Origin of the sequence: Parendozoicomonas sp. Alg238-R29 (assembly GCF_947331445.1) — a bacterium.
Lineage (GTDB): Bacteria > Pseudomonadota > Gammaproteobacteria > Pseudomonadales > Endozoicomonadaceae > Sansalvadorimonas.
Window position 1 is genome coordinate 1 of the sequence record NZ_CAMZOG010000037.1, and the last position, 41,906, is coordinate 41,906.

Here is a 41,906-nt window from a genome sequence, read left to right on the forward strand (position 1 = left end):
GGTGGACGTAGCTCAGTTGGTAGAGCTCAGGATTGTGACTCCTGCGGTCGAGGGTTCGATCCCCTTCGTCCACCCCATTCCCCTTTGGGCTGATCTTGTTTCTCTGTAGTGGTGGACGTAGCTCAGTTGGTAGAGCTCAGGATTGTGACTCCTGCGGTCGAGGGTTCGATCCCCTTCGTCCACCCCAATTTGATTAATTATTTGTTATCTGGATAATTGGTTGATGTGCGGATGTGGTGGAATTGGTAGACACGCTGGTTTTAGGTACCAGTGTCGAAAGACGTGAGAGTTCGAGTCTCTCCATCCGCACCATTAAATTAGAATTAAGGGGATAAGCATGCTTATCCCCTTTTTTCGTACGTGAGCGTCGTGCATATTTGCAGTCTGCTGAAAAGCACTTGTTCTGTGCGACCAAAGAATCTGATACCCTGTTGCACTTTTCTGAGCTTTCAACTGAAAAACGCTCGTAGCAACACTTGGTTTATGAGGATTAACCATGCAAGTCTCACTTGAAACGACTTCCGGCCTCGAGCGCCGTTTGACTATTACGGTACCTGCTGAAATCGTAGAAACTCAGGTGGATGCCCGCCTGAAGAAAATGAGTTCGCAGGTAAAGCTGGATGGTTTCCGTCCTGGCAAAGTACCGTTCAAAGTAGTTAAAAAGCGCTATGGTCAGAGTGCTCGCCAGGAAGTCCTGGGTGAGGTCATGCAGTCTTCCTATATGGAAGCCGTGATCAAGGAAGAACTGCATCCAGCAGGCGCTCCTAAAATTGAACCCAAGACTATTGAAGAAGGAAGCGATCTGGAATTTGTCGCTATTCTGGAAGTTTACCCTGAAATTGAACTGGGTGATTTCTCTAAGATCGCGGTTGAAAAGCCTGTAGCTGATGTAGCTGACGAAGATGTTTCCAAAATGCTGGAAACCCTGCGTGAGCAGAGCAAGTCTTTTGAAGATGCCGCTGAAGACGCTGTTGCTGAATTGGGTGACACTGTTGTTGTCGACTTCAAAGGCACTGTTGATGGCGAAGCTTTCGATGGTGGCGCTGCTGAAGGTCAGGAGCTGGAACTGGATTCCGGTCGCATGATCCCAGGCTTCGAAGACGGTATCGTTGGTATGAAGGCTGGTGAGCAGAAAGACGTAAGCGTAACCTTCCCGGAAGATTACCAGGCTGAAAACCTGAAAGGTAAAGAAGCGGTATTCGCTATCACTGTTAGCGCTGTTAAGAAGCCTGTTCTGCCAGAAATGGATGACGACTTCTTTGCCCGTTACGGTGTGAAGGAGGGTGGTCTGGATGGTTTCCGCACTGAAATCACCAAGAACATGAATCGTGAACTGACTCAGGCCGTTAAGAACAAGGTCAAGAATCAGGTTATGGATGGTCTGCTGGACGTTCACGCTGTTGACCTGCCAGCCGCTCTCGTTGATCAGGAAATTGATCGTCTGAAGGAGCAGGCTGTGCAGCGTTTCGCTGGTCAAGGTATGCAGGGTCTGGATGCCTCCGCATTACCAGGTGAAATGTTCAAGGCTGAAGCTGAGAAGCGCGTACGTCTTGGTCTGATTGTTGGCGAAATCGTTAAGGCGAAAGAGCTGAAGGCCGATGAAGATCGTGTTCGGGCTATGATTGAAGAGATTGCTTCTGCCTATCAAGAGCCTCAGCAGGTTATCGACTGGTACTATGGTAACGAACAGCAACTGAGTCAGGTTCAGTATGTTGTGCTCGAAGAGCAGGTGGTAGATACTATTCTTGAAGCTGCTCAGGTAACTGAAAAAGCCTGCGGCTACGAAGAAGCTATCAAGCCGGCCCCGGCCAAAACCGAAGAGGGTGCCGAAGAGGAAGAAGCTGAAGCCTGATTAAGGCGGAAGTTTCTCACTCCCCCGGCCCCTGAACGGAATGCCGCCATAAGGCGGCATTCCAGACTGACAAGGAGCCACCCAAGGATATGTCCAATTTTATCGATTACCGCGCTCCCGACATCAGTGCCAGCGGATTGGTGCCGATTGTTGTGGAACAAACTGCTCGCGGTGAGCGTTCTTACGACATCTACTCCCGATTACTCAAGGAACGGGTCATCTTCCTGGTTGGACAGGTTGAAGATCATATGGCCAACCTGATTGTTGCCCAGATGCTGTTTCTTGAAGCCGAAAATCCTGATAAGGATATTCACCTCTACATTAATTCTCCCGGTGGTTCGGTAACAGCTGGTATGGCGATTTACGATACCATGCAATTTATCAAGCCAAATGTTTGCACCTACTGTATTGGTCAGGCGGCCAGTATGGGGGCTCTGCTGCTGGCATCCGGAGAGAATGGCAAGCGTTTTTGTCTGCCCCATTCCCGGGTTATGATTCACCAGCCTCTGGGTGGATTTCAGGGGCAAGCCTCTGATATCGAAATTCATGCCCGTGAAATCCTTACCATCAAAGAAAAACTCAATAAGGTTCTGGCGCATCATACCGGCCAGCCTCTTGAAGTTGTTGAGCAGGATACTGACCGGGATAACTTTCTGTCTGCCGAAGATGCTATGAAGTATGGTTTGGTGGATAAGGTTATGGATCGCCGTGTTCAGGATGATGAGCCCGGTAAATAGGCTCTTTGATGCTTCCGAACCTGTGCGGCCATAGTATGTGACTGCGCGGGTTTTTCTGTATTTTGACGCAGTGTTTTGCCGTCATCTTGAGCTGGTTTTGTTACTGAATGGGTTTTGACCTTGAAAAATCAGTGCAAAACCCGCATCTTGTTTGTGAGTGGACAGGATGAGCACCGGATGTGCCCAACTCTCAATTGGAGAGTGTGATAAAAGGCAGTATTTCTATTAGTCTGTGTCTTTATTGACTGTTTCTCGAAAGTGTTTCTCAATTATATAGTCCCGTGATAACAGGGTATTAGCGAATGACCGACCAAACAAATGGAAAGGGCGAAGATGGCGGAAAGCTTCTTTACTGCTCCTTCTGCGGCAAGAGCCAGCATGAAGTGCGCAAGCTCATTGCTGGTCCCTCGGTCTTCATCTGTGACGAATGTGTTGATCTTTGTAACGATATTATTCGTGAAGAGGTTCAGGATAGTGTGCCTGAAGGTACTAGCGAAAAGCTGCCTGTGCCCCGGGAGATCAAGAATATTCTTGATGAATATGTCATTGGTCAGCAACGTGCCAAGAAAGTCCTTTCTGTGGCCGTTTATAACCATTACAAGCGACTGCAGGCCGGCGACAGCCGCAAAAAAGATGATGTAGAACTGGGCAAGAGTAACATTCTGCTGATTGGTCCAACGGGTTCCGGTAAAACCCTGCTGGCCGAGACGCTGGCCCGCCTGCTGAATGTTCCCTTCACCATGGCTGATGCAACCACCCTGACCGAAGCCGGTTATGTAGGTGAAGACGTTGAAAATATTATTCAAAAGCTTCTGCAAAAATGCGATTACGATGTAGAGAAAGCCCAGATGGGTATTGTTTACATTGATGAAATCGACAAAATTTCCCGCAAGGCTGATAACCCGTCTATCACCCGTGACGTATCCGGTGAGGGCGTACAGCAAGCGCTGCTGAAACTGATTGAAGGAACAGTGGCTTCTGTTCCTCCTCAGGGTGGGCGCAAGCATCCCCAGCAGGAATTCCTGCAGGTTGATACCTCTAGCATTCTGTTTATCTGTGGCGGTGCCTTTGCAGGCCTGGAAAAGGTTATCCGTGACCGGACTGAAAAGGGCGGCATCGGCTTCACTGCTGAAGTGAAGAGCAAGGACAATGGCAAGAGTGTTGGTGAAACCTTCAAGACGGTTGAGCCGGAAGATCTGGTGAAGTTTGGTCTGATTCCTGAGTTTGTTGGCCGTTTGCCGGTTATCGCAACTCTGGAAGAGCTTGATGCAGAAGCTCTGGTTCGCATTCTTACTGAGCCTAAGAATGCCTTGACCAAGCAGTACGGTCGCCTTCTGGAAATGGAAGACGTCGAGGTGGATTTCCGTCAGGACGCTTTGGAAGAAGTGGCTAAGCAGGCGATGGAGCGTAAGACCGGAGCCCGTGGGCTGAGGTCTATTCTGGAAAACGTACTGCTGGAGACCATGTATGATATTCCGTCTGATAAAACCATTACTAAGGTTGTGGTTGATGGCAGTGTTATCCGTGGAGATTCTGAACCTCTGCTAATGTATGAGAACAAGGAGCAGCCTCAGCAGCGCGCTTTGCCTGAGGAATAACACTTTTGTTCTTGGTGACAATAAAGGGCCGGGTTATTACCCGGCCTTTTGTTTTTCTGAACAGTTACCCATAACTGTTTATTTTAACTTTCCCCTCATTCTCATGCCTGTTATCGACACTGACTGCTTCGCAGGAACCTGCAGGGCAGGGAATAGTCTGAGGTTTGCCCCTGTTTGTCCTTGTATTTTATGACTTGAACCCTCATCTTAGAAGACAAGCTCTTCATGACAACAGGGTCATCAGAGCATCTCCGGTTGAAACGTTTTTTATAGCCGGAAAGTACAACAAGAGAGGGCTGTATATGGAACAACAAGATACTCGTCAGCGTGAAAGGGCTGAGCTGCCACTGTTACCGCTGAGAGACGTCGTCGTCTATCCTCACATGGTTATTCCCCTGTTTGTTGGGCGAGACAAATCCATCCAGGCTCTCGATGCTGCTATGGAAGCGGATCGTCGTATCTTCCTTGTTGCCCAGCGTAATGCCCAGGATGATGATCCGGGTTCTGATGATCTTTATGAGTTGGGCACAGTTGCCAACATTCTTCAGCTTTTAAAGCTGCCTGATGGAACCGTTAAGGTTCTGGTTGAGGGTGGCCAGCGCGGTGTTATGAAATCTATGGAGGTGCAGGAAAAATATTGCACTTCTGTTATCGATATTCTCGAAGAAGATGAAGTAGAAGAGCGCCGTGGTGAGGTTCTGACCCAGTCTCTCTATAGCCAGTTTGAGCAGTATGTCCAGCTCAGCAAAAAGGTTCCGGCAGAAGTTCTCAGCTCCCTTTCTGAAGTGAGTGAACCTGCCCGTCTGGCAGACAGTATTGCTTCTCATATGGTTCTTAATGTTGAAGAGAAGCAGAAGATTCTCGAAATTGTCGATCTGGTTGAGCGTCTTGAGTATCTGATCAACCTGATGGAAACAGAGATTGATCTGCTTCAGGTCGAGAAGCGCGTTCGTGGTCGCGTTAAGAAGCAGATGGAGCGTAGCCAGCGAGAGTACTACCTGAATGAGCAGATGAAAGCGATCCAGAAAGAACTGGGTACGCTGGAGGATGAGCTGGATGAACAGGAAGCTCTGAAAGAGTCCATTGAAAAGGCTGAGATGCCTAAAGAAGCTATGGATAAGGCCATGGCTGAGCTGAAGAAGCTTAAGCAAATGTCTCCAATGTCTGCGGAAGCAACCGTGGTGCGCGGTTACATTGATTGGATGATCAATGTGCCGTGGAAAAAGCGCAGCAAGGTTCGTCATGACCTGAAGCGCGCTGAGAAGATTCTTGATGAAGATCATTACGGCTTGGAGGAAGTTAAAGAGCGGATTCTTGAATACCTCGCCGTACAGCAGCGCGTTCGTAAGTTGAAGGGGCCAGTTCTCTGCTTGGTGGGGCCTCCGGGTGTTGGCAAAACCTCTCTGGGTGAATCTCTGGCCAGAGCAACCAATCGCAAATTTGTGCGTATGGCCTTGGGTGGGGTGCGTGATGAGGCCGAGGTTCGTGGCCATCGCAGAACCTATATTGGTTCTATGCCAGGAAAGCTGATCCAGAAAATGTCCAAGTCTGGCGTGAAGAACCCACTGTTCCTGCTGGATGAGATCGATAAGATGGGTGTGGATATGCGTGGTGATCCCGCATCGGCACTGCTTGAGGTTCTTGATCCTGAGCAAAATAGTGCTTTTAACGATCATTATCTGGAAGTTGATTACGACCTCTCTGATGTGATGTTTGTTTGCACCTCAAACTCCATGAATATTCCAGCACCTCTATTGGATCGTATGGAGGTGATTCGTATTCCTGGTTACACGGAAGATGAAAAGATTAATATCTCTCGTCGTTACCTTGTACCTAAGCAGCAAAAGCGTACCGGCTTGAAAAAAGGCGAATTGGATGTCAGCGATAATGCTGTTCGTGATCTTGTTCGTTACTATACGCGAGAATCTGGTGTTCGTGGGCTTGAGCGTGAGATCGCCAAGATCTGTCGCCGCGTTATTAAAGATAAAGCTCTGGGTCGTGAAGATGTTATCGACATGGTTGGGCCTGATGATCTGGAGCATTACTCCGGTGTGCGCAAGTTCAACTATGGTCTTGCTGAAGAGCAGGATCAGGTGGGTCAGGTGACAGGCTTGGCGTGGACATCTGTAGGGGGGGAATTGCTGACAATTGAGACTGTTTCCGTACCTGGTAAAGGTAGGGTGACGAAAACAGGCTCCCTCGGTGATGTGATGCAGGAATCTATTCAGGCGGCCATGACTGTTGTGCGTAGTCGGTCGCAAGTTCTGGGTATTCCTTCGAACTTCCACGAAAAGAATGATCTGCATATTCATGTTCCAGAAGGCGCAACACCTAAGGATGGCCCTAGTGCAGGTATTGCCATGTGTACAGCATTGGTTTCTGTGTTGACAGGTATTCCTGTAAGAGCTTCTGTGGCTATGACGGGTGAGATTACTCTTCGTGGTCAGGTGTTGGCGATTGGTGGGCTGAAAGAGAAGTTACTTGCCGCTCACCGTGGAGGTATTCGTACGGTTCTTATTCCTGATGAAAATGCCCGCGACCTGAAAGAAATTCCTGAGAATATTAAACAAGATCTGGATATTCGCCCGGTGAAATGGATTGATCAGGTTCTTGAGGTTGCCCTTCAGTATGTCCCTAAGCCATTGATTGACACAGAAACCGTGGTGAAGGAGGAAGAGGGCAAAGAGGTCAAGGAAGCAGGTATCAACACCCACTGATTAATCAGCTTAAATATTGAGGCGGTGCAAGAAAATTCCTGCGCCGACTCTTTATTTTAGCGGCCTTCTTGACAGTTAAGGAAATCAGTTGGTATAAAAAATACCTATAAACTTAGACATGCCTGGACGTTCTGCCCAACGGGTTTTACCGTAACTTTTCTGAGTTTACCGGTGTTCAGGGAGAGCGCTAGAATGTCTGCAGGGCAGATGTTCTACCGGGTTTCACATCACGAGAACGATGAGTATATCGAAAGGGGAAAAGAGTGAATAAATCAGAACTGGTCGATGCTATTGCGGCTTCTGCTGACATCCCAAAGGCCTCTGCTGGGCGCGCGCTGGATGCAGTGATCGATTCTATCACCGGAGCATTGACCGGCGGTGACGCTGTATCTTTGGTTGGGTTCGGTACTTTCGATGTGAAAGATCGCGCAGCTCGTACAGGTCGTAACCCTCAGACTGGTGCGCCTATTGAGATTGCTGCCTCTAAGGTGCCAAGTTTCAAGGCTGGCAAAGCTCTGAAAGAAGCTGTAAACGGTTAATCCCAGATTAGCCGTAGCGGTTTTCAAAGGCGTGCCTATAAGGTACGCCTTTCTTTTTTCTGGAATTAGGGGCAGTTGCGGTTTTATGTAGCACGAACATCAAATCGCAATAGCCCCTGATACTCGCTAGCAATGTTTCGGATGGCTTGCAGACCATAAAATATTGTTAATACTGCGGGTTGAGGCAGATTCTTGTTGTGGGGTCTGTTATGCTTTCGGACTTTATTTTGCTGTTCTCTGGGCAAGTTGTCAGAGGCAAATCTCTTGGCCCTATGGCCATAGTTTTTAGGACGTTGCAGGGGTCATTATGCTGCAGGACATGAGGGAGAAGGCGCAAGGCTGGGTCGCAAAAGTGATCGTGGCAGCTATAGCCTTTACATTCGCCGTATTTGGGCTGGAGAGTCTGAGGCCCAATACCAGCAATCCAGATATTGCTACGGTTGGTGATGAAACCATTACCCAGCAGCAACTGCTGGAAACAATGGATCAACAGCGCCGGATGCTGATTCAGCAGATGGGCCAGAACTTTGATCCGTCTATGTTAGATGATCGCCTTCTCCAGCAAAGTGCTCTGGAGTCCCTGGTGCAGCGCAGTGTTGTACGTGCAGAAGCAGCAGCTAACGATATGGCAATTTCTGATCAGATGATTGATCAGGTAATTCGTACAGCTCCTGAGTTTCAGGTTGATGGCAGCTATAACCCTGACCGTGTTCTTCAGTATGTGCGCAGCATGGGTATGAGTCTTGTGCAGTTCCGTGCCTTCCTCCGTGAAGAGATGATTGCTACCCAGTTGAGAGCTGGTATTGCCGCTTCTGAGTTTATGACAGCTTACGAACTGCAAAGCCTGAGCAACCTGCAGAACCAGACCCGTGATATTGCCTGGATGGTTCTTGATGCTGAACAGGCTCGTAAAGCCGTCGCAATTTCTGAAGACGCAATTCAAGCGCTGTATGAAGAGGGCTCTTCCCGTTTTATGCAGCCTGAGCAAGTCAGTATCGATTACATTGTCCTGAATAGAGACAAGCTGGCGGATAAGGTTGAAGTCAGTGACGAAGATATTCGCATTCGTTACGAGTCCCGTGTTGCAGAGCTTAAAAAGGCCGCGAATGAGCAAGTGTCTGCATCCATGATCCTTCTCGAGATTAATGATAAGCGTGACGAAGCGGCAGCATTAGCAGAGGCTAAAGATCTGCGTGCCAAAATGGACAACGGTGCTCAGTTTGCAGACCTGGCAAAAGAATTCTCTGATGACCCGGAGTCTGCTGCGAAAGGCGGTAGTCTGGGTGTTGTAGAGTCTGGTTTCTTTGGTGATGAGTTTGATGGCACCCTTGCAGCCCTTGAGAATGGGGAAGTTTCCCCGCCGGTTGTTGCAGAGTTTGGCGTGGTGATTATTCGTCGGGATACTGCTTCTGATGCACGAATCCCATCTCTTGACCAGATGCGTGCTTCCCTCGTTAAGGAGCTTCGCGAACAGGCTGTTGGCCCTGTCTTTGTTGAGAAGTCTCAACGGCTGGCTGATATCAGCTTTGAAGCGTCCGATCTCGCTCAGCCTGCAGAAACCCTGGGGTTGGAGATTATGCAAACCGGCTTGTTTGGTCGTGAAGGTGGCGAAGGTGTTACCGCTAATCAGGCTGTTGTGACAGCTGCCTTTAGTGAGGAGGTCCTTAATCTTGGTGCAAACAGTGATTTGATTGAAGTGGCCCCTGGTCAGGTAATGGTTGTCCGTGTTCGTGAGCATGTTAAGGCGGAGCGGAAAGTGCTGGCCGATGTTCGCGCAGAAATAGAGACCTTGTTGCGTGCCAAGCTCGGAGAAGAACAGCTGCAGGAGAAAGCCAGCAAGCTGGTTACTGAGTTGTCTGGTGGAGCTGAAGTAGTATCTGTCGCCAAGGCTAATCAGTTGACCTGGCAGCAGCAGGCAAAGTCTCTTCGTTTCAGTCGTGAAGTTCCTGCTCAGATTGTTGCTGAAGCCTTCCGTATGCCGCATCCAGTTGATAGTGGCTCAAGCTTCGCCTCAGCCAGTTTGCCCAATGGTGATATTGCTGTTATTCGTATGAGCAATGTTGTTCCCGGTACTGAAATTGTATCCGCCGAGCAGATGCGTATGATGGGTGCCAACCTTGCCGTGAGAAATGGTACTCAGCTGTACGATGAGTATGTTCGCAACTTGCGCGAGCGGGCTGATGTGAAGCTGAATGTTCAAACAGAAGACGGTGGTGAAGGCTAAAAGCTTTCACTTCTTTACTACCCTTGGGTATGCCCTCTTGCGCTTCTCTGGCAGTATCAATGGAAATGCCAGGTCAAGCTTGTCGCAAACACTGGAATAGAGCGATTGTGCATCAGGCCAATACCGATAACCAGCCATACTGCTTGTTCAGCAGGAAAGCGACGATTACGTACACTGCTCCGACCAGTTTGGGCAACAGCTTCTTGATCCACTCTTCCGGGATGTTTCGATAAAAGGCATCAAAGGATTCAGGGTGGGGAAACTCAGCTGCTATTTGCAGTTCTTTGGTGAACCCGGATACAAAGGAATCGGACTTGAAAATACTTCAAGTCCGATTGTCCTCATTCCTGCCTATGGCTGTAAGCCCTTAAACGAGTGGCATTACACTTTAACGTGGGGGGTATGCTGAAACCTCTTATCTCTGTTCTTGCTTTTCTAATGCCGAGATAACCAGCTGGCATTGATAGCTTCCATAATCATGAATGAGCTTTGGAAGTTGCTCGGTCTTTCGTTCCATAACCGCTTTCAGTAAGCCTGAGAAGAAAATCAAGCCCCGTTGCGTTTCCCAGGCATTATGTTTCATGGCTACGGTATAGGTTCTGTGCAGGGCGGGTTGCAGCTTGGTTAGAGTATCGCAGAGGTAAATATTGCCCGACAGGCTATAGGCCATACGCATCAGGGTGAACCCGGCATCAATAAAGGCCTGAGGCTGATGGTCTGGTAAAGATTTAATGGTTTCAATTTGCTTGAGAAGTGGGGCAAGGGTTGTATCTGTCCATTTCTGAGTCACCCGGCGAGTTAACAGAGCCAGCAAATGCACGTAGGTATCGTAGAGGTCTTCTACGCTCTCAGGAGTCAACCCAGTTACGAAAGCGCCACGGCGGGGAAGAATAGTGATCAGGTAACGAGCCTCGAGAAGAAGTAGCGCTTCTCTGACCGGCCCACGACTGACTTGAAGGTCATTAACAACACGGGCTTCCTGAATGCGCTCACCTGACTTAAGTTTTCCTTCGACAATTTGTGTAGAAAGATAATTGGCAATTTTCTCTGTCAGGCTTTCAGGAGCGGTGAAGCTCATAGTTGCTGATCCATCGTCGTTGATTTTGTCGCGAATCCTATCACAGGTCATCATTTTGTGTGTCGGGTTTGCAGATGGGATCCTATCATGTAGGATTGTCCTACAATTAATAAAAACAAGAAAGACAAATCCATGATTAATCGCCTCCCTCAGCAAACCGTAATCGTGTTGAAGAAGTTTGCGTATCTGATATTTCTGCTGCCGCCAGCATTGTTGTTGCTATCTGAGCAGATGTGGTTGGAATACGGATGGAAAAATCTGTTCGCTTTTCTCACGCCTGCTGTGGTGTTTGGCCTCATTCCCGTTGTTGACCAGCTTTTAGGGCAGGATCCTGTCAATCCGGATGAATCCGATGTTCCTTTGTTATCAGAGCAGAAGTATTACAGATGGCTCAATCTTCTTTGTGTCCCTGTTTATGCTGGGGCTTTAGTTTATGGCGGGCATATTTTTCTTACGGAAGAATTTTCGGTTTTGGGAAAGTTGGGGTGGCTGACTTCTGTTGGAACAGTCGGTGGCATTATTGCTATCAATGTAGGTCATGAGTTGATTCATAAAGATAACCTGTTAGAACAGAATGCAGGTGGTTTATTGCTCAGTATGGTGTTTTACGGTGGTTTTAAAATTGAGCATGTGCGTGGTCATCACGTGAATGTTTCAACGCCGGAAGATGCCTCATCATCACGATTTGGTCAGTCTCTGTATCGATTTCTACCCCATGCTTATCTGCATAATTTTATGAATGCCTGGAAGCTGGAAAAGAAACGTCTGGAGTCAAAAGGGTGGTCGTTTTACAGCTGGCATAATGAGTTGTTCTGGTGGTATGGATGCAGTGTTGCTATAGCAGTTCTGTTCTTTGTGTTTGCAGGCTGGATGGGTGTGCTGTTCTTTCTTGCGCAAAGCTTTTTTGCGTTTACTTTACTTGAAGTCATTAATTACATCGAACACTACGGATTGCATCGCCGTAAGCTGGAGAGTGGTCGCTATGAGCGGCCGAATATACACCATTCCTGGAACAGTAATTTCCTGCTGACCAACCTTTTCCTTTTTCAGTTGCAGAGACACTCCGATCATCATGCCTATCCTCGTCGTCGCTATCAGGTTTTAAGGCATCACGAAGAGAGTCCTCAGCTTCCCAGCGGTTATGCAACCATGGTCGTGCTTGCATTATTTCCGCCACTTTGGTTCAAGGTTATGAATCCTCGTGTCGAGGCTTACTATCAAGGTGAAGAGCACCACTTGGCCTAACTTACAGAGTGCAATAAAAAACGGGAAGTCATAGGCTTCCCGTTTTTTATGCTTTGCTTTTCATCAGCGAGTGACATCAACAAACAATGTCAGGTTGTCGCCAGGTTGCAGATATTTATCATCGAGAGTATTCCAGCTGCGAATATCTCTCACTTTGATGCCATAGCGGCTGGCAATCACTGAAAGGTTATCGCCATTGCGAACCTTATAAGTAACTTTTCGAACAACACCCTTTGAGCTTTGTTTCGTAGACGAAGTCCAGATTACAAGTTTCTGGCCAGCTCTCAGAGTGTCTTTAGGGGCCATGCTGTTCCAGGAAGCCAGTTTGGAAACAGTCACATCGTAGCTTCTGGCAATATCCCAGAAGCTGTCACCTCTTTTCACTACGTAGTCGACCTTGTTCCGACCTTTCACCGGACGACGGGATTTGGCCAGACGACGCTGTTCCGCTGTGAGGGTATAGTTATCGCTGTCCTTGGAGGGAACAGGGATTAATAGAGTTTTACCAGCGACAATACGGAAACCGGAAATCTGGTTAATCTCTCGAACAAGCTCAACGGATGTACCAAAACGCTTGGCAATGCGAATCAGGCTGTCGCCGGAGGTGATGGTATAGCGTTGCCATTTCAGGCGATGTTCCGGTGCAAGGTCAGCTAAAGCCTGTTTGAAGGTGTCAGCTTTCTCAACAGGAATAAGCAACCGGTGAGGGCCATCTGGATTCGTTGCCCAGCGGTTAAACGCAGGGTTTAACCGGTAGAGGTCATCCATTTCCATTTCAGCCAGGGCTGCAGCACGAGCCAGATCTATCTGCTGACCAATATCTACCTGTTCAAAGTAAGGTTTATTGGTAACGGAAGTGATTTTGAGGTTGTAGGCTTCTGGGTCACGAATGATTTTACCGATAGCCAAAAGCTTGGGTACATAAGCTGATGTTTCCCGTGGCAGTGAGAGGGACCAGAAATCTGTGGGTTTGCCTTTCTTTCTGTTGCGCTTCATGGAATTAGCAACGGTACCCCGGCCAGAGTTATAAGCGGCCAGTGCCAGCTCCCAGTCATCAAACTGTTCGTTGAGTTCTTCCAGATAGGTAAGGGCAGCGTTCGTTGCAGCAACAACATCTCTGCGGCCGTCATACCACCAGTTCTGATCCAGCCCATAATGGCGGCCGGTGGATGGAATAAACTGCCACAGCCCGGATGCACGGGCAAAGGAGTATGCGAAAGGATCAAAGGCGCTTTCTACAACAGGCAGCAGGGCGATTTCCATGGGAATGCCTCGACGCTGGGTTTCAGTGACGATGTAGTACAGGTACGGCTCAGCGCGGCTCATGACCCGGTTGAAATAACCCTGGTTGCGGCTGTACCAGCGCAGCTCTGCGCGAATGCGGGCATTATCCGCGTCAAGGTCCAGAGCCAAACCTTCACGAATAACCGTAACCAGATCTTCTGGTGGTTGTGGCGGGGTAATGTTTTTTTCGACTTCTGGTTCTACAGGTTTAACGGAAGCGGTTGCATCGCTGCTGGCCAGATCGTCAATGGATGACGTATCGGTGTTGTTGAGGTCAGCTTCTGTTCCCGTGTGAGTGGTCAGAGTCTGACAGCCACTGAGGACAACAGCCAGAGCCAAGGGTTTCAGCACTTTAAGAGGGTTGCAGGAAAGCAATCCTTGGGAGTCTGCGTCCTGATTGGGCGTCTTATCTTGCATTGGATTCCAAACGTTTTTCTTTACAGTGTACGACATCCTTCAAAAATTATCCTTCCATTGACGGATAATCATGAAGGTGTCTTCTGCAGATGTTATGGGGCGCCCACTGTGCAGGCACGCAGCCTGTTGCACGCTGTCGCAGGTCGCGCGAAGAAATGGGTTGGTATTCAGTTCATCTTTGAGGGAAGAGGGAACGGTTGGCTGATCTTGATATCTCAGGGTGTTAACTTCCGCGATGCGCTGATTAAGTAAACTATTTTCTGGTTCTACAATCTGAGCAAATTTCAAATTACTATGGGTGTATTCATGGGCGCAGTAAACCAGTGTTTCCGGAGGTAGGGCTGCCAGTTTTTCCAGAGAGTTCAGCATCTGCTTCGGCGTGCCTTCAAATAGTCGGCCGCAGCCGCCGGCGAAAAGGGTGTCGCCGCAAAACAATACGGGGTGGTTGGCCCAGTTGCCAAAATAACTGATGTGTCCGGAAGTGTGTCCGGGGGTCTCTATCACAGTGAGAGTTTCACCAGCTATGGTCAGTAGGTCGCCTTCTGAAAGCGGATGTGTAATGCCCTTGATATTTTCTGAGGCTGGACCATAAACCGGTAAAGGTTGCGATGCGGCAATGTTGTGGTTTTCTCTTGCAGCAAAACTTGCCAGCTGTTGAATTCCACCGGTATGGTCTGCATGATGATGGGTAATCAGTATACCGGCGAGTGTATAACCGGCCTTTTGGCAGGCGGTATTAACAACGCTGGCATCACCAGGGTCTACAACGTAACAGGTATGGCTTTCAGAATCAGCGAGCATCCAGATGTAATTGTCGTTGAATGCCGGCAGGCCATTGATAGAAAGCATAGTTAAGCCTGATTCGTTTATCTGGTGAATAATATAGAGGATAAACATGATCGTACTGGTTAACCGGTTTCATGCCAATAGTCATGGATACTGAATGTTTGCAAGAAAGAACAGCCCAGAGTATTGCTCGTTTGCTGAAGCCCTTCCCGCTGTAAGGGGTTGGTTTGCATCAGAGCGTGGTCAATTTCTTCTGGAGACCGAGCAGCGCTTGCTAGGTACATTGCTGCCGAGAATGTTCGGACACCATGCTTGTACCCTTGGTATACTTCCCGACGCGTCCCTGTTGGATGAAACCCAGATAGTGCACAAAACTTTTCTGACACCACTGAGTGAAGTGGCAGGGAAGGAAACGGTGCGTTTATCTGTGACCGAGTGGCCTATTCAGCCTCGTAGCATGAATGTTGTACTGCTGCATCATTCCCTTGAGTTTGCAGAGCGGCCACACCGGATGTTGCGGGAATCTTGCAGGGCGATAATGCCTGGTGGCCGTCTGGTGGTGGTGGGCTTTAATCCCTGCAGCTTATGGAATCCGGTACGTATGATGGGATTGGGTCATGATCGTGCGATTCGGCGGGCAAAGTTTTACCAGCCCAAACGTATTAAAGACTGGCTGACGCTGCTAAATTTTCGCACGTGTCATGTTCACTTTGGCGGTGGATTGTTTCCCTTAACCTGTCGTTTACCACCCACAAGACGATTGAAAGTGGAAGAGTTTATTGCAGATAGCCCTTTGGGTATGGGAAGTTTTTATGTTCTGGTGGCTGTGAAAGAACGCTCCGGGTTGATTCCCTATGACCGTCGTTGGCGCAGCTCTGGTAATCGTCTTTTTGGCAGTGCTGCCTGTACCGCTGGTAATTTAATGAAGGATGAGCGTTGAGTACGATTGTTGAGATTTTCACGGATGGTGCCTGTAGTGGTAATCCTGGTCCTGGTGGCTGGGGGGCGGTACTCAGGTTTGGTGACAAGGAAAAGCATATCTATGGTGGTGAAGCCGATACCACTAATAACCGCATGGAGCTCATGGCGGCGATAGAAGGTCTGGCGCTGTTAAACCGCTCCTGCAAGGTAAAACTCACCACGGATTCCCAGTATGTCCGCAAAGGCATCACCGAGTGGCTTGCTGGCTGGAAACGCAAGAATTGGATGACTGCCAGTAAAAAACCGGTGAAAAACGTAGATCTCTGGAAACGCCTGGAAGAAGAGTCTGCTAAGCATGAGGTCGACTGGCACTGGGTCAAGGGTCATAGTGGCCATCCGGATAATGAAATGGCTGATGAGCTGGCCCGTCGCGGTGCTCAGGAAGCAGCAGGTCGATAGGCGAGCCGTTAAGAGTATTTGATATGTCCCGAATTATTGTACTGGATACCGAAACAACCGGCCTTGAACCTAGTCAGGGGCATAGAGTCATTGAGATCGGTTGTGTGGAGATGATTAACCGCAAACTGACCGGTAATCATTACCATGTTTACATCAACCCACAGCGAGAGGTCGAGGCCAGTGCTATTGAAGTTCATGGTATTACCAATGAATTTCTGGTAGACAAACCTGTTTTCTCCCAGATAGCGGAAGAGTTCCTGGCCTTTGTGAATGGTGCAGAGCTGGTTATTCATAACGCGCCATTTGACGTGGGTTTTATCAACCATGAATTCCGGATGCTGGCCAACCCTCCGGGAAATATTGATGATTACTGTAAAATTACTGACAGTCTGGTACTGGCACGGAAAAAGCACCCCGGGCAGCGGAATAGTCTGGATGCCCTCTGTAAGCGCTATGGTGTAGATAACTCAAGTCGTACACTTCACGGTGCATTGCTCGACTCGGAGATTCTGGCAGACGTCTACCTGTTTATGACCGGTGGTCAGACTTCTCTCTCTTTGGGAAGTCTTTCCGGCGGTGGTGCTTTGGCTGGTGGCCCTGTTCGCAGGTTATCTATGGATAGACCGCCGTTGAAAGTGATTGCGCCTTCGGATAAAGAACTGGAAGCTCATCGGGAAAAACTTGCGGCCATAGAAAAAAAAGCGGGGCAATGCCTTTGGAAAAACAGTTTTCCTGATGAGGTTCACTGATCGGAGGTGTGATGCTGTATTGGCAGAAGAGCTACTGATATAGTTATGAAAATAATGTAAGTTCTCCCAGTATTTGTAGATGTATCTTCCCGGTGCTTATGACATGGGGTAAGTGGTGCTTGAAGTCCCTGTCGGAGAAGAGCTTGCTAGCAGGGTTATGAATAATCGTTAGAAAAGACAAATAATAAGGAGCGTTAACGATGGCTGGTATTTCATCCCTGTCGCCGCTTCGGGAAGAGCTGGATAGCACTGTGGAAACCATAGTGCATCGTCTTGAAACTTTCTCTGAAGATCGTAGCAAAACCATGTTGCTGCAGGAGTCTTCCCATGAAATCGGACAGATACTTGGTATTGTTCGTGTAATAGAACTGAGCGGGGCAGAGTTGCTTGTCGATGAACTCGTGCATCTTTCTCAGGATATTCAGCAGGGTGAAAACGGGGACGAAAGTCTGGAAATCCTTGGTAAAGGGCTTTTCATCTTTCAGCGGTATATCGACTTCATCATGACTCGCAATGATGAATTGCCGGAAATCCTGCTCCCAACGATTAATAACCTACGAAAAATTCGGGGAGTTGCTGCTCTTCCGGAGAGTCAGTTTTTTGCTGTTCCCCATCTTGGTGATTTTAATACTTCATCCCAAAAGAGTATGACTGGTGAGCCCTTATGCTCTGACCCGGAACGCACGCGGCATACCACTCGCCGGTTGCGGCAGATGTATCAGGTTGGTTTGCTGGGAATGTTGGGGCATAAACGCCCTTATGCCGGTATGCGGCTGATGCAGAGGGCTTGTAGTCATCTGGCCGTTCTGCACAGCCATCTGCCTTTCTCTCGGTTTTGTCAGGTAGCGGCTGCCTGTCTGGAAGCCTTCGTTGATATGGAGATGGACCTAACCCGTCCACGCAGAATTCTATTAAGCCGCATTGATCAGTTGCTTCGAAAGCTTCAGCTGCCTGCTGGTCTGGAAAGTCTGGATGTTCCTGAACAGTTTTTAAAAGAGATGCTCTATCTTATTTCTGTTTCAGGTAGCTGTGGTGTTCAATCCAACAAGGCTCTCGGACAATTTTCTCTACTACCACTGCCGTTTACGGAAAAATCTTTGCAGGAAGCCCGCGATGCTATGGCAGGGCCTGCTTCAGAAGTGTTGGTATCACTGGCAAATGCTTTAAAGGAAGAGTTGGGTGCCGTGAAAGATATGCTGGATCTGGCGGAGCGTGGTGCAAATACAACTGATTTGGATTATGCCGGCCTGGCCTCTTCCATGTCGACTCTCTCCAAAACCCTTAGCATGGTTGGCCTTCATTCTGCTGCCAGTACTTTGCAGAAACAACAGGGGCAGGTGCAGTTATGGCAGGAACAGGGCGCGACAAGTGAGCGGTTACATGAGGTTGCAGAATCCGTCCTTTATGTTGAAGCAATGGTATCCTCTCTGAAACAGCTTTCTGGCATTGTTACAGTCAAGGAAGAGAAACCGCCAGAAATGTCAGTTCTGGAAGGGCAGTTGGGTGAGGCTAAAGTAGTGGTCTGGGATGAGGCTATATCAGGCCTGACCCTGACCAAGCGGGCTATCAACGCTTATTTGGAATCCGACTACGACAAAATTCATCTGGATAACCTGCCTAAAACTCTTCAGGCTATTCGTGGTGGTTTACAGTTCTCCGGAGAAGAGCGTGGGGCTAAACTGATGCAGTGCTGCGCGGACTTTATTCGTGAGGTGGTGTTGCAAAGTGAAGAGCGCCCTGCGAACAGTGTGCTGGAAACATTTGCAGATGTGTTATCCAGTCTGGAATATTTTATCGAGTCCGGCTCGGCGGATGGTGTTCGTACCAGCCTGGCTTTGGAACTGGCAGAAGCCAGTTTGAGTGAACTTGGATATAACATTGCTGCAGCCTGATTTCGAAAAAACCTCAACTGCTGAAAACCAGCCATGGGATGCATGGCTGGTTTTTGTCGGTAACCGTATTCTTCCTTCACCTGACGAAGGATTTCTCTGGGATAAACTGCCTGTTCCTCAATCCAGTGTGTTACAAAGTTACAATCTCGGTACTGTATCAGGGCGAACTGTTACAGCTGTAGAAGTTGCCGAACAAGAGGTGCTCCCTGAAGCTTTATCGTTACGCAGTGCCATTCTCCAGTGTGAAGAGAGTAGCGATTTTCTTTTGCATCAGGCGGGCAGTTTGTTGAACTGGGGGCGGCATTATCGTTTTTGTCCCAGCTGTCAGTCGCCTTTGAGTATCTCTGATTCTGTTTTTGATCGTGGGCGGGGCTGCAACTCCTGTGATTTTCGTGTGTACCCGGCAGTCAGCCCCTGTGTCATCGTCCTTATTCATAACGAAGATAGGGTTCTGCTGGCTCGCGGGTTACGTCATCCTCCGGGTTTCCGGTCGCTGATTGCCGGTTTTGTTGAGCCGGGAGAATCTCTGGAACAGACTGTTGCCAGGGAAGTGATGGAAGAGGTAGGGCTTGAAGTTGATAATGTTCGCTACCAACACAGTCAACCTTGGCCATTTCCCCACAATTTGATGATGGGGTTTCATGCCCGCTATAAAAGCGGAGATATACAAGTGGATGCAGAAGAGCTTGAAGAAGCAGATTGGTACCCCCTTTCCAATCTTCCCCAGCTTCCTCCACCCCAGACGATCGCCTGGCAGTTAATCGATAAATATCAGCAGAGCTTTGGCCTCTCTTAAATCGTTTGTGAACAGTAAGAATAAGTAAAATAGAAGTGGACTGACTTTATGAAAACAGCACTGTTTATGTTGTTGCCTGTTTTGGTAACACTGCTTCTGCTTTGGCTCTCCCTGCGACTGTTGTTAAGCAGTCAGTGGATACTTGGTTGGCTGCGGGGAATGGCTGGAATGCTGATGGTTGTGCTGACTCTTGGAGCCGGCTTGATGACCTATGATATGAGAACCTTCGCCGGAACTGAGTCATCCAGACCTCTGGCGGTTATCAGTTTTAGCCAGTCCTCTGTAGATAAGTGGGTGGCTGATATTGTTTCCCATACCGGTCAGTCCTACTCAGCTCCGATAAGTGGTGACCTGTGGAGGATATCTGCTGAGCATATTGCCTGGGATATAGAAACCTTTTCCGGAGAGCTCGCTCGACTTGAGAATTTGGATGGGCGCTATCTGTCCCTTGAGCAACAGCGTTCTTATCAAAGTCAGCTGACTGATAGCAATGAATATCCTTTTTCGGTGGACAGTTGGCCGGTGGTAAAAAAACTTGGGCAACTAAAGAAGATTGAATCAGGTGTGGTTTCGTCAGATTATCTCCCCATGCAGGATGGAGCTATTTATGAAGTCTGGTTGAAGCAGGGAGTTATAGAGGTTAGTGCTGTCAACGAGGTTGCCAGACAGGCTTTAAGCAGTATTGAATAAAAGGCAGTGAAGATATAAAGCAAGAAAGCTTCCCGCAGGAAGCTTTCTTTACTGGAATCAGGCTGGGAACAGTTCGCCAAGCTTGGTAGCCAGCATCATGTCGCCTTCAGCACGCAGTTTACCCATCATAAAGGCCTGCATTCCGTCCATCTCCCCGCTCATAACGCCGCTCATTGTCTCGGTGTCCATGATCAGAGTCACGTTAGGATCATCATTGGCACCTTCAACAATCTCACAGGCTCCATCTTTGACGATCAGGTGGTAAGTGTCGCCGTCTTCGATATCGAACTGAAAAATCAGGTCAAGGCCAGCAGCCGCGTCGGAGTTAAACTTACCCTTCATGTCTTCAAAGACTTCAAGGAGGTTTGCCATTTGTCATGTCCCTTTCTGTATTAACTATGCAATCGGTCTAGCTTGTTTTTATTATGCTGCAACCGGGTCGTAAGCACTGCTCGTAGATACGGAGTCGCACGAACAGCGTCAGAATATTTGACGCCCCTATAAGTGTCAACCGAAACCCTTTGTGTTTTTATCCTGTAAAACATTTATTATTCACTCTGGACTTCTGGTTTATTCTATCCAGTTCACCTGAAAACAAACTCCGGGCAGGAACAAGGAGATAAGCGTTGGAATTTTTGATGGAGATTGGTCTTTTTCTGACCAAAGTTGTGATTATTGTAGGGGGTGTTCTGGCGATTGTGGCCGGTGTGGCTTCTGCTGGTAGTAAGGGGAAAGGAGAGTCTGCCGGGCATATCAAGGTTCGTAACCTGTTTAATGATCATTCAGATATCCAGAAAACTCTGGAAGGTGAACTTCTAGAGAGTGACGAGCTGAAAAAGAAGCGCAAAGCTGAAAAGAAAGAAGCTAAAGAAAAGAAGAAAGCAAAGAAAGGGGAGAATGCAGACGTTGTAAACCCCCGGGTTTTTGTGCTCGACTTTCATGGCGATATTCGGGCATCTGCTGTTAGCAAGCTGCGTGAAGAGATAACAGCTGTATTGGGGCAGGCGCGTCAGGAGGATGAAATTTTTGTGCGCTTGGAGAGTCAGGGCGGAATGGTTCATTCTTACGGTCTGGCTTCCTCACAGCTTCAGCGAATTCGAGATAAAGGTATTCCGCTGACCATTGCTGTTGATAAGGTCGCAGCCAGTGGCGGTTATATGATGGCCTGTCTGGCAGACAAGGTGATTGCAGCGCCTTTTGCCATTATCGGCTCCGTAGGTGTTATGGCTCAGATTCCTAATATCAATAAGCTTTTGAAAAAGCATGATATTGATGTAGAGCTGCATACTGCCGGTGAATACAAGCGCACTCTGACAGTGATGGGTGAAAATACTGAGAAAGGTCGTGAGAAGTTTGTTGAAGACCTTGAGAGTACCCACAAGCTGTTTAAAGACTTTGTTCTGCGCGCGCGTCCATCAGTAGATGTTGAACAGATTTCTACCGGTGAGATCTGGTACGGCACACAGGCGATTGGTAAGCAGTTAGTGGATGAGTTGAAAACAAGTGATGCTTATCTGTGTGATTGTTACGACAGGAAAATCGCTGTTTATCATGTCAGCTGGTCTGAAAAGAAAACACTACCCCAGAAGTTTGGTTTAAGCGCTCAGCATGCACTTGGTGGCGCTATCAATACTGTTTGGGAAAGGCTGGTGAGTTCCCGTTTTCCAGGTTGATAGGATCGAAGTTTGGAAATGATGAAAAGGAGTTTTCGTTGCGAAAGCTCCTTTTTTATTGTTTGTTTATCAGTCCCTGCGTAAGCGGTCTGACACTGCAATAGGTGATTCGTAATTGAATACTACAAGATAAGACGAGAATAACAGGGTGAGAATAGCTGCTGCCTGAATAGTGTGGGAGGCCACATTGTCGATCAGCCCTTGAGTCGCCGCGACACTGGCGATCAGCAAACCAAACTCACTGTTCTGCCCTAAGCGAACTCCAACTTCCCACGCGGTTTTCTGTTTTTCGCTGACACCTCGCAGAAAAAACCAGAATACCGGTGGCTTCAGGGCAAGACAGACAGCGGTTAGTGCCAGACCAGGAAGAATGACTTCTGGCAACAGGTCAAGGTTAAAGCTGGCTCCCACTGAGAAGAAAAACAGAATCAGGAAGAAGTCCCGCAATGGTTTAAGGTTAATGGCAATGTATTGGGCAATAGGGCTGGTGGCGATAGTAATACCAGCGATAAACGCGCCAATTTCAGCAGAAAGCCCAAGACTGTGAGCTAGTTCGGCAAGGCCTAAACACCATCCAATAGCCAGCAAGAACATATATTCATGGAAGCGATCATACCGTGCCATTAACGGCAGCAGTACATAACGAACAGTTAACCAGGCTCCTAGAGCCAGTAGGGGCAGGGTGGCTAGTGTTGTCAGCAGGGGGAGATAACCGCCATCGAGATTTTTCGTGTTGTACAGTAAAAGCAGCATCATGATGGCCAGTAAATCCTGGAGTAGCAAAAGACTGACCAAAAGTTCCCCAGTGTGCTTGTGATGCAGTACTGTTGTTGGTAGTAGTTTGATACCGATAATTGTGCTGGAAAACATCATGGTGCCACCGATGACCAGACTTTCGGTGTCGGTAAAGCCAAAAGCTTGGGCGCACCCATAACCCATCAAAGCAAAAACCAGAGAACTGAATAATCCTACGGTGGCTGTTTTGCGGAGCATGTGCATCAGGTGGCTGGGTTGCATATCTAACCCAAGCAGGAAAAGCAGGAAAATAATTCCCGCATGAGATATATCTGATAACAAGCTGGTATCAGTCACCAGCTCCAACCCTGATGGGCCGAAGATTCCTCCCAAAACAATATAGGCGACAATTAATGGCTGCCGGGTGGCCAGAGCAACAGTTGCCAGAATAGCAGCGCCAGTAAAAATCAAAAAGAAAGAATAAAAAAGAGATCCGGAGTCCATAGGGCAAACCGTGAAATAACTTGGATCAGTATATCGGTTTATACGTGCGTGGGAAGCGGGGGAGAAGAAATAACCCTGCAGAACAAAGAGAACATTCTACAGGGTTTGTTTTTAAAGGCGTCTGAACAGAGGCTCTTTACGATCCCAGGAGATCTGGTAGGCCTCAGAAAAAGCTTTCAAACATTTCTCGGCCGTTTCTGCTTTAGCACCCTCAGGTAAAGAGAAGCTGTCGAAGCCGCAACGGGCGAGATAGTGCATCTGGTCTGGCAGGAAGTCACCGATAGCGCGAAGCTTACCGGTATAATTAAGCCGTTCTCTTAACAGGCGAGCCAAGGAAAAACCCCTGCCGTCAGCAAATGCCTGAAAGCGAATAGCAACGTCATCTTTTTCGACAAGTTGGCTTTCAATATCTTCCAGTTCGCTGTCTGCTTCCAGAATTAGCAGGTTTTCATCCATTTCCGATGCTACCAGAATCTCATGCTGCTGGGCGTGCATAAACCACCTCTTTGAATGTGCTTAAACCAAGGCGGCGATAGGCGCTCAGAAAGCTTTCACCATCCACTCGCTGTTCCAGATAGACAGTCAGGATTTTCTCGATCACATCAGGAATGTTTTCCTGGCTGAAAGAGGGGCCGATGATTTTGCCCAGAGAAGCATCGTGTCCGGCAGAGCCTCCCAGCATAACTTGGTAAAACTCTTCACCTTTCTTATCAACACCGAGAATGCCGATGTTGCCAATATGGTGATGAGCGCAGGCGTTCATGCAGCCAGAAATGTTCAGGCTCAGGTCGCCAAGGTCGTGAAGGTAGTCCAGATCATCAAATCTGCGCTGAATGGCATCGGCGAGAGGAAGAGATTTGGCGTTTGCCAGCGCGCAGAAATCACCACCCGGGCAAACAATCATATCTGGTAATAGGCCGGCATTAGGAGTGGCCAAGCGATATTCCGTTAATTGCTTCCAGAGTTCGAACAGTTTGTCCTGCCGAACATCAGACAGTACCAGATTCTGCTCATGGGTGGAGCGCAGCTCACCAAAACTGTATTCATCAGCAAGTACGGCTACCTGGTCCATCTGGGTTGCACTGATGTCACCAGGTGCCGCACCGGTATTTTTCAGTGTAATAGTGACCGCAGCATAGCCAGGGGCTTTGTGCTGTTGCACATTACGCTGATACCAGTTGTTAAAGTTGCTGTCACTTGCAAGAGCTGTAGCCAGTTCTTGTGGGTTGTCGGACAAAGGCTCTCGAACCGGGTCAATGAAGTGTTCAGAAACACGCTGAACTTCTTTTTGAGTCAATGTTGCAGGGCCATCTTTGATAAATGCCCACTCGTTTTCAACTTTTTCCCGGAAGGCATCAATACCCATGGCTTTTACCAGAATCTTGATGCGGGCTTTGTATTTATTATCCCGGCGGCCATAGCGATTATAAACGCGCAGAATGGCATCGAGATAAGTCAGCAGGTGTTGCCAAGGCAGGAATTCGCAGATGGTTGTACCAATAACCGGAGTACGACCAAGTCCACCGCCAACCATCACACGGAAGCCGGTTTCACCAGCTTCATTAATCCGCACATGCAGCCCAATATCGTGGAATTGCACGGCTGCACGATCAATGTTTGGGTTGCTGGTAACGGCAATCTTGAACTTCCGTGGCAGGAAGGCAAATTCTGGGTGCAGGGTGGACCACTGGCGAATAATTTCACACCAGGGGCGGGGGTCTGTTTCTTCTTCCCGGATAACACCGGCAAACGGGTCAGTGGTAGTATTACGAATGCAGTTGCCACTGGTCTGGATGGCATGCATCTGGACGCTGGCGAGTTCTGTCAGGATGTCAGGCACAGTTTCAAGTTCTGGCCAGTTGTACTGAACATTCTGGCGTGTGGTGAAATGAACATAACCCTTGTCGTAGAAACGGGCGATATAGGCCAGTTTGCGAAACTGGGTTGTGTTCATCAGGCCGTAGGGCACGGCAACCCGGAGCATGGGGGCAAAGCGTTGTACATAGAGGCCATTCTGAAGCCGGAGCGGCAGAAAGGCGTCTTCCGCAAGTTCACCCGCCAAATACCGTCGGGTCTGATCACGGTATTGTTCGACACGCTCATCAACAACGCGCTGGTCGACTTCGTTATAAACGTACATATATTGTTCTTGTGTGGACGGTTGATTCAGGCTTTTGAATTATCTTTGTCTGGCGAGCGTAAAGTATCAGTCCCTTTATATTCTTAAAAGTAATATTTAGTCATATGACAATGACCTCTAATTATATGTGTTCGTAAAAAAGGGCTGGCATTGATAGTGATCAGATGAAAAGTTGCAGGTTTTTTATGAGCACGATAACTTGTTTGAACAATAATAATGAAAACAGTGTCTGAGGTTTGGCTTATGGCTCATCAAAGCATGTCTCACAATGATGGCAGCAGCGATCGTTGTAATCAGGAGAACAGGACTGTCGATAGTAGGGCAGACGCGATTTCTGCAGTGGCTCTCATTCTATTGGCTGTAGTTATTGCGGTGTACTGGGTATCTGGACAATAGAAAGGTAACAGGTTCATGTATAAGTAAGCCGGGTTGCAGTCCGGCTTGTTTTTTACTGTCGAAACGTTAAATCACAAGATTAACGATAACCAGTAAAGCGACAACGAAAAGCACAGTAAAAATAATGCCAGCAATAATAAATTGTTCCGGTCTCCCTTCAGTAAAATCCTTTTTCTGTTTCTCATTACTTTGAACGCCAAAGGCAGCCGCCAGTGTACTTTGAACCACGGACAGCAAGCCGGGGCGTTTATGTTCGTGACTCATAGTAATTCCTCAGTGGTGTCCGGTCATCCGTGACCTGCTAATTAATTACTATGTCTCGCTGCTGAAAAAATATCCAGTCTTAGGGGCTGCTGATGTTTTGCGTTCGGCTCAATGATTACGAAAAATTAATAGCCCTTTAGAGCTCTTCGTGTTCAAGCGCTGCTGACGTATTGGCATAAGCTCGTACAGGTTTCACCTTGAGTTTCAGACGAATGCTCTGTTCCTGGGGGTCCAGTCGGCGAGTGATATCTTCGATAATAGCTGTGGTGCCGTTAGCTATAGCGGAGATGTAGATCCCGTCACGAAGTTTTAAAAAGAATTCACGGCCAAGTGGTCCCCAGGCACCAACATGTTTGCTGGTAGCATCGATAGCACCTGTCGCGATAGTACCTGTCGAGTCGTAATAACGTAAAGTCGCATTGGCGATAAAGCTGATGGAGAGATAACTGACAGCCATTGCTAAAGGTGTAGCTTTGGAGTCTCCCAGATAAGGTTTGATTGTGTCTCTACCGACCAGATTACCAAGAGAGAAACCGGCCATTTTGGCAAAACTGCCTGCTGCCAGTTTCACTAAATGCGCTGCATTATTATTAGTGTCGAGTTTGTAAAGGATGGTGTAAACGCTACCGGCAATAGGGAGGGCAATCGACGAAATAATCGCATGAGTGCCGATGTTTTCCAGTGATTTGCTGTCAGTGTAAGAGCCAACAAAATCTTTGATAAATGGGGTAGTGGCAGTACTTACACCCAAAATAGTGGCATTACTGATTTTGCTGTGCAGATCGGATGTTGCTTTACCAACATAATCCTCAATGCAACCTGACAGCAAAGTATACAAGCCACCAGTCATAGCGCCACCAAGGGCTGCTGTGGTAATTTTTCTGACTTCGGGAGACAGACCGACAACCTTGTCGATCATAAATCCGGGAACTTCACCCAAGAAAAGGTTGGAAGCTTTCACTGTCTGTGACTGAGCGAAGAATTGTGTTGCTTTTCCAAGAGATAAATGCTCTTTGTCGCCCACGGATTTCAGGCCGCCGCCACCAAATAACATAACCGCAATAGCTCCTTTTGCTGCCCACTCAGGAGGGATAATCCCACCTAAATGATGGTTCTGATCTTCAAGCGCATTGGCGAGAGTGCTTTCAACTTCCTCCACAAGGTTGCTGACTGTGGCCAGAACCAGATAATGACCCATATTGATTCTTAAATTAGTACTGGTAAAGTCAAGGTTCTTTTGGCGGTACCAATCGTTCCTGGTAAGGTCGCCATTCATTTTGATTGGCAGTCCTGTCGTTGATTCAATACCACCCAAAGCGGCGATGGCTCCAGCCATAGGGATTAGTACCCGACCCCAGCTTTCAAGGCGGGAACGGCGTGGGCGCTGATCAACGACTTCCCAGTCAAAATCCATTTCACTGTCGGCATACTCTTCACCTAAAGAGAGAGGCAGGGATAGGTCAGAGGATTGTTTTCTTCTGTCAAAGTCAAGATTTTCGGTTTTTGTGCCCAGTTCACTGGTATCCAGGTGGATGTGGGCAAGATTCTTGAGCAGGTCGTTGCGAATGTTCAGTTTGGTTGTGCCTGTACTGTCCGTTTGAGTACGGACGTTTCCTGATTTGTCTTTATAGAGAACAACCAGAGTGGGAGCCGGTTCCTCTGCTCTCACTGAAGAAATCCATAAGCTGGTTAAAAGTAGACATAACGGATAACAGAAGGTTTTTCTCAGAAATCCCGACATTGGCAACATCCTCAACAAAATCAGCGGAGGATAAAGCGTAGACCCGGTTAGAGTACCTGCAAGAGAAAGGCAGACTCAGATACAGAAAAAACAAGAAAATCACACAATTCCCGGGAAAATTCCCGGTAATTGTAGTTATTTCCCCCTTAATAGCAGGTTCTCTCCCTGCTCAACCTGTTGCTGGGTGCCTTTCAGTAACAGCGCGTCACCAGGTTGAAGAATGAATGTTTCTTCCAGGTTCAGAGGAGAGTCATTACGGCTGATGCGCTTAATGCCAAGGCCTCCTTTCAAGGGAATATCGCCAACAGTTTTGCCTACAGCCCAGGCGCTATCGGGAAGGGTAACGCCATGAAGCAGTTCGCAAGGGTCGCCTTCTACTGTGTGCAGTGTTTCTGATTGACCAAAGAAAAAGCCGTGGAGGATATCGTAGTGCTCACGGCGAACAGACTGGATTCGTTTGGCAATAGTGTGTTCAGGCTGGCCAAGCATGGTGAGCACATGGCTGACGATAACAAGGCTGGATTCCAGTACTTCAGGCACCACCTGTGTGGCCCCATCTTCTTTCAGTTGCCGCAACTTGCTGTCATCCCGGGTTCTGATCAGAACCGGAACACGGCTGTTCACTGAGCGAATGCCTTTCAAGGTGTCCTGGGCAGCTTGGGAACTGTCAATACAGATCACTACCATCCGTGCTCTGTCTAGCCCAGCGGCATGAAGTAATTCTGTCCGTCGACAGTCGCCAAAGAATACCGGTTCTCCAGCCCGGTTGGCTTCCCGTACATGGATTGGGTCATCATCTATTGCCACAAAAGGGAGGTGATCTTCCCGCAGGAAATGGCTGATAGCCTGACCAACACGTCCATAGCCAAGAATCAGAATATGCTGGTCCACGTCGCCAGTCTGCTGACTGATAACATCTGTTTCATTATGGGGTTCTTTTTCCTGTTTGCGCCCGGCAAGCAGGTCAGCGATTGCGCCACTATAGCGAATCAGCAGAGGTGTTGCTGCCATGGAAACAATGGTCACAGACAAAATAAAAGAGCTGGTGCTGGGGCGAAGCAATTCATGCTGATTGGCAAGCGCCACCAGGGCAAAGCAGAACTCACCACTTTGGGCCAGCGATATGCCGGTGCGGATAGCGGCTTTCTGACCGTGATGAACAAACCAGGCCAGCATGGTGATCATGGACGCTTTAAACAGTATTAATCCAGCGGCGGCCAGCAGAATCATGTACCAATTGGAGATAAACAGATCCAGGTTGAGCATCAGGCCAACAGATACAAAGAACAGGCCCAGCAAAATATCCCGGAACGGACGAATATCCGTTTCTATCTGGTGGCGATAATGACTTTCACCCAGCATCATGCCGGCTACGAAACCACCCAATGCCATGGAGAGGTCAAGTAGGTGGGTCAGCCATGCAGCCATCAAACAGACAACAATGGCACTAAGTACAAACAGTTCTTCCGATTTGGTGCGGGCAATTTCATGGAACATGCGTGGCAGTATCCACCGGCCAACCAGCACCATAAAAGCAATAAAACCGATGCCTTTGCCAAGGCTGATTAACAATGTTTCGCTCAGGCTGGCTCCACCAATGCCAGCCAGGGCAGGTATCAGAATCAGGAATAAAACAGCAGCGATATCCTGGAATATCAGGGTACCGATAGTCAGCTGTCCATGACGGGAGCGGAGTTCATTCCGGCGTGTCAGTTCCTTGGAGACAATGGCTGTAGATGATAAAGAAAGGCCTGCGGCCATAACCAGAGTGCCAGCCGGAGAGAAACCAAGCAGTAATCCGCAAAAACCGATTAAAAGCGTGCAGATCATCACCTGCAAGCCACCCAGACCAAACACAATGCGACGCATGGCGAGCACATTGGCAAGAGAAAACTCCAATCCCAGAGAGAACAATAGGAAGACAACGCCGAACTCTGCAAGCAGAGTGATATCGAAGCTGGAATCAATAATACCGGTAGCAGTAGGCCCAAGAGCCAGGCCTACCATCAGATACGCCAGTGTGTCGGGTATGTGCAGGCGATGACAGAGGGCAATTGCAAACACAGAGACAGAAAATATAATCAGCAGCTGATTGAAAAAGCCGAAATCCATGTTCTGTGTCCCCTGAGCTTTTTGTTATGGTCTGAAAATTATGATCTTAAAATAATTATGCAGCTGTATGATTTCAAAAACATTTTACGCGGGCTTCATCTGCTTTGCACGACACTGTTTTTCCGTTATCGACACTGTTTTTCCGTTATCGGTACTGTCAGTGTCGTTCTTCACGCTCTATGACGAGCTTTTTTTAAAGAATGAAAACCTGCACGCTTATAGCATAGCAGCATGAATCAAACAGGAAGTGTTCTATGGACAAAGTCCTCTTTCTCACGACATCTGGTTGTCATCTTTGTGAACAAGCCTGGGGGGTGATGGAACGTTTGCCGCTATTATCTCCGGTTGAAATTGAGATTGTTGATATCGCGGATGATGACGCACTGATTGAAGAGTATGGTGAACAGATTCCGGTGATACTGAGTGAGGCCGATCAGAAAGAGTTGGTTTGGCCATTTTCTTTGGCGGACCTGCGTTTGTTTTTTGAGGGATTACCTGGGAATCTGCCACTAAACTGGTTGACGCAATCTTGCCAGACAATAAATAAGTCTGCGATCAAAGCAGCTCATGCTCGCCAACAGCAGCTGACAAAACCTGCAGGGTCTCTTGGTATTCTTGAGCCGTTGGTTGAAGTTCTGGCCGGTCAACAGGGGCGGGAAAAGCCTTCACTGAATAATGTTGCCATAACGATCTTTACTGGTGATCACGGTGTGGTTAATCAGGGGGTCTCAGCTTACCCGGCGGAAGTGACTACACAGATGGTCGGTAACTTTGTTAATGGAGGCGCTGCTATATCTGTTCTGGCCAAAGAGCAAAACTGTCATCTCAGTATTCTCGATATGGGAACCAGTCAGTCACCTCTAGGGTGGCCCGGGGTGCATGACTTTTCTGCCGGGCAGGGTACAGCCGATTTCACCGAGCAGCCAGCGCTGACCAAAAGCCAGCTCGACTGGTGTCTGGCCGCAGGGGCGGCTCATATAGACAGTCTTTTGAATGATGAACTTGATCTGTTTATTGCCGGTGAAATGGGAATTGGCAATACCACCGCAGCCGCCGCGATTTGTTGTGCTCTAACAGGCCTGCCTGCGGAGTATCTGGCTGGGCGGGGAACAGGTCTTAATGATGCTGGTTTGATTCGCAAACAGAACATCATTAATAAAGCCCTCGATAAATACAGTGAAAGCCTCAAACAACCATTGGAAGCACTCCGGTACCTGGGAGGCTTTGAAATAGCCGCTATTGTCGGTGCCGTAATTCGCTGTGCCCAGAGAGGTGTTCCCGTTCTTGTGGATGGCTTTATTGTGACTGCTGCTGCGTTGGTGGCCTGTCGCCTTTTGCCTGCTGTAAGAGAGTGGTTATTGTTCGCCCATAAATCGGCGGAACCTGGGCATCAGTTGATTATGGAGTATCTTGAGGTCGAGCCTCTGTGTGATTTTGGGATGCGCCTTGGTGAAGCCAGTGGTGCAGCCGTTGTTTTACCTTTATTGCGAATGACCTGTGAGCTCCACAGTCAGATGCATACTTTTGCTGAGGCTGGCGTTGCAACCAGTGGAGAGTAATTTGATCTGTTTTTTTCGATTGCCCGTTTTTCTTGGGGCTTTACTGAGTTGCTTATCTATTGGCTTTATTCAGGCAAAACCTGTGACGGTGATAGATTCCATCGGGAAAGAGGTTTCAATGCCAGACCTGCCAAAGCGTATTGTCAGCCTGGCCCCCCATGCAACCGAACTTCTGTTTGATGCTGGTGGAGGAAACCGACTGGCGGCAGTAACAGGCAGTAGCGATTTTCCTGAAGAAGCGAATAAACTGCCCAACCTTGGGCCTTATAATTCAATTTCACTGGAAGCGATCCTGATTTACAGGCCAGATCTTGTACTGGCCTGGCCCAGTGGTAATTCTCCAGAAATATTAAAACAGCTCGAGAACCTGAAAATTCCTGTTTATAACTCTGAGCCTCGCAGTGTTGAAGCTATAGCAGGAGATTTGCGGGCTCTCAGCACTCTGGCTGGGGGGGATGCTGGAATCAAAAAGGCTGAGGGACTTTTGCGACGGTGGCATGAGTTGGCCAATACCTATCAGGAACGCCAAACTGTCCCTACCTTTCTGGAGGTTTGGAATAATCCGCTGATGACCCTGAATGGTGATCATATGGTGTCTTCGGTGATGAAGGTGTGTGGCGCGGAAAATATTTTTGCCGACGCTCCGGTGCTTGTACTAAGGGTTTCACGTGAAGATGTTATTGCACGCACTCCCTACCTGATTGTTGAGGGTGATCACACCGACCGTGTTGGAACAGATGTTCTTTATAACGAATGGAAGAAATATTCGATGATTCCGGCGGTAAAGAATCGGGATGTGTATACCATTGATGGCAGCCTGCTTCTCAGGCCCACACCTCGGATAATCAAGGGTACCCAGCTGTTTTGTGAGTATGTTGAGCATGCCCGTTCGTTTATGCCATCACCATAAAATTTAAGTGTGGTAGTTGTGGGTGCTGATTGGCATAAGCCGGCCAGCATGAGATAGTTTTCAAAACAATTGAAATAAAAGATGTATGGGGGAAGGCATGCAGGGGCTGAACGAGCAGCAGAAAGCTATTTTGCTCCGGCGGGCATCCAGGGCGTCAGTCGCTACGGCCACTGTCCTGCTGATAGCCAAGCTGGTGGCTTGGGGAATGACCGGTTCAGTCAGTATTCTGGCTACCTTTATGGATTCTCTACTGGATGCTTTTGCATCGGTGATTAATCTTGTCGCTATTTCCATCGCTTTAAAACCTGCCGACGAAGATCACAACTATGGCCACGGTAAAGCCGAGCAGCTTGCGGCGCTTGCGCAATCAGCCTTTATTGCTGGTTCCGGTTTGTTCCTGATTCTTCATGCTGTTGATGGGATTCGCCACGGAGGGGGTATAGAAAACAAACAGGTTGCTCTGGCGGTGATGGCTTTGTCTATGGCGTTGACCATGGCTTTGGTTGTTTACCAGACTCATGTGGTGAAATTAACCGGGTCGTTGGCTATTCAAACTGACTCAATGCATTACCGTATGGACTTGCTGACAAACCTGGGTGTTGTTTGCGCATTAATTATGGTTGCGGCTGGCTTTCCGGAGGCTGACCCGGTTATCGGTATGCTGATTGCCATTTATATGATTTTCAGCGTTGGTAAAGTGGCCTGGCAGGCTATTCAGATGTTGATGGATCAGGCCCTGGATCAGGAAAAAGAGCAACTCATCCGGGAGCAGGTGCTGGCTGTGGAGCAAGTTCTTGATCTTCACAATCTGCGCACCAGAATGTCTGGAGTGACACCTGTTATTCAGCTGGATCTGGATCTGGATGGCAATTTGTCACTGGAAGAGGCTCACGATATTGGCAAGGCCGTTCAGAAGCAGCTGCTGAAGCATATGCCGGATGCAGATATCACCATTCATCTTGATCCGAATTGAAGACAAAGCGGGCTATCTCCTTTCGTATTGAACAGGGGAGAGTTATTCAACAACAGTTATTCAACAACAGTTATTCCGAAGGAGTGTTCGTCGTAAAACTCATTATTTCTGAACACCTGTTTTTCAGTATGCCTTCCTCTCGGTAGCCACACTTTTCAAGAACTCTCATAGACGCTCTGTTGGGATGATATACACGGGCGAAAATCTTTTGGCTGTCCAAGTGTTCAAAGGGCTGGATTTTCCTTTTTAGGATGTTTTTGATGTGTGTTGTCCGGTCAATTCATTACAGCCCCGACCCTTGACAACGGGGCACACTTATTATTTTGAATGCTGATATGACGTTGTTGAGCTATTTTTGACGTCCTAATCAAGAATGAGTTCAACTGCGATGCAGGGTGTTCTGGCTGGATTTACGATGTTGCTTGCCGTTCAAGTAAGTCTCTTAACGCCTTATGGGGTAGCTGAAGATACAGTCGATATTATTGGTACGGTTGTTAATGAGCTTTCTGTAACAGTTGAACAGGCGCAGAGGGGAGTTGGAGCCATTCTGGCAGCATCGAAAAAGAAGATGTCTGCCGAGAGTTACGAGCAATTACAGGGGGTGATTCTTAATGAATCCTGGCTGATCGAAAGGATGCCACCTGTGATATTGAAAGAAGGCATCGATGAGAATTCTGATGTCGGCATACAGGAGACTCTCACTGCTCAGTTTGGGATGCTCCAGCTGCCGCAAACCATGAAATCACAGTTTGCAATGGTAATGCTTGCTCATATTCATTCTATTGATGGCCTTCAGTTGAGCGGGGAGTTCCGCAACTCACTGCCAGCAGAGTTGTTTGGCACAGTGCGCGTAGAGGGATGGGAATGGAAGGAATTAGTACTACGGGTGATCACAAAACTGATTATGGCAATAATGGATGACTTTTTATGACCAGAAACCATTTATGACCAGAAACTTATGACCAGAAACTTATGACCAGAAACCATGCCCGGCTTCTGGTCAGGTAATGAATCCTACTGAGGCAGTTCGCCTTCCACGCCCTCAACGTACCAGTTCATGGACAAGATCTCGCCATCAGTCAGCTTCACGCCGCCAGCCACTTTAACAGAGCCATCCTGAGCCGTGATCGGGCCTTCAAATATAGTCAATGAACCAGTAGCAATATCAGCACGGGCTTTCTCAGCAGCAGTGACAACGTCAGCAGGAATTTTTTTGTTGTAAGGCGCCATCTTCACCATTCCACTGTCTATGCCACCCCAGATATCTTTCGCTGTCCAGGAATCATTCAGTACAGATTCAGCCACATCGGTGTAGTAATCACCCCAGTGAACCAAACTGCCAGACAGGTGAGCGTCTGGGCCGAAACGGCTCATGTCGGTGTCATAACCAAAGGCCAGAACGCCTTTGTCTTGAGCGGCCTGAACCGGAGCGGGGGAGTCAGTGTGCTGGTTGATAATGTCAGCGCCCTGGGCGATCAGAGCTTCGGCCGCTTCACGTTCTTTGGCTGGGTCATACCAGCTGTTAATCCAGACAACTTTTACCACCGCATCCGGGTTGGTTTCCCGTAAACCCAGAGTAAAGGCGTTGATCCCCTGTACCACTTCAGGAATTGGGAAAGAACCCACATAACCGATCACATTGGATTTAGTCATTTCACCCGCGATCAAACCAGTCACGTAACGACCTTCATAGAAGCGTGCAGCATAGGTGCCGACGTTCTTGCTGCGCTTGTAACCAGTGGCGTGGTTAAACTTCACTTTTGGGAACTGTTTAGCCACTTTCAGGGTTGGGTTCATATAGCCGAAAGAAGTTGTAAAAATCAGGTCATGGCCTTGTTGTGCAAGTTTACGGATAACCCGTTCGGCATCGGCACCTTCTGGTACGCTTTCTACATAGGTGGCCTCAACCTTGTCACCTAATTTATGCAGCATCTCTTTGCGACCTTCATCGTGGCCGTAGGTCCAGCCCGCGTCACCCACCGGACCAACGTAAACGAAGCCAACTTTGATTTTCTCTTCTGCCTGGGCGGTAACAGAGATCGAGGCGGCCAGAGCAGCCGACAGGGCGGCTGTCGCAACCTTTTTGATCAGTGTTTTCATGTAATACCTGCTCTTTTTTGTGGTTGTGTTGTTATGTTTTTTTATTGTTTCAGTGTCTTTACGTACTTGGGTGGAACGGTTTACCCAAAGATACTGGTGCCATCATCCGAATCCGGGATGCGTTGCTGGACAGAATCACCAGTACCACAATTGTCGCCAGATAGGGCAGAGTGGCTAACAGGTTCGAAGAGATGGACCAGCCCATACCCTGCAGAACCAGATGCATAATACTGGCCAGTCCAAACAACCAGGCTCCCAAAAGAACTCTTCCTATGCGCCAGCTAGCAAAAACCACCAGTGACAAGGCAATCCAGCCACGCCCGGCTGTCATACCTTCGGCCCAGAGAGGGGTGTATGCCAGAGATAGGTAAGCCCCGCCTAAACCGGCCATAGCTCCGCCAAACATCACCGCTAACCAGCGTACCGTAAGAACTGGTAACCCTAAAGCTGTGGCCGATTCCGGATTTTCACCAATCGCCTTCACCATTAAACCAGGGCGGCTAAAGCGGAAGAACAGCCAAACAGCAGCCAGTATCATCAGAGCGATGTATACCAGCGGGTCCTGCTGGAAGAGTACAGGCCCCAGCACTGGAATATCTGCCAGCAACGGAATATGGAGGGCTTCAATACCGGTCAGTGGCTTACCGACATAAGCGGTACCGACAAAAGCACTTAAACCTGCACCGAAAATGGTCAGGGCCAACCCGGTGGCGACCTGATTGGCACGCAACCCAAGAGCCAAAGCGCCAAACAGCACCGACATAGCGATACCGGCCGCCATACCGGCAATCACTCCCAAAGCCAGATTGCCGGTAGAGAAAGAAACAATAAAGCCTGTCACCGCGCCCATCAGCATCATGCCTTCCTGGCCCAGGTTAAGAACGCCAGACTTTTCGCAAACCACTTCACCCAGTGCCACCAGTAGCAGAGGTGTGCCACTGCGCACCATGGCGAACAGGACATTAGTTATCAGTTCAATATCCATGTTTTTTATGCTCCTTCACTGGCAGGCATTGCCGCTGTAGCAGCAACCGTTTTTTTGATACGGACGCGATAACCAATCAGCACATCGCAGGCCAGCAGGTAAAACAACAGCATGCCCTGGAACAGACTTCCGATAGCCAAAGGCAGACCAAGATCAATCTGGCCCATTTCACCCCCCATATACACCAGTGCCATCAGCAAACTGGCAAGGGTTATACCCACGGGGTGGAGGCGACCAAGGAAGGCAACAATAATGGCGGCGTAGCCATAGCCGGGAGAAATGCTTGGTACCAGTTGGCCAATGGGACCAGTGACTTCACTGACACCTGCTAATCCAGCCAGTGCACCGCAAATCAACAGGGCGAAGTACACCAGTTTCTTCTCTTTATAACCGGCAAAACGGCCGGCGCTGGCATCCATGCCAATAACTTTCAGCTGGAAACCAATAAAGGTTCGACTCAGTAATACCCAAGCCGCCACCATGGCCAGTAAACCAAACATCAAGCCAAGATGAAGGCGAGTATCTTCGAGAATAATAGGCAGGGTGACACTGTCATTGAACAGTGCTGATTCCGGGAAGTTAAAGCCATTTGGATCTTTCAGTGGCCCGTGCACGGCCCACAGCAGCAGGTTGAGGGCGACATAGTTGAGCATAATGGTGGTGAGGATTTCATTGGTGTTGAAATGATTGCGCAACACTGCCGGAATCAGCGCCCATAGCAAGCCGGCAAAACTGCCAGCCAAGAGAGCAAAGGTCAGAGAAAATCTGGAGCCGCTGTCCATCACTTGCAAAGCTGCCCAGGCGCCTACGAGAGCACCCATAAGTAGTTGGCCTTCGGCACCAATGTTCCAGATGTTGGCCCGGTAACAGATAGCCAGCCCTATTGCGCATAACAACATAGGAGCAGCCTTAACACCCAGTTCGGCCAAGCCGTAGCTGTCGCTGATAGGAGAAATAAAAAAAGTATGTAAACCAATCAGCGGATCTTGCCCTTGCCAGAGAAAGATCAGTGCGCCCGACAGTAAGGTCAGTACGATAGCCAGCACTGGGGAGAGGTAACGAAGTAGCTGGGATTCTTGCGGCCGAGGCTCCAGGGAAAAACTCGACAGCCATTGATTCTGCAAGCATTGAGAAAGCAAGCTCATGACAGTGCCAGCTCCTGTTGTTGTTCTTTTGAACGGGGTTGGCTTTCCGTCTCGTTAAAGACGCCAGCCATCCAGCTACCGACCTGTTCCAGATTTAACCCAGTCACAGGTTTAATGGGAGACAACTCACCCTCACAGAGGGCGCCAATACGGTCACTAATCTGGAACAGTTCATCCAGATCTTCAGAAATGACAATGATCGCCGCACCACTGTCCCGTAGAGCGATCAGTGCTTTATGGATGGTATTGGCGGCTCCGACATCAACACCCCAGGTAGGGCTGGCACAGACCAGTAACTTAGGGTTTTGCAGAATCTCCCGGCCAATAATGAATTTCTGCAGGTTGCCGCCGGAGAGAGAGTGAGCCTGAGCATTGACTGATGGGGTTTTCACAGTAAATTCATCAATAACCCGCTCGGCAAAGTTATCTATAGCCTTACGGCGCAACATTCCCCGGTTTAAAAGACCTTCCAGAAAACCGGTTAACAAACCATTTTCGTTCAGTCCCATCTCCGGCACCGCACCACGGCCTAAACGCTCTTCAGGGACAACAGCCATGCCCAGTTTGCGCCGGGCAGCAGGATTTAGCCGATCCAGTTTGTTGTTTTGATAATGAATCATCTCGCCAGAACTCAGGCGTTCACCACTGAGAAGTTTCAGCAGTTCCTGTTGGCCATTTCCCGCAACACCTGCAATACCAAGAATTTCACCTTTATTCACGGTCAGGGAAATATCTTTGAGGTCGGTACCAAACGGATCTTCCCGTTGCGCAACCAGGTTTTGCAGTGTGAGTAATGGCTCTGAGCTTTGTACTTTAGGATAAGATTGCCCCAGCGTTGTTTGGCTGCCCACCATCATCGACGCCATATCCTGGGTACTGGTTGTACGAGGATCACAGTCACCGGAAACCGTTCCATGGCGTAAAACTGTTGCTTGATGGCACAGGGTCTGAACTTCATGAAGCTTGTGACTGATAAATAGAATGCTGCAGCCTTCGTCAGCCAGCTGGCGCAGAGAGTGAAATAGTCGCTCAACTTCCTGCGGTGTCAGTACAGACGTGGGTTCATCCAGTATCAGCAAACGGATGTTCTGCAGCAGGCAACGGATAATTTCTATCCGCTGTCGTTCACCGGTTGAAAGAGTGTGAACATAGCGATCAGGGTCAACTGGCATGCCGTAATATTCAGACACCTGTTGTATACGACGGGCTAACTGTTTGAGGTTGCGGGCTTCTTTTGCCGGCAGGCCCAAAGCAATGTTCTCGGTGACAGTCAGAGTTTCAAACAGAGAGAAGTGTTGAAATACCATGCCAATACCCAGTTCTCTGGCTTTGGCAGGAGAGGGGATGGTGACCGGTTTTCCATCCCACCAGATCTGGCCAGTGTCAGGTCGGGTTACACCGTAAAGGATTTTCATCAGGGTGCTTTTACCGGCGCCATTCTCTCCCAAAAGGGCGTGAATTTCGCCAGCCTTGATATCCAGGCAAACATTGTCATTAGCGACAACCGCCGGATATGTTTTGGTAATCCCCTGACAGCGTATGCGTGATGGCTCGGGTGACGCCATATTTCTCTCGCTATCTGAATAAAGTCTCATACCTTTTGTTTTAATAAAAATTGCGCTTGAGACTTATCGTTATTGTTGTATAAAACGGCGCTTAAAAAATGTGCGCTTTTTATGCTTTTTCAGGGAGTGCGTTATGACATAACTGCACACGAAAAACCAGAGTCTTACTGCTTACATTGTTTATTCCTTTAACAAATATCCAGCTCTTGATTTCTCATTGGTGACTTTTCTATCGCCAATTGAAGTGCACCTTTATTTTTCTTTTGGGTTTTTGCGCACAAGCTTGGCGCCTTTACCTGTTTTCTTATCCCCTTGTGGTGCAAGGATCGTAACGAATATGTGGTGCTTCGTTGACGGCAGGATTATTTGCTTTAAAACCCGCAAAACAGGGTAAGGCTCTGTTCAGTATATCAGTTGGTAGTCGTCTAAACTCCCTCCGTAGATGAAATCGAGCGGGAAGCTTTGTCTGCCGTTGCGGCACAGGTAGCGTTGTAGCCCAGAAGGCGCTTTGCCGTTCTTGACTACGCCATCCGTGTATAGCAATGAACACAAGTCACTTGAATGATTGCCGTGGGGGGTAAGAAAATATCAGAGGAAAAAATAAAGCCAGCGATTATTGTTAAACCGATGGCTTTAATTTTGAGCATTACAACGTAGTTTTAGCTTTTTGTGCCTTCAGCAGATTGCCTAAGCGAGCTAGCAGACTGACACGGCCATTCTGACCTTTGTCCAGCCAGTATTCCAGATTATCCGCAGCCTTATGCTGTTCCTGAAAACGCAGAGTCTTCAGCTCTTGTTCCAGTGCTTTAACTTCACGTTTCGCAGCTTTCAGGCGAATTTTTATATCTTTACGTTGTTTCTTGAATGCCTTTAATTGATGCATTTTACTTCCTTATCCAGTTATTTGATTGGCATTCAGCCGGTTACGAAGATTAACAGACCTGGCAGCACAAAGAACACACCAATTATGTAGGCAAATACAATGCCCTTATTGCGGCTTGCCTTCTGGGCAAACACCCGTGCTGTCCGGAAGGGAATGGCACGCAACTGAGGCGTGCAGTAAATCAGCAGTACGGCACTTACGTTAAACAGGAGGTGTACAAAGGCAATTTGCAGGCCTTGCATGGCCATAGCGCCAGACACTGTTGTGGCAGCCAGAAGGGCAGTGATGCACGTACCGATATTTGCACCCAGGGTGAAAGGATAAACATCTTTCAGTCGGAATACGCCACTGCCTGCCAGTGGAACAATCAGGCTGGTGGTTGTTGAAGAAGACTGTACAGCAACAGTGATCAACGCGCCGGAAGCAATACTTTTCACTGGGCCGTTACCTATAGCTTTGTGGAGCAGATCTTTGGCGCGTCCAACCATCAATACTTTCAGTGTTTGACCCAGTATGCCGATAGAAAGGAATACAAATACAAGACCGAGCAGAGCCAGTGCTACGCCACCGTAGTTTTCAGGCAGGAACGACAGCATATCGCCAATCTGATGTACAACAGGCTTGGTAATGGGCTTTACGAAATCAAAACCGCCCATGTCCATGCTGGAAGCACTTCCGTCACCATAGAAGAAGTGAGCCATCGAGCTGGAAAGTTTTTCGAGAAAGCCAGTAGACATCTCCAATGGCATAAAGATAAAAACAGCCATCAGGTTAAAGAAGCCATGCACGGTTGCAGCAGCAAAAGATCGGCGGAATGTTTTGCGTGCACCGCCGAGACTGCCCAGGCTCACAAGAGTGGCTGTCATGGTGGTGCCAATGTTTACGCCGAGAATCATGGGGATGGCTATAGATACCGGCAATCCGCCGCCCACCAAGCCAACAATAATAGATGTTACGGTACTGGATGATTGCACTAGCGCTGTTGCCATGGTGCCGATAATCAGCCCCATGAATGGGTTGGTAGCAAAGGCAAATAGTTCCCGTGCACCCTCAGCGCCACCGGCTGCCCATTTAAAGCCGGTGCCAATCATGCCCACTGCTAGAAGCAGCAGGTAAATCATACCAATAACGGTTACCCACTGACGGATATCACTGAGATTGATCCGAGCGGTCTGGACCGTTTGTGTCGCTTGCATGTGTCATTCCAGAAGAAAAATAACCCTTATCGGGTGCGCTGTGCACTTTATAAACATTTAGAAAGTGCGCAATCTGGAGGCTGCGTAGATAAATTCGAATATGCGACAGTTTGTAGTTGGTATGTGCGCAAAAGCGAAGTGGTAGGTGGGTGCTGGGAGGTTTGTTTGTCTTGTTTAGGTGGTGGCCGTATAAATTTGTTTTGTGTTTTTAAACAGAGGGCTTGGTTTTAGCCCTCTGTACTAGCAGCCTGTCGGACTGGCCCGTCCATTTGAGTCCTTTTTGATCATATCGGCCTACAGAGCTCATATCTGCCTTCAGAGGTCACTTACTCAAACAGAACGCCAGCGTAACCTCATGAGACAGTGGCTGACTACAAGCCAATAAAGCACCAGAGCCAGCCATTTTTTATCATCGACTTGCTTCAGGTTGAACATTCGGCGCAGGTTGAATGTCAGGCAGACCAGATCCCACTCTTTCGAGACCACTTCCAGTCCCCGCACCAGGAATCGCCGATATCCCATTGCCTCCTTCTGTATTCCGAAGGTGGGCTCTATCGTGCATTTTCGTCGGCTGTAGATGGCTCGCCCTTCTTGTGTCTGCAAGCGCCAGCGCATCCACTCCAAAGCGCTGGCGTCATCATCCGGGACTGGCGGGTCCGGCTGGAAACGCTGCAAGGGGGGCGGGTTGTGCTCATCCCGTTTTATAGCAATGTAGGGTGTCAGTTCTTCTTTATCCACAGCGCAGACATTAGCCTCGCTGAAGTAGCCCGTGTCGGCCAGTAACCCCTCAGCTTTTCCAAGCACGGGGGCCAGTATGCGTAACTGTCTGAGTGTTGGCTCAACTTCTTTTTTGTCATTCGGTGCCTGAGTCACATGACGTGTCACGATCAGACCACTCCCGATGTCTACAGACGCCTGGGCATTGTAGGCTTGTTCGAATGCACCACCGGCAGTGGGCATAATACGAGATTCGTCGTCTGTCAGGTTGACCTGGTCTTTGTCCCCTGCACCTGGTTCCGGTGGCTTTGGCGCTTTGCCGGG

The 41,906-nt window shown here is 48.6% G+C and carries 37 protein-coding genes and 3 tRNA genes; 22 read left to right on the forward strand and 18 right to left on the reverse strand.

What is annotated here, in order from left to right:
* Position 1 precedes the first annotated feature (1 nt).
* The 9 genes from QMA35_RS10925 to QMA35_RS10965 all read left to right on the forward strand — a co-directional run bounded on the left by QMA35_RS10925 (position 2) and on the right by QMA35_RS10965 (position 9,667).
* Positions 2-77: transfer RNA gene (locus tag QMA35_RS10925), tRNA-His, on the forward strand.
* A 34-nt stretch (positions 78-111) separates the two neighbouring features.
* Positions 112-187 (forward strand) — tRNA-His (locus QMA35_RS10930).
* A 40-nt stretch (positions 188-227) separates the two neighbouring features.
* Positions 228-312, forward strand: a tRNA-Leu gene (locus QMA35_RS10935).
* Between the two features lie 184 nt (positions 313-496).
* A complete protein-coding gene (tig, locus tag QMA35_RS10940) occupies positions 497-1,852 on the forward strand; it encodes a trigger factor (protein ID WP_281647187.1) in 1,356 nt (451 codons plus the stop codon).
* Positions 1,853-1,941: 89 nt separating this feature from the next.
* Positions 1,942-2,589: an ATP-dependent Clp endopeptidase proteolytic subunit ClpP gene (clpP, locus tag QMA35_RS10945; RefSeq protein WP_281647188.1), complete on the forward strand. Its 648-nt coding sequence runs from the start codon at positions 1,942-1,944 to the stop codon at positions 2,587-2,589.
* A 302-nt stretch (positions 2,590-2,891) separates the two neighbouring features.
* Entirely contained in the window at positions 2,892-4,187 is a 1,296-nt protein-coding gene (gene clpX, locus QMA35_RS10950; RefSeq protein WP_281647189.1) for an ATP-dependent Clp protease ATP-binding subunit ClpX, read from the forward strand.
* Between the two features lie 302 nt (positions 4,188-4,489).
* Positions 4,490-6,904 (forward strand): endopeptidase La, encoded by a 2,415-nt coding sequence (gene lon / locus QMA35_RS10955; protein ID WP_281647190.1) that lies wholly within the window; start codon positions 4,490-4,492, stop codon positions 6,902-6,904.
* 263 nt (positions 6,905-7,167) lie between these two features.
* Complete coding sequence (locus tag QMA35_RS10960; protein WP_281647191.1) at positions 7,168-7,443, forward strand: HU family DNA-binding protein; 276 nt, start codon at positions 7,168-7,170, stop codon at positions 7,441-7,443.
* 307 nt (positions 7,444-7,750) lie between these two features.
* Positions 7,751-9,667, forward strand: a complete 1,917-nt coding sequence (locus QMA35_RS10965; RefSeq protein WP_281647192.1) for a SurA N-terminal domain-containing protein — start codon at positions 7,751-7,753, stop codon at positions 9,665-9,667.
* A 56-nt stretch (positions 9,668-9,723) separates the two neighbouring features.
* Here QMA35_RS10965 and QMA35_RS10970 read toward each other — a convergent pair whose 3' ends face one another.
* Both QMA35_RS10970 and QMA35_RS10975 read right to left on the reverse strand, forming a co-directional pair.
* Positions 9,724-9,879 carry a transposase domain-containing protein gene (locus tag QMA35_RS10970; protein ID WP_281647193.1) on the reverse strand — a complete coding sequence of 52 codons (156 nt, stop codon included), beginning with the start codon at positions 9,877-9,879 and terminating at the stop codon, positions 9,724-9,726.
* A 203-nt stretch (positions 9,880-10,082) separates the two neighbouring features.
* Positions 10,083-10,799, reverse strand: coding sequence for a GntR family transcriptional regulator (locus tag QMA35_RS10975; protein WP_281647194.1), 717 nt, complete (start codon positions 10,797-10,799; stop codon positions 10,083-10,085).
* Between the two features lie 78 nt (positions 10,800-10,877).
* Here QMA35_RS10975 and QMA35_RS10980 point away from each other — a divergent pair, with 78 nt between their 5' ends.
* Positions 10,878-11,990: an alkane 1-monooxygenase gene (locus QMA35_RS10980; RefSeq protein ID WP_281647195.1), complete on the forward strand. Its 1,113-nt coding sequence runs from the start codon at positions 10,878-10,880 to the stop codon at positions 11,988-11,990.
* A gap of 63 nt (positions 11,991-12,053) precedes the next feature.
* Here QMA35_RS10980 and QMA35_RS10985 read toward each other — a convergent pair whose 3' ends face one another.
* On the reverse strand, positions 12,054-13,691 hold the full coding sequence (locus tag QMA35_RS10985) for a LysM peptidoglycan-binding domain-containing protein (RefSeq protein ID WP_281647196.1): 1,638 nt from the start codon (positions 13,689-13,691) through the stop codon (positions 12,054-12,056).
* A 39-nt stretch (positions 13,692-13,730) separates the two neighbouring features.
* Positions 13,731-14,588, reverse strand: a complete 858-nt coding sequence (gloB, locus tag QMA35_RS10990; RefSeq protein ID WP_281647197.1) for a hydroxyacylglutathione hydrolase — start codon at positions 14,586-14,588, stop codon at positions 13,731-13,733.
* Positions 14,589-14,634: 46 nt separating this feature from the next.
* Between gloB and QMA35_RS10995 the strand changes: the two genes are divergently transcribed.
* The 6 genes from QMA35_RS10995 (at position 14,635) to QMA35_RS11020 (ending at position 19,984) form a co-directional block, all read left to right on the forward strand.
* Positions 14,635-15,417 (forward strand): methyltransferase domain-containing protein, encoded by a 783-nt coding sequence (locus QMA35_RS10995; RefSeq protein WP_281647198.1) that lies wholly within the window; start codon positions 14,635-14,637, stop codon positions 15,415-15,417.
* The gene (gene rnhA, locus QMA35_RS11000) at positions 15,414-15,857 is read left to right on the forward strand and encodes a ribonuclease HI (RefSeq protein ID WP_281647199.1); all 444 of its coding nucleotides are present in this window, start codon (positions 15,414-15,416) and stop codon (positions 15,855-15,857) included. The genes QMA35_RS10995 and rnhA overlap by 4 nt, the downstream gene beginning before the upstream one ends.
* A 23-nt stretch (positions 15,858-15,880) precedes the next feature.
* Positions 15,881-16,606 carry a DNA polymerase III subunit epsilon gene (dnaQ, locus tag QMA35_RS11005; protein WP_281647200.1) on the forward strand — a complete coding sequence of 242 codons (726 nt, stop codon included), beginning with the start codon at positions 15,881-15,883 and terminating at the stop codon, positions 16,604-16,606.
* A gap of 200 nt (positions 16,607-16,806) precedes the next feature.
* The gene (locus QMA35_RS11010; protein ID WP_281647201.1) at positions 16,807-18,498 is read left to right on the forward strand and encodes a hypothetical protein; all 1,692 of its coding nucleotides are present in this window, start codon (positions 16,807-16,809) and stop codon (positions 18,496-18,498) included.
* On the forward strand, positions 18,467-19,294 hold the full coding sequence (nudC, locus tag QMA35_RS11015) for an NAD(+) diphosphatase (protein ID WP_281647202.1): 828 nt from the start codon (positions 18,467-18,469) through the stop codon (positions 19,292-19,294). The genes QMA35_RS11010 and nudC overlap by 32 nt, the downstream gene beginning before the upstream one ends.
* A gap of 48 nt (positions 19,295-19,342) precedes the next feature.
* Positions 19,343-19,984, forward strand: coding sequence for a hypothetical protein (locus tag QMA35_RS11020; RefSeq protein WP_281647203.1), 642 nt, complete (start codon positions 19,343-19,345; stop codon positions 19,982-19,984).
* A 57-nt stretch (positions 19,985-20,041) separates the two neighbouring features.
* On the opposite strand, the gene QMA35_RS11025 is transcribed toward QMA35_RS11020, so the two are convergent.
* On the reverse strand, positions 20,042-20,356 hold the full coding sequence (locus tag QMA35_RS11025; protein ID WP_281647204.1) for an SCP2 sterol-binding domain-containing protein: 315 nt from the start codon (positions 20,354-20,356) through the stop codon (positions 20,042-20,044).
* Positions 20,357-20,610: 254 nt separating this feature from the next.
* Here QMA35_RS11025 and sohB point away from each other — a divergent pair, with 254 nt between their 5' ends.
* Positions 20,611-21,657: a protease SohB gene (gene sohB / locus QMA35_RS11030; RefSeq protein ID WP_281647205.1), complete on the forward strand. Its 1,047-nt coding sequence runs from the start codon at positions 20,611-20,613 to the stop codon at positions 21,655-21,657.
* Between the two features lie 69 nt (positions 21,658-21,726).
* Here sohB and QMA35_RS11035 read toward each other — a convergent pair whose 3' ends face one another.
* The 3 genes from QMA35_RS11035 to QMA35_RS11045 all read right to left on the reverse strand — a co-directional run bounded on the left by QMA35_RS11035 (position 21,727) and on the right by QMA35_RS11045 (position 25,036).
* On the reverse strand, positions 21,727-22,896 hold the full coding sequence (locus QMA35_RS11035; protein ID WP_281647206.1) for a cation:proton antiporter: 1,170 nt from the start codon (positions 22,894-22,896) through the stop codon (positions 21,727-21,729).
* Positions 22,897-23,007: 111 nt separating this feature from the next.
* A complete protein-coding gene (locus tag QMA35_RS11040; RefSeq protein WP_281647207.1) occupies positions 23,008-23,391 on the reverse strand; it encodes a DUF934 domain-containing protein in 384 nt (127 codons plus the stop codon).
* Entirely contained in the window at positions 23,372-25,036 is a 1,665-nt protein-coding gene (locus QMA35_RS11045; RefSeq protein ID WP_281647208.1) for a nitrite/sulfite reductase, read from the reverse strand. Before QMA35_RS11045 ends, QMA35_RS11040 begins: the two co-directional genes overlap by 20 nt.
* A gap of 243 nt (positions 25,037-25,279) precedes the next feature.
* On the opposite strand from QMA35_RS11045, the gene QMA35_RS11050 reads away from it, so the two are divergent.
* Positions 25,280-25,432, forward strand: a complete 153-nt coding sequence (locus tag QMA35_RS11050; RefSeq protein WP_281647209.1) for a hypothetical protein — start codon at positions 25,280-25,282, stop codon at positions 25,430-25,432.
* Positions 25,433-25,498: 66 nt separating this feature from the next.
* On the opposite strand, the gene QMA35_RS11055 is transcribed toward QMA35_RS11050, so the two are convergent.
* From QMA35_RS11055 to QMA35_RS11065, 3 genes are all read right to left on the reverse strand, one after another.
* Positions 25,499-25,696 carry a DUF2970 domain-containing protein gene (locus QMA35_RS11055; RefSeq protein ID WP_281647210.1) on the reverse strand — a complete coding sequence of 66 codons (198 nt, stop codon included), beginning with the start codon at positions 25,694-25,696 and terminating at the stop codon, positions 25,499-25,501.
* A 136-nt stretch (positions 25,697-25,832) separates the two neighbouring features.
* The gene (locus tag QMA35_RS11060) at positions 25,833-27,365 is read right to left on the reverse strand and encodes a hypothetical protein (protein ID WP_281647211.1); all 1,533 of its coding nucleotides are present in this window, start codon (positions 27,363-27,365) and stop codon (positions 25,833-25,835) included.
* Between the two features lie 207 nt (positions 27,366-27,572).
* Positions 27,573-29,549 carry a monovalent cation:proton antiporter family protein gene (locus QMA35_RS11065; RefSeq protein ID WP_281647212.1) on the reverse strand — a complete coding sequence of 659 codons (1,977 nt, stop codon included), beginning with the start codon at positions 29,547-29,549 and terminating at the stop codon, positions 27,573-27,575.
* A 254-nt stretch (positions 29,550-29,803) separates the two neighbouring features.
* On the opposite strand from QMA35_RS11065, the gene cobT reads away from it, so the two are divergent.
* The 4 genes from cobT (at position 29,804) to QMA35_RS11085 (ending at position 33,922) form a co-directional block, all read left to right on the forward strand.
* Positions 29,804-31,108, forward strand: coding sequence for a nicotinate-nucleotide--dimethylbenzimidazole phosphoribosyltransferase (gene cobT, locus QMA35_RS11070; protein WP_281647213.1), 1,305 nt, complete (start codon positions 29,804-29,806; stop codon positions 31,106-31,108).
* A 118-nt stretch (positions 31,109-31,226) separates the two neighbouring features.
* A complete protein-coding gene (locus tag QMA35_RS11075; RefSeq protein WP_281647214.1) occupies positions 31,227-32,018 on the forward strand; it encodes a cobalamin-binding protein in 792 nt (263 codons plus the stop codon).
* Between the two features lie 97 nt (positions 32,019-32,115).
* Positions 32,116-32,991 carry a cation diffusion facilitator family transporter gene (locus QMA35_RS11080; protein ID WP_281647215.1) on the forward strand — a complete coding sequence of 292 codons (876 nt, stop codon included), beginning with the start codon at positions 32,116-32,118 and terminating at the stop codon, positions 32,989-32,991.
* Between the two features lie 373 nt (positions 32,992-33,364).
* The gene (locus QMA35_RS11085) at positions 33,365-33,922 is read left to right on the forward strand and encodes a DUF2780 domain-containing protein (protein WP_281647216.1); all 558 of its coding nucleotides are present in this window, start codon (positions 33,365-33,367) and stop codon (positions 33,920-33,922) included.
* 83 nt (positions 33,923-34,005) lie between these two features.
* Here the strand turns inward: QMA35_RS11085 and QMA35_RS11090 are convergent, their stop codons facing one another.
* The 7 genes from QMA35_RS11090 to QMA35_RS11120 all read right to left on the reverse strand — a co-directional run.
* Complete coding sequence (locus tag QMA35_RS11090; RefSeq protein WP_281647217.1) at positions 34,006-35,091, reverse strand: BMP family ABC transporter substrate-binding protein; 1,086 nt, start codon at positions 35,089-35,091, stop codon at positions 34,006-34,008.
* 58 nt (positions 35,092-35,149) lie between these two features.
* The gene (locus tag QMA35_RS11095) at positions 35,150-36,076 is read right to left on the reverse strand and encodes an ABC transporter permease (protein ID WP_281647218.1); all 927 of its coding nucleotides are present in this window, start codon (positions 36,074-36,076) and stop codon (positions 35,150-35,152) included.
* Between the two features lie 5 nt (positions 36,077-36,081).
* Complete coding sequence (locus QMA35_RS11100) at positions 36,082-37,221, reverse strand: ABC transporter permease (RefSeq protein ID WP_281647219.1); 1,140 nt, start codon at positions 37,219-37,221, stop codon at positions 36,082-36,084.
* Positions 37,218-38,786, reverse strand: coding sequence for an ABC transporter ATP-binding protein (locus QMA35_RS11105; RefSeq protein ID WP_281647220.1), 1,569 nt, complete (start codon positions 38,784-38,786; stop codon positions 37,218-37,220). Before QMA35_RS11105 ends, QMA35_RS11100 begins: the two co-directional genes overlap by 4 nt.
* Before the next feature lie 646 nt (positions 38,787-39,432).
* The gene (locus QMA35_RS11110; protein ID WP_281647221.1) at positions 39,433-39,669 is read right to left on the reverse strand and encodes a hypothetical protein; all 237 of its coding nucleotides are present in this window, start codon (positions 39,667-39,669) and stop codon (positions 39,433-39,435) included.
* Positions 39,670-39,701: 32 nt separating this feature from the next.
* On the reverse strand, positions 39,702-40,865 hold the full coding sequence (locus QMA35_RS11115; protein WP_281647222.1) for a Na/Pi symporter: 1,164 nt from the start codon (positions 40,863-40,865) through the stop codon (positions 39,702-39,704).
* Between the two features lie 330 nt (positions 40,866-41,195).
* On the reverse strand, positions 41,196-41,906 hold a 711-nt coding region (locus QMA35_RS11120; protein ID WP_281645792.1), incomplete at its 5' end, for a transposase.

Coding starts and splice junctions, on each gene's coding strand:
- tig (WP_281647187.1), top strand. CDS start 497: ATGCAAGTCTCACTTGAAACGACTTCCGGCCTCGAGCGCCGTTTGACT.
- clpP (WP_281647188.1), top strand. CDS start 1,942: ATGTCCAATTTTATCGATTACCGCGCTCCCGACATCAGTGCCAGCGGA.
- clpX (WP_281647189.1), top strand. CDS start 2,892: ATGACCGACCAAACAAATGGAAAGGGCGAAGATGGCGGAAAGCTTCTT.
- lon (WP_281647190.1), top strand. CDS start 4,490: ATGGAACAACAAGATACTCGTCAGCGTGAAAGGGCTGAGCTGCCACTG.
- QMA35_RS10965 (WP_281647192.1), top strand. CDS start 7,751: ATGCTGCAGGACATGAGGGAGAAGGCGCAAGGCTGGGTCGCAAAAGTG.
- QMA35_RS10975 (WP_281647194.1), bottom strand. CDS start 10,799: ATGATGACCTGTGATAGGATTCGCGACAAAATCAACGACGATGGATCA.
- QMA35_RS10980 (WP_281647195.1), top strand. CDS start 10,878: ATGATTAATCGCCTCCCTCAGCAAACCGTAATCGTGTTGAAGAAGTTT.
- QMA35_RS10985 (WP_281647196.1), bottom strand. CDS start 13,691: ATGCAAGATAAGACGCCCAATCAGGACGCAGACTCCCAAGGATTGCTT.
- gloB (WP_281647197.1), bottom strand. CDS start 14,588: ATGTTTATCCTCTATATTATTCACCAGATAAACGAATCAGGCTTAACT.
- QMA35_RS10995 (WP_281647198.1), top strand. CDS start 14,635: ATGTTTGCAAGAAAGAACAGCCCAGAGTATTGCTCGTTTGCTGAAGCC.
- dnaQ (WP_281647200.1), top strand. CDS start 15,881: ATGTCCCGAATTATTGTACTGGATACCGAAACAACCGGCCTTGAACCT.
- QMA35_RS11010 (WP_281647201.1), top strand. CDS start 16,807: ATGGCTGGTATTTCATCCCTGTCGCCGCTTCGGGAAGAGCTGGATAGC.
- QMA35_RS11020 (WP_281647203.1), top strand. CDS start 19,343: ATGAAAACAGCACTGTTTATGTTGTTGCCTGTTTTGGTAACACTGCTT.
- QMA35_RS11025 (WP_281647204.1), bottom strand. CDS start 20,356: ATGGCAAACCTCCTTGAAGTCTTTGAAGACATGAAGGGTAAGTTTAAC.
- QMA35_RS11035 (WP_281647206.1), bottom strand. CDS start 22,896: ATGGACTCCGGATCTCTTTTTTATTCTTTCTTTTTGATTTTTACTGGC.
- QMA35_RS11040 (WP_281647207.1), bottom strand. CDS start 23,391: ATGCACGCCCAGCAGCATGAGATTCTGGTAGCATCGGAAATGGATGAA.
- QMA35_RS11045 (WP_281647208.1), bottom strand. CDS start 25,036: ATGTACGTTTATAACGAAGTCGACCAGCGCGTTGTTGATGAGCGTGTC.
- QMA35_RS11050 (WP_281647209.1), top strand. CDS start 25,280: ATGGCTCATCAAAGCATGTCTCACAATGATGGCAGCAGCGATCGTTGT.
- QMA35_RS11055 (WP_281647210.1), bottom strand. CDS start 25,696: ATGAGTCACGAACATAAACGCCCCGGCTTGCTGTCCGTGGTTCAAAGT.
- QMA35_RS11065 (WP_281647212.1), bottom strand. CDS start 29,549: ATGGATTTCGGCTTTTTCAATCAGCTGCTGATTATATTTTCTGTCTCT.
- cobT (WP_281647213.1), top strand. CDS start 29,804: ATGGACAAAGTCCTCTTTCTCACGACATCTGGTTGTCATCTTTGTGAA.
- QMA35_RS11075 (WP_281647214.1), top strand. CDS start 31,227: ATGCCAGACCTGCCAAAGCGTATTGTCAGCCTGGCCCCCCATGCAACC.
- QMA35_RS11080 (WP_281647215.1), top strand. CDS start 32,116: ATGCAGGGGCTGAACGAGCAGCAGAAAGCTATTTTGCTCCGGCGGGCA.
- QMA35_RS11085 (WP_281647216.1), top strand. CDS start 33,365: ATGAGTTCAACTGCGATGCAGGGTGTTCTGGCTGGATTTACGATGTTG.
- QMA35_RS11090 (WP_281647217.1), bottom strand. CDS start 35,091: ATGAAAACACTGATCAAAAAGGTTGCGACAGCCGCCCTGTCGGCTGCT.
- QMA35_RS11095 (WP_281647218.1), bottom strand. CDS start 36,076: ATGGATATTGAACTGATAACTAATGTCCTGTTCGCCATGGTGCGCAGT.
- QMA35_RS11100 (WP_281647219.1), bottom strand. CDS start 37,221: ATGAGCTTGCTTTCTCAATGCTTGCAGAATCAATGGCTGTCGAGTTTT.
- QMA35_RS11105 (WP_281647220.1), bottom strand. CDS start 38,786: ATGGCGTCACCCGAGCCATCACGCATACGCTGTCAGGGGATTACCAAA.
- QMA35_RS11110 (WP_281647221.1), bottom strand. CDS start 39,669: ATGCATCAATTAAAGGCATTCAAGAAACAACGTAAAGATATAAAAATT.
- QMA35_RS11115 (WP_281647222.1), bottom strand. CDS start 40,865: ATGCAAGCGACACAAACGGTCCAGACCGCTCGGATCAATCTCAGTGAT.